Origin of the sequence: Pantoea sp. App145 (assembly GCF_047947045.1) — a bacterium.
Taxonomy (GTDB): Bacteria; Pseudomonadota; Gammaproteobacteria; order Enterobacterales; family Enterobacteriaceae; genus Pantoea.
The window spans coordinates 2,303,247-2,360,917 of sequence record NZ_CP133290.1 but is presented as its reverse complement, the minus strand read 5'-3'; the positions used below and the strand labels follow the sequence as shown (position 1 = coordinate 2,360,917).

At 54.8% G+C, this 57,671-nt stretch carries 51 protein-coding genes and 1 tRNA gene (2 of these 52 cut by a window edge); 23 read left to right on the top strand and 29 right to left on the bottom strand.

Annotated features, from left to right (window positions below):
• The 7 genes from RCF31_RS10850 to nac form a co-directional block, all read right to left on the bottom strand.
• Positions 1-175, bottom strand: partial view of a hypothetical protein gene (locus tag RCF31_RS10850; RefSeq protein ID WP_416410365.1) — the 5' portion only. Its footprint begins 956 nt before the window's first position; only the first 175 of its 1,131 coding nucleotides appear in the window; it begins with the start codon at positions 173-175; its stop codon lies beyond the left edge, outside the window.
• 172 nt (positions 176-347) lie between these two features.
• Positions 348-1,085: an amino acid ABC transporter ATP-binding protein gene (locus tag RCF31_RS10845; protein ID WP_416410363.1), complete on the bottom strand. Its 738-nt coding sequence runs from the start codon at positions 1,083-1,085 to the stop codon at positions 348-350.
• Positions 1,086-1,094: 9 nt separating this feature from the next.
• On the bottom strand, positions 1,095-1,850 hold the full coding sequence (locus RCF31_RS10840; protein ID WP_416410361.1) for an amino acid ABC transporter permease: 756 nt from the start codon (positions 1,848-1,850) through the stop codon (positions 1,095-1,097).
• Positions 1,851-1,855: 5 nt separating this feature from the next.
• Positions 1,856-2,551 carry an amino acid ABC transporter permease gene (locus tag RCF31_RS10835; protein ID WP_313683054.1) on the bottom strand — a complete coding sequence of 232 codons (696 nt, stop codon included), beginning with the start codon at positions 2,549-2,551 and terminating at the stop codon, positions 1,856-1,858.
• A 12-nt stretch (positions 2,552-2,563) separates the two neighbouring features.
• Positions 2,564-3,316: an SDR family oxidoreductase gene (locus RCF31_RS10830; RefSeq protein WP_416410358.1), complete on the bottom strand. Its 753-nt coding sequence runs from the start codon at positions 3,314-3,316 to the stop codon at positions 2,564-2,566.
• A gap of 119 nt (positions 3,317-3,435) precedes the next feature.
• Positions 3,436-3,867 carry an acetyl-CoA carboxylase biotin carboxyl carrier protein gene (locus RCF31_RS10825; RefSeq protein WP_416410356.1) on the bottom strand — a complete coding sequence of 144 codons (432 nt, stop codon included), beginning with the start codon at positions 3,865-3,867 and terminating at the stop codon, positions 3,436-3,438.
• Positions 3,868-3,986: 119 nt separating this feature from the next.
• Positions 3,987-4,910, bottom strand: coding sequence for a nitrogen assimilation transcriptional regulator NAC (nac, locus tag RCF31_RS10820; RefSeq protein ID WP_416410354.1), 924 nt, complete (start codon positions 4,908-4,910; stop codon positions 3,987-3,989).
• A 199-nt stretch (positions 4,911-5,109) separates the two neighbouring features.
• On the opposite strand from nac, the gene RCF31_RS10815 reads away from it, so the two are divergent.
• Positions 5,110-5,379, top strand: a complete 270-nt coding sequence (locus RCF31_RS10815; RefSeq protein WP_416410353.1) for a hypothetical protein — start codon at positions 5,110-5,112, stop codon at positions 5,377-5,379.
• A 24-nt stretch (positions 5,380-5,403) separates the two neighbouring features.
• Entirely contained in the window at positions 5,404-6,612 is a 1,209-nt protein-coding gene (locus RCF31_RS10810) for a pyridoxal phosphate-dependent aminotransferase (RefSeq protein WP_299458037.1), read from the top strand.
• 53 nt (positions 6,613-6,665) lie between these two features.
• Here the strand turns inward: RCF31_RS10810 and RCF31_RS10805 are convergent, their stop codons facing one another.
• Genes RCF31_RS10805 through RCF31_RS10790 form a run of 4 tightly spaced genes read right to left on the bottom strand, consistent with a single transcriptional unit; the run spans position 6,666 to position 9,988 of the window.
• Positions 6,666-7,433, bottom strand: a complete 768-nt coding sequence (locus RCF31_RS10805) for a 5-oxoprolinase subunit PxpA (protein ID WP_416410351.1) — start codon at positions 7,431-7,433, stop codon at positions 6,666-6,668.
• A gap of 21 nt (positions 7,434-7,454) precedes the next feature.
• On the bottom strand, positions 7,455-8,441 hold the full coding sequence (locus RCF31_RS10800) for a biotin-dependent carboxyltransferase family protein (protein WP_416410349.1): 987 nt from the start codon (positions 8,439-8,441) through the stop codon (positions 7,455-7,457).
• Positions 8,438-9,145 (bottom strand): 5-oxoprolinase subunit PxpB, encoded by a 708-nt coding sequence (gene pxpB, locus RCF31_RS10795; protein ID WP_416410347.1) that lies wholly within the window; start codon positions 9,143-9,145, stop codon positions 8,438-8,440. Before pxpB ends, RCF31_RS10800 begins: the two co-directional genes overlap by 4 nt.
• Before the next feature lie 3 nt (positions 9,146-9,148).
• Complete coding sequence (locus RCF31_RS10790; protein WP_299458031.1) at positions 9,149-9,988, bottom strand: transporter substrate-binding domain-containing protein; 840 nt, start codon at positions 9,986-9,988, stop codon at positions 9,149-9,151.
• A gap of 253 nt (positions 9,989-10,241) precedes the next feature.
• On the opposite strand from RCF31_RS10790, the gene RCF31_RS10785 reads away from it, so the two are divergent.
• Positions 10,242-11,132, top strand: a complete 891-nt coding sequence (locus RCF31_RS10785; protein ID WP_416410345.1) for a DMT family transporter — start codon at positions 10,242-10,244, stop codon at positions 11,130-11,132.
• A 45-nt stretch (positions 11,133-11,177) separates the two neighbouring features.
• Here RCF31_RS10785 and RCF31_RS10780 read toward each other — a convergent pair whose 3' ends face one another.
• Both RCF31_RS10780 and RCF31_RS10775 read right to left on the bottom strand, forming a co-directional pair.
• Positions 11,178-11,873 (bottom strand): RraA family protein, encoded by a 696-nt coding sequence (locus RCF31_RS10780; protein ID WP_299458026.1) that lies wholly within the window; start codon positions 11,871-11,873, stop codon positions 11,178-11,180.
• Between the two features lie 11 nt (positions 11,874-11,884).
• A complete protein-coding gene (locus RCF31_RS10775) occupies positions 11,885-13,396 on the bottom strand; it encodes a sialate:H+ symport family MFS transporter (RefSeq protein WP_416410343.1) in 1,512 nt (503 codons plus the stop codon).
• Between the two features lie 309 nt (positions 13,397-13,705).
• Here RCF31_RS10775 and licT point away from each other — a divergent pair, with 309 nt between their 5' ends.
• Positions 13,706-14,569, top strand: coding sequence for a BglG family transcription antiterminator LicT (gene licT / locus RCF31_RS10770; RefSeq protein ID WP_416410341.1), 864 nt, complete (start codon positions 13,706-13,708; stop codon positions 14,567-14,569).
• Positions 14,570-14,665: 96 nt separating this feature from the next.
• Here licT and RCF31_RS10765 read toward each other — a convergent pair whose 3' ends face one another.
• The 3 genes from RCF31_RS10765 to RCF31_RS10755 form a co-directional block, all read right to left on the bottom strand.
• A complete protein-coding gene (locus RCF31_RS10765) occupies positions 14,666-16,060 on the bottom strand; it encodes a glycoside hydrolase family 1 protein (protein ID WP_416410339.1) in 1,395 nt (464 codons plus the stop codon).
• Between the two features lie 15 nt (positions 16,061-16,075).
• Positions 16,076-17,938, bottom strand: a complete 1,863-nt coding sequence (gene bglF, locus RCF31_RS10760; RefSeq protein WP_416410337.1) for a PTS beta-glucoside transporter subunit IIABC — start codon at positions 17,936-17,938, stop codon at positions 16,076-16,078.
• A 226-nt stretch (positions 17,939-18,164) separates the two neighbouring features.
• Entirely contained in the window at positions 18,165-19,088 is a 924-nt protein-coding gene (locus RCF31_RS10755; protein WP_084871944.1) for a LysR family transcriptional regulator, read from the bottom strand.
• 147 nt (positions 19,089-19,235) lie between these two features.
• On the opposite strand from RCF31_RS10755, the gene RCF31_RS10750 reads away from it, so the two are divergent.
• From RCF31_RS10750 to RCF31_RS10705, 10 genes are all read left to right on the top strand, one after another.
• Positions 19,236-20,192 (top strand): PDR/VanB family oxidoreductase, encoded by a 957-nt coding sequence (locus tag RCF31_RS10750; RefSeq protein WP_416410335.1) that lies wholly within the window; start codon positions 19,236-19,238, stop codon positions 20,190-20,192.
• A complete protein-coding gene (locus RCF31_RS10745; RefSeq protein ID WP_416410333.1) occupies positions 20,189-21,394 on the top strand; it encodes an amidohydrolase family protein in 1,206 nt (401 codons plus the stop codon). Before RCF31_RS10750 ends, RCF31_RS10745 begins: the two co-directional genes overlap by 4 nt.
• A complete protein-coding gene (locus tag RCF31_RS10740; protein ID WP_416410331.1) occupies positions 21,384-21,839 on the top strand; it encodes a RidA family protein in 456 nt (151 codons plus the stop codon). The genes RCF31_RS10745 and RCF31_RS10740 overlap by 11 nt, the downstream gene beginning before the upstream one ends.
• 14 nt (positions 21,840-21,853) lie before the next feature.
• A complete protein-coding gene (locus RCF31_RS10735) occupies positions 21,854-22,732 on the top strand; it encodes a creatininase family protein (protein ID WP_332668233.1) in 879 nt (292 codons plus the stop codon).
• 14 nt (positions 22,733-22,746) lie between these two features.
• On the top strand, positions 22,747-23,718 hold the full coding sequence (locus tag RCF31_RS10730) for an ABC transporter substrate-binding protein (RefSeq protein WP_416410328.1): 972 nt from the start codon (positions 22,747-22,749) through the stop codon (positions 23,716-23,718).
• Positions 23,715-24,551 (top strand): ABC transporter ATP-binding protein, encoded by an 837-nt coding sequence (locus RCF31_RS10725; RefSeq protein ID WP_299458003.1) that lies wholly within the window; start codon positions 23,715-23,717, stop codon positions 24,549-24,551. The genes RCF31_RS10730 and RCF31_RS10725 overlap by 4 nt, the downstream gene beginning before the upstream one ends.
• Positions 24,548-25,348: an ABC transporter permease gene (locus RCF31_RS10720; RefSeq protein ID WP_310617372.1), complete on the top strand. Its 801-nt coding sequence runs from the start codon at positions 24,548-24,550 to the stop codon at positions 25,346-25,348. Before RCF31_RS10725 ends, RCF31_RS10720 begins: the two co-directional genes overlap by 4 nt.
• 23 nt (positions 25,349-25,371) lie before the next feature.
• A complete protein-coding gene (locus tag RCF31_RS10715; RefSeq protein ID WP_416410325.1) occupies positions 25,372-26,763 on the top strand; it encodes an FAD-binding oxidoreductase in 1,392 nt (463 codons plus the stop codon).
• A 104-nt stretch (positions 26,764-26,867) separates the two neighbouring features.
• On the top strand, positions 26,868-28,145 hold the full coding sequence (locus RCF31_RS10710) for an OprD family outer membrane porin (protein WP_416410323.1): 1,278 nt from the start codon (positions 26,868-26,870) through the stop codon (positions 28,143-28,145).
• A gap of 292 nt (positions 28,146-28,437) precedes the next feature.
• The gene (locus tag RCF31_RS10705) at positions 28,438-29,121 is read left to right on the top strand and encodes a helix-turn-helix transcriptional regulator (protein ID WP_416410321.1); all 684 of its coding nucleotides are present in this window, start codon (positions 28,438-28,440) and stop codon (positions 29,119-29,121) included.
• Between the two features lie 9 nt (positions 29,122-29,130).
• Here RCF31_RS10705 and RCF31_RS10700 read toward each other — a convergent pair whose 3' ends face one another.
• Positions 29,131-29,514 carry a cupin domain-containing protein gene (locus RCF31_RS10700; protein ID WP_416410319.1) on the bottom strand — a complete coding sequence of 128 codons (384 nt, stop codon included), beginning with the start codon at positions 29,512-29,514 and terminating at the stop codon, positions 29,131-29,133.
• A gap of 158 nt (positions 29,515-29,672) precedes the next feature.
• On the opposite strand from RCF31_RS10700, the gene RCF31_RS10695 reads away from it, so the two are divergent.
• Positions 29,673-29,909, top strand: a complete 237-nt coding sequence (locus RCF31_RS10695; RefSeq protein WP_416410317.1) for a helix-turn-helix domain-containing protein — start codon at positions 29,673-29,675, stop codon at positions 29,907-29,909.
• Positions 29,910-29,922: 13 nt separating this feature from the next.
• Here RCF31_RS10695 and RCF31_RS10690 read toward each other — a convergent pair whose 3' ends face one another.
• Positions 29,923-31,350: an alpha,alpha-trehalose-phosphate synthase (UDP-forming) gene (locus tag RCF31_RS10690; protein ID WP_416410315.1), complete on the bottom strand. Its 1,428-nt coding sequence runs from the start codon at positions 31,348-31,350 to the stop codon at positions 29,923-29,925.
• 222 nt (positions 31,351-31,572) lie between these two features.
• Between RCF31_RS10690 and kup the strand changes: the two genes are divergently transcribed.
• From kup to RCF31_RS10675, 3 genes are all read left to right on the top strand, one after another.
• Positions 31,573-33,438 (top strand): low affinity potassium transporter Kup, encoded by a 1,866-nt coding sequence (gene kup / locus RCF31_RS10685; protein ID WP_416410313.1) that lies wholly within the window; start codon positions 31,573-31,575, stop codon positions 33,436-33,438.
• Positions 33,439-33,966: 528 nt separating this feature from the next.
• The gene (locus tag RCF31_RS10680; protein WP_313689316.1) at positions 33,967-34,311 is read left to right on the top strand and encodes a hypothetical protein; all 345 of its coding nucleotides are present in this window, start codon (positions 33,967-33,969) and stop codon (positions 34,309-34,311) included.
• 28 nt (positions 34,312-34,339) lie between these two features.
• On the top strand, positions 34,340-34,873 hold the full coding sequence (locus RCF31_RS10675) for a glycine zipper family protein (RefSeq protein WP_416410311.1): 534 nt from the start codon (positions 34,340-34,342) through the stop codon (positions 34,871-34,873).
• Between the two features lie 68 nt (positions 34,874-34,941).
• On the opposite strand, the gene RCF31_RS10670 is transcribed toward RCF31_RS10675, so the two are convergent.
• The 4 genes from RCF31_RS10670 to RCF31_RS10655 all read right to left on the bottom strand — a co-directional run bounded on the left by RCF31_RS10670 (position 34,942) and on the right by RCF31_RS10655 (position 42,812).
• The gene (locus tag RCF31_RS10670; protein ID WP_416410309.1) at positions 34,942-38,058 is read right to left on the bottom strand and encodes an efflux RND transporter permease subunit; all 3,117 of its coding nucleotides are present in this window, start codon (positions 38,056-38,058) and stop codon (positions 34,942-34,944) included.
• Positions 38,058-41,120 (bottom strand): efflux RND transporter permease subunit, encoded by a 3,063-nt coding sequence (locus RCF31_RS10665; protein WP_416410307.1) that lies wholly within the window; start codon positions 41,118-41,120, stop codon positions 38,058-38,060. The genes RCF31_RS10670 and RCF31_RS10665 overlap by 1 nt, the downstream gene beginning before the upstream one ends.
• Before the next feature lie 12 nt (positions 41,121-41,132).
• Positions 41,133-42,251: an efflux RND transporter periplasmic adaptor subunit gene (locus tag RCF31_RS10660; protein WP_416410305.1), complete on the bottom strand. Its 1,119-nt coding sequence runs from the start codon at positions 42,249-42,251 to the stop codon at positions 41,133-41,135.
• A 264-nt stretch (positions 42,252-42,515) separates the two neighbouring features.
• Positions 42,516-42,812, bottom strand: a complete 297-nt coding sequence (locus RCF31_RS10655) for a hypothetical protein (protein ID WP_416410303.1) — start codon at positions 42,810-42,812, stop codon at positions 42,516-42,518.
• Between the two features lie 129 nt (positions 42,813-42,941).
• On the opposite strand from RCF31_RS10655, the gene RCF31_RS10650 reads away from it, so the two are divergent.
• The gene (locus RCF31_RS10650) at positions 42,942-43,154 is read left to right on the top strand and encodes a hypothetical protein (RefSeq protein WP_416410301.1); all 213 of its coding nucleotides are present in this window, start codon (positions 42,942-42,944) and stop codon (positions 43,152-43,154) included.
• A 47-nt stretch (positions 43,155-43,201) separates the two neighbouring features.
• Here the strand turns inward: RCF31_RS10650 and RCF31_RS10645 are convergent, their stop codons facing one another.
• Entirely contained in the window at positions 43,202-46,270 is a 3,069-nt protein-coding gene (locus RCF31_RS10645; RefSeq protein ID WP_416410299.1) for a hypothetical protein, read from the bottom strand.
• 1,207 nt (positions 46,271-47,477) lie between these two features.
• On the opposite strand from RCF31_RS10645, the gene RCF31_RS10640 reads away from it, so the two are divergent.
• From RCF31_RS10640 to cydC, 4 genes are read left to right on the top strand one after another with little or no spacing between them, the layout of a single operon-like run.
• Positions 47,478-48,923, top strand: a complete 1,446-nt coding sequence (locus RCF31_RS10640) for a cytochrome ubiquinol oxidase subunit I (RefSeq protein ID WP_299457982.1) — start codon at positions 47,478-47,480, stop codon at positions 48,921-48,923.
• 16 nt (positions 48,924-48,939) lie between these two features.
• Positions 48,940-49,986, top strand: a complete 1,047-nt coding sequence (locus RCF31_RS10635; RefSeq protein WP_299457980.1) for a cytochrome d ubiquinol oxidase subunit II — start codon at positions 48,940-48,942, stop codon at positions 49,984-49,986.
• A 7-nt stretch (positions 49,987-49,993) separates the two neighbouring features.
• Positions 49,994-51,748, top strand: coding sequence for a thiol reductant ABC exporter subunit CydD (gene cydD / locus RCF31_RS10630; protein WP_416410297.1), 1,755 nt, complete (start codon positions 49,994-49,996; stop codon positions 51,746-51,748).
• Positions 51,749-51,750: 2 nt separating this feature from the next.
• Positions 51,751-53,397: a thiol reductant ABC exporter subunit CydC gene (gene cydC, locus RCF31_RS10625; RefSeq protein WP_416410295.1), complete on the top strand. Its 1,647-nt coding sequence runs from the start codon at positions 51,751-51,753 to the stop codon at positions 53,395-53,397.
• Between the two features lie 162 nt (positions 53,398-53,559).
• Here cydC and RCF31_RS10620 read toward each other — a convergent pair whose 3' ends face one another.
• The 6 genes from RCF31_RS10620 to RCF31_RS10595 form a co-directional block, all read right to left on the bottom strand.
• Positions 53,560-53,736 carry a YlcI/YnfO family protein gene (locus RCF31_RS10620; RefSeq protein ID WP_299457971.1) on the bottom strand — a complete coding sequence of 59 codons (177 nt, stop codon included), beginning with the start codon at positions 53,734-53,736 and terminating at the stop codon, positions 53,560-53,562.
• 394 nt (positions 53,737-54,130) lie between these two features.
• Positions 54,131-54,206 (bottom strand) — tRNA-Phe (locus RCF31_RS10615).
• Positions 54,207-54,314: 108 nt separating this feature from the next.
• Positions 54,315-54,893, bottom strand: coding sequence for a division control transcriptional repressor DicD (gene dicD, locus RCF31_RS10610; protein WP_416410292.1), 579 nt, complete (start codon positions 54,891-54,893; stop codon positions 54,315-54,317).
• A gap of 64 nt (positions 54,894-54,957) precedes the next feature.
• The gene (locus RCF31_RS10605) at positions 54,958-56,655 is read right to left on the bottom strand and encodes a protein-disulfide reductase DsbD (RefSeq protein WP_416410290.1); all 1,698 of its coding nucleotides are present in this window, start codon (positions 56,653-56,655) and stop codon (positions 54,958-54,960) included.
• Positions 56,631-56,954 carry a divalent cation tolerance protein CutA gene (gene cutA, locus RCF31_RS10600; protein WP_299457962.1) on the bottom strand — a complete coding sequence of 108 codons (324 nt, stop codon included), beginning with the start codon at positions 56,952-56,954 and terminating at the stop codon, positions 56,631-56,633. The genes RCF31_RS10605 and cutA overlap by 25 nt, the downstream gene beginning before the upstream one ends.
• Before the next feature lie 74 nt (positions 56,955-57,028).
• Positions 57,029-57,671 carry the 3' end of an anaerobic C4-dicarboxylate transporter gene (locus RCF31_RS10595; RefSeq protein WP_416410288.1) on the bottom strand. The gene runs 659 nt beyond the window's last position, so only the last 643 of its 1,302 coding nucleotides appear in the window; its start codon lies beyond the right edge, outside the window; the stop codon is at positions 57,029-57,031.

The window sequence follows — 57,671 nt, the reverse complement described above, 5'->3', positions numbered from 1 at the left end:
CCACTTTACAATTATCAAGCGTGATATCATTGCTGTTAGTCACCGCAATATCGATGATGTAATTGCTTAAATTAACGGGGGTAATCCCTCCGCTGTGGCACTGCACAAAATGCCAGTTCGTTTCAATATTATTTGCCGTCGTCCCGTATGAAGTTGAAATGGCTCCTACGCTCATAAAATCATTCCTTTGTATAGGCAGAAACTGTCTGTCAGACCAGTGAAGTGGATTAAAGCGTATAAAAATTAACGTGAAGGCGAGGGAACGGGAATTGATTTCAGGGAAATATCATAAAATATCAGATGCTGAGAAGGTGAAAGAGGTGGCGCGATAAATCGCGCCACCTGAATCAATGGGATCGTAAATCACTTAAAAAGCGCTGGGCGCGCGGGTGTTGCGGTTGGGTGAAGAATTTTTCCGGCGTGGCTTTTTCCAGAATCTGGCCTTGATCCATAAACCAGATGGTGTCGGCCACTTCACGGGCAAAATTCATCTCGTGAGTGACGCACATCATCGTCATGCCTTCCTGCGCCAGGCCGCGCATCACTGACAACACTTCACCGACCATTTCCGGGTCGAGTGCTGATGTCGGCTCATCAAACAGCATCACCGGCGGCTTCATCGCCAGCGCACGGGCAATTGCCACGCGTTGCTGCTGACCACCCGACAGCTGCGCCGGCCAGGCATCCGCCTTGTGCGACAGCCCGACCCGCTCCAGCAGCTCCCCCGCCAGCTGACGCGCTTCAGAACGTTTCACCCCGAGCACCTTCATCGGCGACATCATAATGTTCTCTGCCACCGACACATGCGGGAACAGGTTGAAACTCTGGAAAACAAAACCAATACGCGTGCGCAGCTGGTTGAGGCGCGTGCTGCTGCCGTGGATGTCGATGCCATCAAAGACAATCTGGCCGGCTTCGATCGGTTCCAGCCGGTTGACGGTGCGGATTAGCGTTGATTTGCCGGAGCCGGATGGGCCGCACACCACTACCACTTCGCCGGGATTGATCTCGGCACTCAGGTCGGTCAGCGCCTGATACGCGCCGTACCATTTGTTGACCTGATTAAACAGAATCATCGGTCGCATAGCCGTTCCTTACTGTGATTGGGTTTTAGTCATCATTACCGCCGGGGCCACGCCAGGGGCTTCCACTGGCGGCTGACGACGTTTCTGCGCGAGTCGCGCTTCCAGTTTGTTGGCAAGCCACGTCAGGCTGAAGCAGATGAGGTAGTAGCTCAGCGCCACGATGGCGAACACCTGGAAAGGTTTGGTCAGCAACTGGTTACTCACCTGGTTGGCGGCGAAGGTCAGCTCTGGCACGTTGATCACGTAGCCGAGGGTGCTGTCTTTAATGATCGACACCAGCTGGCTCACCAGGCTGGGCAGGGTGTTAAACAGCGCCTGTGGCAGGATCACCAGACGCAGGGTTTTAATATGCCCCATGCCGAGTGCGCGCGCCGCCTCATACTGGCCGTGCGGCAACGCCTGAATGCCGCCGCGGACGATTTCGGCGATATAAGCGCTTTCATAAATCACCAGCGTACACAGCATGGTGGTGAAGCCACTGATGTTGTGACCAATCAGCAGCGGCACACAGAAGTAGGTCCAGAACACCACCATCATCAGCGGGATGCCGCGCAGCAGATAGACCCAGCAGGTGGCGGGCCAGCTCAGCCAGCGCCATGGCGACAGGCGCGCCAGCCCCAGCAGCACGCCCACCGGAAAGGCGAACAGCACTGCCAGCAGCGAGATCAACAGGGTGCAGAGCACCCCGCCCAGTGGCCCGTTCGGATACTGGCCCATTAACAGCAGCATGCCGTTGTTATGCAAAATGGTGAACATCTCAAGCATCGCCATTACCTCGCATAGACGCGCTGAAAGCGGCGGGCCAGCAGCGCGCCAAGGCCCATCAGCAACAGGGAGAAGAACAGATAGCCAATGGTGGCGACAAAATAGGCCTCGAAGGTGCGGAAGGTCTGGTTCTCGATGTCGCGCGTCACATAAGTCAGTTCCGCCACGCCAATTACCATCGCCAGGCTGGTGTTTTTGAACAGCAGCACCGTATGGTTGATTAACGATGGCAGCGCATTACGAATGCCCTGCGGCAGGATCACCGACCACATGGCGCGCACAAAGCTCATGCCAAGCGCACGCGCGGCTTCGTTTTGCCCATCCGGGATGGCGCGCAGGCCGCTGCGGATATCTTCCGAGAAGTAGGCGGCCTGGCACAGGCCAAGTGCCACCAGCGAGAACAGAAATTCGGCGTTGTAGTCGTTAATCCACATTTGCAGCGCTTCCGGCAGCAACGTCGGAATAGCGAAATACCACATCATCAATTGAATCAGCGTTGGCACATTGCGGTGATACGAGACATAGGCTTTCACCAGCCCGACGGCAATGCGTTGATTGGTCAGGCGGATGATCACCAGCAGCATGGCGAGGACCATTGCCAGCAGCCAGGCACCCAACGCCAGTTCAAGGGTGACAACCGTTCCATCGACGATCATCTGGCCGAAGTGGCCGGTTATCACACTGCTGAAATCGAGTGCCATAGTTTTACCTCGTTACTCGGCGCGGTCGCCCGGTCGCATGGTGGAAAGGCCGCCCGGCACCTGCAACGTTGGGGTGATCTCGATATTGCCGATATTCACCGCCACCGGTGCCGCCAGGGCAAAGGCGACGCAGTCGGCGATATCTTTTGCCTGCGGCAGCTCAAAGCCGTCAATAAAACGGCGACGCGCATCTTCGTGATCGCCCGAGACATTACCGAAGATGTCGGTCGCAACGCGGCCCGGGCAGATTTCGGTGATGCGCACCCGCTTGCCATAACAATCGACGCGCAACTGGCGCGACAGGGCGTGCACCCCGGCTTTGGTGGCGTGGTACACCGAGTTACCGCCAAAGTTGTAGATGGCGGCAATGGAGGTGATGTTGAACACATGGCCACGATCGCGAGCCACCATGCCCGGCACCAGCAAACGGCACAGATGCAGCACCGCGCGCAGGTTCACATCCACCTGGCTTTCAATCACGTTTTCATCGGCATCGAGAATCGAGCCCGGATGCGACAACCCGGCGTTGTTGACCAGAATGTCGATTTGCAGGTCCTGACACAGCGCCGTCAGCGCGCTGAGATCGCTGACATCCACTGCGTGTGGAATGCAGCCGGTGCGTTCCGCCAGCGCCGCCAGCTGTTCTTTGCGGCGCGCTACGGCGTGAACGGTGATCCCTTCCTGGCACAGACGTTCAACAATCGCTTCACCCATCCCGGCTGATGCGCCGGTGACCAGTGCGGTTTTGTAATCTGAAAATGGCATTTGCCTCTCCTGTCATCGCCGGGCCTGTTGGCTGTGGCGCGTTTCTGATCTTTTTCTGACTTTATGCAGTTATGTGGTACGGGGATAAGACATAAAAATTTTGAGGCAATAAGCGACCCTTATAACCGCGGGAGTGCGGGGTTATCCTGATGAATTATCATGATTTCCTGGTTGTATTCCACAGGCGAGCCGCCGTCTGCCGTGACATTTTCCACCCGGCCAGCCGTGGCGCTGATGACGGGCAAATACAGCGGACCCACCTGCACCAGTGCCAGCACCTCCTCGGGTTGCACCTGCTGGCCGGGCTGTACAAAATCCTGCTGGCTGAGCGGATGGCGCAGCAGCAGAGTGCCCGGCATCGTTGCTGTGACAGCATGGGTGCTGCTGCTCGGGATGACCTCCGGGGCCGGAGGGGGAGCAGGGGGCAAGGGGGCGAAAGTCAGTCGTACCGACCAGTCTTTACCGCCCAGCTCCAGGCGGCTCAGCCCGGAACGGCGCATCCGGCGCGCGATAGCGCGCAGCGTCGGCAGCGGTATTGCGGTTTTTTCCATGAGGTTCCCGTCAAAGCAAAAGACGACAAAGCCCGCCGAAGCGGGCAGCTATGCCGTCAATCTAGCGCGTTCGTCAGACGGGCAGTAAGAGGGTTTCGCTTTGCGGTAATAAGCGAGGCTTATCCCACCAGCGTCAGGGGATGGTTCTCCACGTTGCGGCGTGACATCAGCGACAGCAGAATTGTTTTCACCGCTTCTGCCGGTTGCGACAGCGGCAGGTGATCGGACATGCAGAAGGAAAGCGACGCCTGCACATCCGGTTCGACAATCTTCGCCATCCACGCATCGGCATTTTTCAGCATCGCCCGCGCGGCGGATTCCGGCATGATGGTCGCGCCCAGCCCGGCGGAGAGGGCTGCATTGAGGGTGGTTTGCGATTCGATTTCGCATTTCACCTGATATTGCAGGTTGTTCTGCACAAAGGCATCGTCCAGCACTTTGCGCATGATGTTATAGATACGCGGCAGGAACAGATCGTATTTCGCCACTTCCGCCAGACGGATCTCCTTCATCGGTTTCGCGAGGCTGAAGGGGCAAACGAAGCACAAATCTTCCTTCATCAGTGGCATAAAACGCAGACCGTGGATGTTGCGATGGTCATAGATCACCGCCATGTCCATGCGGCCATTCATGATCAGTTCACTCAGCGTGGTGCCGAAGTTCTCATTGAAATACAACACGATGCCGGGATGCTGCTGCTGCACTTCCATCATCAGCGGCAGGGCCAGGTTTTGTGCCGCCGTGCCCGGCGCCAGGCCGACAGAGACGCTGCCGCTAAGCGACGCGCCGACACGATCAATCGCACTTTGCGCCTGTTCGCACTGGCGCAAAATGGACTGGGCATGTGAATAGAGCGTTTTACCCGCTTCGGTGGGCGTGACGCCGCGCTTGGTGCGGATCAGCAGCTGCTGATTCACTTCCCCTTCCAGGGTCGCCAGCTGCTGGCTCAGGGCAGGCTGGGCGATATGCAAAATATCGGCGGCCTGCGTCAGACTGCCGACATCGACAATTTTGACAAAATATTTAAGACGGCGAAGATTCATGGTCACTCCCTCCAGCGGAACGCATATCAGCATCAAGCAAAGTTGATGCCAGAATAAGGTTTAGTGATTGAACTCAGACAGGAGGGTACAGCCAGTGTGCCTCCTAAGGCTTTTGCTGAGTTGACTCCCGGCCTGTTCAATAAATGTTCAGACCGGGTGTTTCGCACCATTTTGGTGCGTTTTCCCATCAGCGTTACCAATGGCTGACGACAGCGATGCGCCGGGATGGCGCGTAAAAACAACTAAAAGTAACACTTTTTTAACATATCCGCGGCAGCAGCGGCGTGACCCGCCGCGCATTTCCGCGCAAAGCGCTGGATTTGCGGCCAAAGTGTGCGACCGCTCCAGTCATCGTTTTGTGTTATATCACCACAACAAAGCTCTATTAACGGTGGCTTCGGGCAAAAACCTATCCTCAGAGAACCTTGCTGGCCCTGCGCGTTTCGGCGTGCTGCGCCGTTTCTGCTGACCCTGAGATCAGGAAATGTTCCCCATGCCCGAGATAGCCGATCGACTCAAGAATGTCACTGTTTCCGCCTCCGTCGCCATGACCCAGAAAGCACGCGATCTCGCAGCGCAGGGGATTGATGTCGTGGCACTTTCCACCGGGGAGCCAGACTTCCCGACGCCGGATCACGCCATCGAGGCGGCCTACGCGGCGGCCCGCGCCGGAGATACCCGTTACCCGCCCACCGATGGCACCCCGGCACTGCGCCAGGCGATTCAGCGGAAATTCAAACGTGATAACCAGCTGGATTACGATATCAGCCAGATCCTGACGGCAGGCGGTGCCAAGCAGATCATCTTTAACGCTATGCTGGCGACCATTAATCCCGGTGATGAAGTGGTGATCCCGACGCCATCGTGGATCAGCTATGCCGACATCGTGAAGTTCGCTGGGGGGATTCCGGTGCCGCTGCCCTGTGCCCAGGAAAACGGTTTCAAGCCGCTACCGGAACAGCTGGACGCAGCGATTACCGACAAAACCAAATGGTTGTTGCTTAACTACCCAGGCAACCCGACCGGTTCTGTGGCGAGCAAAGCGGAGTTACAGGCGCTGGGCGAGGTACTGCTGCGCCACCCGCAGATGTGGATCATGACGGATGATATCTACGAACACCTGATTTATGACGACGTGCGTTTTTACACCCTGGCGCAGGTGGAACCGCGTCTGTATGACCGCGTGCTGACGGTAAATGGTGTATCAAAAGCGTATTCCATGACCGGCTGGCGTCTCGGCTTCTGTGGCGGCCCGGCAACGCTGATTAAGGCGATGAGTAACGTCAACACCCAGAACAGCGGCGGCGTCACCACCCTGACCCAGGCGGCAGCGGTTGCGGTGCTGGAAGGTCCGCAGGATTTATTGCAGGAACGCGCACGTATCTACCGCGAACGTCGTGATTATGTGCTGGAACGTTTGACCTCGATCGATGGCCTGCGTTGTCACCGACCGCAGGGGGCGTTTTACCTGTTTGTGAATATCAATGGGTATATCGGCAAAGTCAGCGCCGGTGGCCGTCACATCAATAACGATGCGGATTTTGTGCTGGCCTTGATTGAGGAACAACATGTGGTGACGGTGCAGGGGGCGGCCTATGGCATGAGTCCGTTTATTCGTCTCTCCTACGCCACCAGTATGGAACGTTTACAGACCGGCTGTGACCGTATCGCGGCGTTTTGTGCCGGTTGCCGTGAAGCCTGATGAGGGATGGATAAAAAAACGGTCGCTTCAGGGCGACCGTTTTTGTTGGTGAATTATGCTACCACCTCAGCCGCTGGTGCTACCTGGTGGCCGCTGGCCTCCACTTCGCTGCGTACAATGCTGGCGAGTGCCAGCGAACCGGGGGTATCGCTGTGGACCAGAATCGAACGCGCACGCACGGCCAGTTCTTCACCTTCGATGGTGGTGACGGTGCCCTGTTGCAGAAACTGCCGCACCCTGGCGCGCAGCGCGCTTTCCTCGTTAATTACCGAACCCGCCACACCGCGTGGCACCAGACGCCCCTGGGCATCGTAGGCGCGATCAGCGAGGAATAGCGTCAGGGTTTTTAATCCTGCCGCCTGCGCGGCGCGTTCAATAAGGGTATCCGGCTGGGCGAAGATAATCAGCGAACTGTCGATGCGGGCTACCAGCGCCATCACCTGCTGTGCCAGCTTTTCGTCGCGATTGACGATATTACCCATCGCGGCATGGAAGCTTAAATGTGCCACTGTTGTGCCTTCGGCGCGGGCGATCGCCATCAACGCACCCAGCTGATAGGCCACCTGCTGGCAAATCTCGTCAGCGGAAAACGGCAGCTCACGGCGGCCAAATCCCTGGCGATCCGGCAGGCCCGGATGCGCACCAATGCCGACGCCATGCTGCTTTGCCAGCCGAACCATTTTGGTCATGATCGCCGGATCGCCAGCATGAAAACCGCAGGCGATATTGGCCGATGACACCACCTTCATCAGCGCAGCATCATCGCACAGCTGATACACGCCGAAGCCTTCTCCCATGTCGGAATTAACATCAATCTTCATCGTATCGGGTCCTTGCTCTGGTTAAGCGCTGATGGCCTTGCGCAGCGGCAGGCAGCTCAGACGCAGCCGGGTGAGCCAGTGCGCGACTTCCTGCTCGATGGCGATGGCTTCACGCGCATCACTTTTCACTAACTGGATCGACTGGCCCGGCAGCACCTGGCCGAGTCGCCACAGATCCTGTTCGATCACCCCGGCGATCTTGGGATAGCCCCCGGCAGTGTTGGCATCGCTCAGCTGAATGATCGGTTCACCCGCTGGCGGCACTTGTACGATGCCGGGGATCAGACCGTACGATCGCATCTCCACCGTTTGTGACGGGAAGATCGGATCCCCTGCCAGCCGGTAACCGGTGCGGTTGCTTTGGTTCGATATCTGCCAGGATTGCTGCCAGAAACGGGCCGCATCGGCGGCAAACAGGTGATATTCCCCGGACGGGATGGCGCGTAGCTGGATTTCGCCCGCATTGTTGCGGGGAAACAGCGCGCGCAGTGCGCTTTCCGGCGGTTCAATGCCGATGCCGGAACCAGGCAGGGCCGGGCCACTTCCGGCACCGAGTGCCAGCTGGTCGCCGCGCTGCAATGCCCGGCCATGATGCCCGCCAAATGCGCCACGTAGCGCGGTGCTGCGCGAATTCAGTACCACCGGCACATCAATGCCGCCACTGATGCACAGATAACCGCGTGCACCGCTGCGCGGATAACGCAGCTCCAACACCTGTCCGGCTTTCACACCGCAGCCCCACCAGGGCGGCAGCGGCTTGCCGTCCAGCGTGGCGCGGCAGTCGGCCCCGGTTACGGCGATGCTGGTGTCCTGCAAAAAGCGCACGCGAAACGGAAACAGCTGCACTTCAATTGCTGCAGCGTTCTCGTCGTTGCCGAGCAGCAGATTCCCCGCGCGCAGCGCCAGCGGGTCCATCACGCCGCTGACCGACACCCCCATATGGCGGTATTGAAAACGCCCCAGGTCCTGCACCGTATTGAGCGCGCCGCTCTGTTCAATCTCAATCACAGCTCAATCCTCTGCGGCAGAAAGCGGATGCGGTCGCCGGGTGCCATCAGCGCCGGGGAATCCGCCAGCGGGTCAAACACCTCCAGCTCGGCATAGCCGATGGCGTTCCAGCCGTTCGGTCCGGTTAGCGCCGAAACCCCTGCCTGCGCGCCACCGATGGTGACGGTGCCTTTCAGCATGCTGAGGGAGGGGACTTTTTTACGCGGCGTTGCCAGCTGGGGATCCAGCCCGTGCAGATAGCCAAAGCCTGGTGCGCTGCCGAGCGCAAACACGGTGTATTCGTTTTGATGATGACGACGTACCACTTCGCGCGCGCTGAAGCCGGTATGGCGGCAGACCGCATCGAGATCGATAGCGTGTTCACCGCCGTAATCCACCGGAATCTCAATCAGTTTGCCCTGCGGATGCACCGCCTGCGCCTGCTCCCAGGCCGCATGCAGCCTGGCGCGCACCCGGGTTTCATCCGCTGGGATATGACGAAACAGCACCAGCAGATTGGTGACGCCAGGGATCAGCGCCTCCACGTCGTCATCGCCCGCCAGCAGACGTGCCAGCGACCAGACGCGGCGCTGCGAGGGCAGATCAAACCCCCCCGGTGCTTCAACCAGCCAGGCGCGCGCGCCAATGGTGGAGAGAGTAATGGTGGCACCTGCCAGCGCCGGGGCACTGGCAGGCTGGATATCCGTTTTTGACATCACGGGCATGGGTTATTCCAGCGGTTCGAATTTCAGACTGGCGAGCGGCTGTACGCGTTCCTCACGCACCATTTTGTATTCGGTATTAGGCCCAATCCAGGTGTCCCAGATTTTGTCGATGGTGCCGTCATCGTCCATGGCTTTCAGGCCGCTGTTCACGCTGGCAAGCAGGGCGGGCTCATCACGTTTCATACCGATGCCAATCGGCTCCAGCGCCATCGGTTCTTTGATCATCGCGAGGTCGATACCGTCTTTTTTCGCCTGGGTGATCATTTTGATGCCGGTCATGGTGTTGGTGACAAAGCCCAGCGCTTTGTTCTGTTCAACAGCCAGGAAGGCGGAGGCGGAATCCTGGAAAGTGACCGCTTTGGCCCCTTTCAGGTAGATCGACTGTTCCGAGGTGGTGCCTTTGGTGGCGCTGATGCGCTTACCTTTGAAATAGCTGAGCGGCTTGTCGGCCAGCGGCGCTTTCACCAGCAGCATTTCTTTGGCGACGTAGTAGGGGTCACTGAACTGAATCTGGCTGCCACGGGTTTTGGTGTAGGCGAGGTTGGCGATCAACACATCAGCACGACCGGTGGCGATCACCGCGATACGCGCTTCCACCGAGGTTGGCACCAGCGTGGCTTTGACGCCCATCTGTTTTGCCAGCGCATGACACAAATCCACATCCATACCAGCCAGCTGACGGGTTTGCGGGTCTGGTGAGGAGAAGGGCGGCACATCGGAATACACCGCGCATTTGAGTTCACCGCTCGATTTAATGTTTGCCATCAGATCAGCATGGGCGGAAGCGATAGCCAGCAGCGGCAGCAGCGCCAGCCCGATGGTGGTACGTCTTTTCATGGTCATGTGGTGCCCCTCAATGATGGTTATCGCGGCTGCGCCGGGAAATGTTCACTTTTCCCGGACTATATCGGCTTTGTTTTAAAGCGAATAAGAGGGAAACCCTGTCGCGCGATAGCGAAATGCTATGACTGCTGGCGATAAGTTATTGCTATTCAGGCAGAACAAAATAGTGTTATCGCGCACGCCGCTCTCTCCCTAACGTAGACACGTTGTCCTGCCGACAGGTGACTGGCAGAGAGAGAGTAAGGTTAAAGCAATGAATGCCCGATTAGGCGTATTACTGAAGATATTGGCGGCGCTGTGTTCTACTCTGATGCTGGCGTGCGTGAAGGGACTGAATGGCACCATTCCCACCGGTGAAGTGATCTTTTTCCGCAGTTTTGTGGCGCTGTTTCCCCTGCTGCTGTGGCTGAAAATCCAGGGGAACGTGCTGGCCAGCCTGAAGACGCGTAATTTGTTCGGTCATTTGATTCGCGGCTTTTCCGGCACCGGCGGCATGTATTTCAACTATCTGGCGCTGGTTTATATCTCGCTGGCCGATGCCACCGCACTCAGCTATGCCGCTCCCTTATTTACCGTGATCATGGCGGCGCTGTTGCTGAAAGAGCGGGTGCGGGCTTCGCGCTGGCTGGCAGTGGTGGTGGGGCTTTCCGGCATTCTGATTATGCTGTCTTCTAAACTGACGTTGTTTTCCGGCAGCGTGGCCCACGCCAGCGCCGGGATTGGCGTGCTCTGTGCGCTGGTCGCCGCCCTGTGTACCGCCATTTCTAACGTGCAAATTCGTTTTCTCAACGGTATCGAACAGCCGGGCGCGATTGTGTTCTATTTTTCGCTGATGACCACGATGATCGGCCTCGCCACCGCGTTGTTTGGCTGGACGATGCCCGGCGGCACGCAGCTGTTACTGCTGATTGGCTGCGGGTTATTTGGCGGCATGGCACAGATTCTGGTGACCCTCAGCCTGCGCTATGCCGATGCGTCGCTGCTTGCGCCGTTCGATTACACCACGCTGGTATGGTCGATGGTGGTAGGTTATCTGTTCCTTGACAGCCTGCCAGGGCAAAGCACGCTAATGGGGGCCGCCATTGTGGCGCTGGCGGGGATTTTTGCCGTGTGGCGCGAGCAGCGCAAACTGGCGGTGGCCTGAACGATAAACCGCACCCCATGGGAGCGATTTATCGCACCATAACGGTCAGCGGTAGATATCGTCGATGATTTCTACCTGCTTATTACGTAGCGTTTCATCCAGCCAGCCGCGCTCCAGCGAGCCGGTTTTCGCCAGCTCGAAATTGCGCTCATCCACCTGTAAATAGGCCAGCGCATCTTCCAGAATGCGCGCCGCATCCTGGCGGGGAACAACAATCACCCCGTCGGCATCGCCAAGGATAATATCGCCCGGCGCGACGTGGATTTTGCCACAGGCAATCGGTACGTTGATTTCGCCCGGTCCATCTTTAAACGGGCCACCCGGTGTGACACCTGCCGCGTAGATCGGGAAATCCATACGCGATAAACCCTCGATATCACGCACCGGACCATCCAGCACAATGCCTTCCATGCCACGCTGTCTGGCATACGTCGCCATCACTTCTCCCATCAGTGACTGACTGCGATCGCCTTCATTCGACAGGATAATCACATCGTTACGACCGGCGATATCCATGGCTTTATGCAGCATCAGGTTATCGCCCGAGCGGGCTTTTACCGTGACGGCGAGTCCGCACATAATCGGTTTTTTTGGCGCGGTTTTCAGGTTGATCTCCGCCGCGAGCGCGGGCAGGCGGCTCATACAATCCGCCACGACGGCGGCGGGCAGGGTGCGAAACGCCTCCAGCAGCGGCTCAGCGTCATTCGGGCGGCGTAAATAAATACGGTTTCCTGCGGTCATAGGGTCTCCTTTCAGGGTTTGCCTGAGTTAATCGGGGTAAGGTGTTCAGCGGCACGTTCTTCACGGGTGAACGCACCAGAAAGTGGAGTGCCATCGACGGTGTCGTAGTGACGCACTGCCTGTGGCTTCAGCCAGCGCTGCATACGGGAAGGCATATCAAAACCAATCAACAGCATCACCACGAAGGTCAGGCCGAAGGACAGGCCGCTCAGGGCGCTGCCGAGTGACGCGTGCTGGGCGATCAGCGCCCCCAGCACCGGTGCCAGCGCGCCGCCGAGTGAACCAATGTTGTAGATAAAGCTGAGGTTAGCGGCGCGTTGTTCGGTATCGAAGTAGCCGCTGATCATCTTCGCCAGCAGGCCACCGACCCCCTGGCTAAACAGCTGTTGCAGGAAGATCAGCAGACACAGCAACCAGACGCTGGAGCCGTTCAGCATAAACACCGGGATGATGATCATCTGGGCAATCAGCAGGCTCAGGACATAGGTTTTGCGGGTGCCGATGCGGTCAGCGGCAATGCCTGCCACGCAGCAGCCGAGTCCCATGCCGAAGCGGCTAAAAGAGAACACCAGTGCTACCACCTCTGGCGAATAATGCAGCTCGGTTTTCAGGTAGGTCGGCAGCAGTGCGTGGATCGGCCAGCCGTAGAGAAACACGCAGACGATAGTGACGGTGAGCATCAGGCTGGTGGGCCAGCGATCCCCACCACTTTGTATCAGAAAGCGGATAAAGATCGCGGCGGTGATGACGGCTAGCACCGCTGTCATTAGCCCGGACGTTTGATGATCAAAGCAGAAGTAGAGCGCCGCCGCAGCCAGCAAACCCAGCAGCAGGTTGAGGGCATTGCGCAGGCGATTTGGTCCGCGAAACAGCGTATCCACCATGGTTTCTGTCGGTGTTGCCGCTTTGGCTTTGGCCGCTGCCCACTCTTCGGCTTCCGGGATGGCCCGGCGCAGCCACAGGGCGTAAAACACCGGGATGATGCCGAGGTAAAACAGCGAGCGCCAGCCCCACAGCGGTACCACCCAACTGTACGCCAGCACCGAGAGAATCGCGCCAGCCGAGAAGCCGGAGTTGAGGAAGGCACTGGCTTTGTTACGCATATCTTTCGGCCAGGTTTCGATGGCATAAGCCGAGCTGGTGCCATATTCTCCGGCCATGCCAATACCCACCAAAATGCGGGCGATAAACATCCAGGTATAGTTGGGAGCAATACCACAGGCTAAGGTGCCACCAGCAAATAATATAATGCTGGTGATCATCGCACTTTTACGTCCGTATTTGTCGCCCATGGCGCCGAGGGCCAATCCACCAAACCACCGCAAAATAAAAGCCGCAGAAATTAACGCTGCCGCTTCCGCGGTACTGACATTAAATTCCGCCATTATTTCCGTCAGCACTAACGTAATAATGACGAAATCAAAACCATCCAGCATATAACCCATCCATGCGGCCCAGAACGCTTTCCATTGCTGGCGATTCAGCCGTTTGTACCAGGGTAATAGCGAAGTTTCTTCAGGCATGGCTGGCTCCTGATGCGATTTATAGGGTAAGAGGAATAAGGGGCGTGCAGGCACGTCCGGTTCAGAGTATTTATTTTTCTGTTTGGAGAAGCCTACCGGATAAATAACGTGTTACGGATGTTGTGTTACGGCTAACAGCGGGGTGATCACGAAATAAAATTCCGCCTTGATTTAACGCAATGATAAATAAATTTATTGGATTTTATTATGGGGGGGATAATTTTATTGTATGGGGTTCTGGTATCATAGGCGAAATGAAATGGCGTCTAATCACCGTTATCCTGATTTCAGCTTGCCGCAGGGTGCAAAATGAAGATTGCGAAAATACTTAATAATAATGTGGCTATCGTACTGGGCGAGCAGGGCCAGGAACAGGTGGTGATGGGACGCGGGCTGGCGTTTCAAAAACGCGTGGGTGACCCGCTGGATGCGCAGTTGATTGAAAAAGTGTTTGCGCTGCAAAACCATGCGCTGACCAGTCGTCTGAGTGAGCTGCTCTCGGAGATCCCGATCGAGGTGATCACCACCACCGAGTTGATCATCGCGCGCGCCAGGCAGCAGCTGGGATCAACGTTGCACGAAAGCCTGTCGATCGCCTTGTGCGATCACTGCAACTTTGCCATTGAACGCCACCGGCAAAACCTGCCGATCCGCAATGTATTGATCTGGGAGATCAAAACCCTGTATCCCAATGAGTATGCGCTTGGACTGGAGGCGCTGGCGATCATCGAAAAACGTCTCGGTGAACGGCTGCCGGAGGATGAAGCGGGGTTTATCGCCATGCATCTGGTCAATGCCCAGCTCGATAACGATATGTCGGATGTCGCGCATATCACGCGTTTTATGCAGGATATTTTGCAGATCGTGAAGTATCGCCTGCAACTGGATTATCGTGTCGAAAGCCTGAGTTACAACCGTTTCGTCAACCATCTGAAATTCTTCGCGCAGCGCATGCTGGGCAAACGCGGCGTGTGCAGTGAGGACGAATCGCTGCACGATGTGGTGCGTGACAAGTACCCGGAATCCTATCAGTGCACCATCAAGGTTGATCAGCATATTCAGCAGAAATACCAGTACGCCCTGTCGAATGAGGAACGGATGTTTCTCACCATCCATATTGAGCGGGTGCGTAAAGAGACGCGTGCGTTGCAAATCGGCGACGATGAAGCCTGAATGACAGCACGATCTGTAGCGGCGCGATTTATCGCGCGGTTTTTTCCTGCACCGCGCAAGGGATTGCGCGATAAATCGCGCCGCTACGTTTCAGTGTTATTTCAGTGAAGCGCCGTGGCTGCTGATCACTTCCTGATACCAGAAGAAACTTTTCTTGCGTGAGCGCGCCAGCGTGCCGTTGCCGTTATCGTCACGATCAACATAGATAAAGCCGTAGCGTTTGGAGAACTCCGCTTTGGAGGCACTGACCAGATCGATCGGTCCCCAGCAGGTATAGCCCATCACTTCCACACCGTCTTCAATCGCTTCACGCACCTGCACCAGGTGGTCGTTAAGATACTGAATACGGTAGTCATCGTTGATGCTGCCATCGGCTTCGACCTTATCTTTGGCACCCAGACCGTTTTCCACGATAAACAGCGGCTTCTGATAGCGGTCATACAGCAGGTTCATCAGGATACGCAGGCCTTCCGGATCGATCTGCCAGCCCCAGTCTGAGCTGGCCAGATGCGGGTTTGGCACCATCGACAGAATGTTGCCGCGCGCTTTCTGATTTTCTTCTTCATTGGTGGTGACGCAACCGGTCATGTAGTAACTGAAGGAGATGTAATCGATGGTGTTTTGCAGATCGCGTTTATCCTGTTCGGTCATTTCGATCTGGATCTGACGATCGGCAAAGAAGCGTTTCATATACGCCGGATAGTAACCGCGTACCTGCACATCACCGAAGAACAGCCATTCACGGTTTTGCTGCATAGTTTCCATCACATCCGCCGGGCGACAGCTGAGCGGGTATAGCAGCGCACCCAGCAGCATGTTGCCGATTTTGCCGCCAGAAACAATCTCGTGGCAGGCTTTAACCGCGCGTCCGCTGGCGACCAACTGGTGGTGAATTGCCTGATAAATTGCTTGCTGATTGCTTTCTTCCGGCAGACCGACGCCGGTAAAGGGCGCATGCAGCGACATATTGATTTCATTGAAGGTCAGCCACAGCTTCACCTTGTGCTGGAAGCGGGTGAACACCGCGCGCGCATAGCGTTCAAAGCAATCGATGGTGGTACGGCTGCCCCAGCCGCCGTACTTTTTGATCAGGCCATACGGCATTTCATAGTGCGACAGCGTAACCAGCGGCTGGATGTTGTATTTCGCCATCTCATCAAACAGACGATCGTAAAACGCCAGACCTTCTTCATTCGGCTCGGCTTCGTCGCCCTGTGGGAAGATACGCGTCCAGGCAATTGAGGTGCGCAGCACGGTAAAACCCATTTCGGCGAACAGTTTGATGTCTTCCGGGAAGCGATGGTAGAAATCAATGGCGGTATCTTTGATACCGAAATCGCCGGCGTGGCGCTCAACGCGATCGCCAAAAATGCCTTTCGGTTGCAGGTCGGAAGTGGACAAACCTTTACCGTCGGTCTGATAAGCGCCTTCTACCTGGTTAGCAGCGACAGCGCCGCCCCATAAAAATCCATCCGGGAAACGTGAGTTCATCTTATAGCTCCTCAATTATTTCACCGCGCTGAGTAACGGCGCACAGGCCGTAACCACAGACGGTTGCAGGGGTAAAACATCAATAAATTCATCGCTATTGCTGACCACCACCGGGGTGGTGAGATCGTAACCGGCGGCCTCGATGGCGCCGATATCGAACTCCAGCAACAGATCGCCCACTTTAACGACGTCATCCACGGCGACATGTGGGGTGAAAAATTTACCGTCGAGTTTGACGGTATCGAGACCGACGTGGATCAGCACTTCCGCGCCATCCGCTGCCGTCAGCCCGATAGCGTGACTGGTGCGGAATAGCGACGACACCACGCCATCAATCGGTGACACCACGCGGCCATTGTCCGGCACAATGGCGACGCCTTTGCCCAGCAGGCCGCTGGCGAAGGTCTCATCTTTGATCGTTTCCAGCGCCAGTACCTTGCCTGAGATCGGGCTAAACACGGTTTGTTTGCGTACCGGAGAAGCCGGTTCCGCTTCTGTAGGCGGCGCGCTGAGTGGTGCGACCGGCGGCAGGCCAAACAGGTATGTCGTGACAGACGCGAACAGCAACGCCACTGCCGCCCCGGCAAAAGAAGCGTAGACGCTGGCATCAATGCCGCTGGTGGGCACTACCTGAATAAAGGTGAAAATGCTGGGGAAGCCAAAGGAGTAAATGGTGGTGTGCCAGAAACCGAGAATCGCCGCACCCAGCGCGCCACCGATGCAGCCGAAGATAAACGGGCGGCGATGGGGCAGGGTGATGCCGTACACCGCCGGTTCGGTAATACCGAAGATACTGGCGCTGAAGGCAGACCCCGCCATGGCTTTCACTTTGGCCTCGCGGGTGCGCAGCATGACGCCGAGCGTGGCGCCTGCCTGGCCGAGCACCGCAGGCATCAGCAGCGGCAGCAGGGTGTCATGGCCGAAGTTGGCGAGGTTGTTCAGCATGATCGGCACCAGTCCCCAGTGCAGACCGAAGATCACGCAGATCTGCCAGATCGCCCCCATTACCGCACCGGCAATGGTCGGGCTGAGGCTGTAGATCCACAGATAGCCCTCGGCCAGCATCCGGCTCAGCCAGGTCGCCGCCGGGCCGATGGCGAGAAAGGTCAGCGGCACGGTGACCAGCATACAAATGAGCGGCGTGGTGAAATTGCGCACCGCGCCGGGCGAACGCGGATGTACCGCGTGTTCAATCAGGCTGGCAACCCAGGAGGCAAAGATAATCGGGATAACAGAAGCGCTGTAGTTGAGGATCTCCAGTGGAATGCCGAGGAAACTGAAGTGTTGGCCCTGCTGCTGCTGTTCGAACGCGGTCAGCATCAGCGGATGCACCAGCGCGGCGGCAATCGCCATGCCGACAAACGGGTTCGCCCCGAATTTCTTGCTGGCGCTGTAGCCCAGGAGAATCGGCAGGAAGTAAAACAGACCATCACTGGCGACAAACAGCAATTTGTAGCTGCCACTTTCCTGATGCATCACACCGAGCACCAGTGCCAGTGCCAGCAAACCCTTGATGATGCCCGAGGCGATCATCACGCCAATAAATGGGGTGAAGATGCCGGACACCAGATCGATAAAACGCGCGAACAGGGTTTGTTTGGGTTCATCAGCCCGTTCTGCGCCATCATTCTCCAGCCCGTGACGCCCCACCACCTGTTGATAAACATCGCCGACGTGGTTGCCAATCACCACCTGATACTGGCCGCCGCTCTCCACCACCATGATGATGCCGGGGTTATTCTTTAGCTGCGCGGTATGCGCTTTGCCCGGTTGTTTCAGTTTGAAGCGTAAACGCGTGGCGCAATGCACCACGCTGATGATGTTGGCTTTACCGCCCACACCTTCAACAATTTCGTCGGCCAGTTCCTGATATGGCATACACACTCCCGCTTTTTCGGCTGTTGTTGTCGGGTTTTCCCGGATTGGAGGCAAAAAAAAACCTAAATCGCACCGCGCTCGGAAATCCGAATGCGGTGCGATTTAGGTTTTGCCTGCGTCAGCAGTAACAATCCTCAAACGCCGCCATCTTCCAGCAATCAACGCTGAACAGGCAAAGGGAGAAGGGTGGAAATGTGAAGAGGGTCAAAAAATATGCGCGATAAATTTACCCCGCCTGCGCTTCCTCGTTCTGCATCAACGCGAAAAATGACTCCAGCTCGCGCAGCATCATTGACGCGGCAATCGATAGCTGGCGCTGTGGGGCGACGCACAAGGACAGGGTGAACGGCTTCAGGATGCCATCAATCAGCGGGATAAATTTCAGCTCGCCACGGCGGTATTCATCCACAATATCCAGCCAGCACATCAGGCTGATACCGACGTCATCACGCACCAGAGAACGCAGCATATGGATATTGTTGGTGCGGCCCACTTCATTCAGGGTAATGCCGGAACTGTTCACCAGCGCCTCCAGCGGCTCCGCCAACATCAAGGGGGCAGCAGGTACGATAAACGGCCAGGATTCACAGTGGCTGAAGCGGATACTTTCCAGCTTTGCCAGCGGATGCTGGCTGCTGACCACGATGCCGAGCCGCAAATCGGCGAATGATTTCACCAGCAGTTCGCGTGAGCAATTTGGATTGAGCATGATGCCGAAATCAGCGTCGCCATTGGTCAGCGCATTGGCAATATGGATATTGCTCATGGTGGTGAGCGTAAAGGAGATGCCGGGATACTCGGTGCGGATACGTTGCAGAATCGACGAGAAAAAGCCGCGGTTGATAGCGTCAATGGTGGCGATATGCACATGGCCGTGACGCAAACCGCGCAGATCATCCAGCTGGGTACAGACGCGCCCAAACTCGCGCTGCCAGTTCTTCGCGGCGTTAAGCAGGATTTCCCCCGCTGCTGTCATACGTAATCCTGATGGATGACGTTCAAACAGTGGCATATCCAGCTGCTTTTCCACACGCAGAATTTGCCGGTCGATGGAGGATGCCGACACGTGCAGCGTCTCGGAAGCCTTACGCAGTGAACCCTGGCGGGCTACCTCGGTGAAATAAATCAGAAACCGGGAGAAGGCGAACATAGCAGGTGCTCTCTTTTTTGCAACGCTTCGTGCTAATTAAACAGATGGACGCTTACACACAGGCAAAATAATAATCGCAATCACGATAAAAACAAGACTACGCGCGGCTTCCCGGCCGATGACGAGTCCGTCGTATGCAGGATTATTATGAAGCAGGCAGAGAATCTGGCTGTCACCGTCATCGCAAAGCAGTTCAACGGTGCTGGCAATGTATTACTGACCCTGGCGTCTGCCAGTGGACACCCACTACCGGCGTTCACCCCCGGTGCCCATATTGATGTGACCATTCCCGACTGCGGCAAGCGGCAGTATTCGCTGTGCTCGGCTGCCGGGGAAGATCACTACCAGATTTGCGTCCGCCTCGATCAGGCATCGGGCGGCGGCTCCCGCTGGCTGCACCATTATGTGCAGTCAGGGGCGAACTTAACCATTTCCGCACCCCGGAACCATTTCCCGTTACCCGATGCACCGCGCACGCTGCTGTTTGCCGCCGGTATCGGCCTGACGCCGCTGCTGGTGATGGCGGAAGAACTGGCGGCACGCGGTGCGGATTTCACGCTGCATCTGTATCTCAAACGCCACGATGAACTGCCGTTCAGCGCCCGTCTGGAGCGGCTGGGCGAGCGCGTGCAGTTGCATTACAGCAGCGAAGGCGACAGCCTGCGCCAGCGTATCCCGGCAGATCTCCAGCAGCCGCTTAACAGCGTATTGGTAAGCTGTGGACCGGCTGGATTTATGGAGCATCTGCACCAGCTGGCATTGCAACACGGCTGGCAGGCCACGCAACTGCATAGCGAGAAATTCAAAGCTGTTGCCACTACGCAATCGGTTGCTGGCGACACGTTCGAGGTAGAAATCGCTTCCAGCGGGGCGCGTTACACCATCGATGCCGATGAAACCATTGCTGAGGTGCTGGAGCGGGCAGGCATTGAGATCGAACTTTCCTGCGAGCAGGGCATGTGCGGTGCCTGCATCACCAGCGTGCTGAGTGGTGAACCGGACCATCGCGATGAAGTGCTGAGCCAGAAAGAACGCGCCGCCAATGACTGCATTGTGTTGTGCTGCTCACGCTCCCATTCCCCGCTGCTGGTACTCGATCTATGAACGCCTGGCCTGGCGCGACCGGCGCGCGTTTACCCCGCTGGCTGTTACCCGCAGGCTGGCCAATGCAGGAAGGGCAACCGGCGCTGGCAACCCTGCATTTCACTGCCGATGGCACCCGTTTCGAGCCACATCGCGACATCAGTGGCTATCTGGCGCTGGATGGTGCGCTGGTGCTGCCGGCGCTGATTGAACCCCATGCCCATCTGGATAAAACCTTTACCGTGCAGCGCAGTCCGGCGCAGCAGCCGGGCCTGCTGGCCGCCATTGCCGCCATGCACCAGGATCGTGACCGCTGGAACGCGGACGATCTGCGCAGCCGGGCCACGCAGGCGCTGAACTGGGCGGTGGAAGCGGGTGTGGGCCTGCTGCGCACCCATATCGACTGGTTTTCTGCTGATGCGCCGCTGGCGTGGCAAATCGTTGGCGAGTTGCAGCACCCGTTATGCGTTATCGAGCGGGTCGCGCTGGCCCCGGTGACTTTTTTTGCGGACGCCGACCAGGCAGAGCATATCGCCGCCCAGGTGGCGACCAGCGGTGCCGTGCTCGGCGGCTTTATTCACAGCAGCAACTGGGACGCTCAGGCGTTTACCCATTTGTTGCAGGCAGCGGAGCGCTGGCAGCTGGATATCGATTTGCACATCGACGAAGAGTTGAGTGCTGATGCCCAGGGGTTGCGCTGGCTGGCGCGCTATTTGCAACAGCATCCGTTTAGCGGACGCATCACCTGTAGCCACGGCTGTGCACTGGCGCAGCAGGACGACGGCACCGCCATCCTGGATGTGCTGGCGCAACATCGCGTCACGCTGATTGCACTGCCGCTCACCAACCTGTTGTTGCAGGATGCAGTGCCGGGCCGCACGCCGCGTCAGCGTGGTTTAACGTTGATTAAGGAAGCGCAGGCGCGCGGCATTCCGCTGCTGCTCGGGGCGGATAACGTGCAGGACGCTTTCTGCCCGGTTGGCAGTTACGACCCACTCGACACCCTGTTCAGCGGCCTGCTGAGCGCTCAGCTGGGTGCGGCTTTTGATGAGGCATCGGCCCTGATTTGCCAGCGCACCGCGCTGCATGACGGTGCAACTTTGCCTGCGAATGATTTTGTCATTTTCCCTGATGCCGATACGGCCAGCTGGCCGCTGCGCCACCGTCGTCGCTATCGGCTAAAACAGGGGATCCGTTATGGGGAATTCTCTGATGACGCTTGATGTTGGGGCGGGTAAACCGCTGGCGAAATATGCCGCGTGGCGACGTGCGGGCGACTTTATCTTTCTTTCCGGCATTATCCCGGTGAACCCGCAAACCGCGCTGATTGTGCGCGGTTATGACTATATTCCTGCTGCGGCCCAGCAACTGCTGGGACGTACCGGTGAGTTCTCCACCGATATCAAAGAAGGGCCCATTCTGGCGCAAAGCTGGTACGTGCTGGAGAGCATCCGCACCACCATCGAGAGCGCGGGCGGCCAGATGAGCGACGTGATCAAACTGGTGCAGTACTTCCGCAATCTGGACCACTTTCCCCACTACAGCCGGGTGCGCAAGCTGTTTTATCCCGATGCGCCACCGGTTTCCACCGTGGTTCAGGTGAGCGAAATGCTGCCCAGCCCGGATGTCTTAATTGAAGTTGAAGCGACGGCGTGGTTGCCGCAATAACACGAGGAAGCGAGATGTTACATGGTTATATTCCGGCAAACCGCTTTTTGCCGTACCTGAGCTGGACTGATATCGCCACGCTGGAAGACAAAGCCAACACGGTGATTGTGCTGCCGACCGGCGCGATTGAACAACATGGTCCGCATCTGCCGTGCGCGGTGGACAGCGTGATTTCATCCGGCGTGGTGGGGCATGCACTGGCGCGCTTACCGGCGGCGATCCCGGCCTATGCCATTCCGCCGATCACCTATGGCAAATCCGATGAGCACCTGCATTTCCCCGGCACCCTGACGCTGACCGGTGAAACGCTGCTGCACACCATTCTGGAAATTGGCGAATCATTATATCGCGCCGGTTTCCGCAAGTTCCTGATGGTCAACGGCCATGGTGGTCAGCCGCAGCCGTTGCAGATGGCGGCGCGCGAGCTGCGCCTGCGTCACGGCGACATGATCATCATCATGCAGGACACCTTCAAAGTGCCGAACTGCGCTGAAAGTTTTATGGACGAGCAGGAACGCCAGATGGCGATGCACGCCGGACATGCGGAGACGGCGCTGATGCTGGCGCTGGCCCCCGACACGGTGCAGATGGAAAAAGCGGTGGTGAATTATCCCCCGGCGTTTCCCTGCCCGACGCTTTCCAGCACCCGCCCGATGGCGGCCTGGGCGTCATATGACTTTGGCCCCAGCGGCGTGATCGGCGATCCGCGTCCATCCACCAAAGAGCAGGGTGACGCGATTCTGGATTCACTGGCGACCAGCTGGGCGCAGGTGATTACCGAAGTGCATCAGATGGCATGGGTAACACGCGCCGAACCGGCGTGGGGCACCGGGCAGTGGCAGGGCAAAGTATTAGACCAAAACGACGCAGCATCATTATTACCACCGCGCTAATTCGGGGATCGGTTATGAAAAAAACATTGAGCATTGTTGCCGCGCTTTCCGTGGCTCTGTCGGCCCAGGGGATGGCTGCCGAGAAATTTACCTTTATGACCAACTGGTATGCTCAGGCCGAGCATGGCGGTTTTTATCAGGCTCAGGCACAGAATCTGTATCGTGATGCCGGGCTGGACGTCACCATCAAGATGGGGGGGCCGCAGGTGCACACCATGCAACTGATGGCGGCGGGCCAGGCGGACTGCATCATCAGCGATAACATGCAGGCGCTGGAATCCTGGCAGCAGGGCGTGGAAGCGGTGCCGGTTGCCACCACCTTCCAGCATTCGGCGATTGTGTTTATCACCCATCCGGATGTGAAAAACCAGGCCGATTTGCAGGGGAAAACCTTCCTGCTGGCCGCTGAAGCTTACACCTCCTACTGGCCGTGGGCGCAGAGCGCGCTCAACCTGAAAAACGCCCATGTGCGTCCATATACCTTTAGCGTGCAGCCGTTCCTCGCGGATAAAACCCTGGTACAGCAGGGCTACGTAACCTCCGAACCTTTCGCGGTGCAGAAAGCCGGGGCACAGGCCAACGTCTACCCGATCAGCGACTGGGGCTACCCGCCGTACGGCAACAGCATCGTGTGCATGAAATCAACCATCGAGAAACGTCCGCAGGCGGTCGCGGCATTTGTTAAAGCTTCGATGCAGGGCTGGAAAAACTACCTGGAAAATCCGGCACCGGGCAACGTGCTGATTAAGAAAGAAAACCCGCAGATGACCGACGAACAGATCGCCTTCGGCATCGCCCAGATGAAGAAGTATCAGATGCTGACCGGCGGCGATGCGCAGACCGGGGGGATCGGCATTATGACCGTGCCGCGTCTGAAGCAAACCTGGCAGCTGCTGGTGGATAACAAGCTGATCGATCCGGCCAAAGTTCCGTTTGATGGCAGCTACACCCTGAAATTCATTCAAGATGTGAAGGTTATGCCATGAATGCCGCCAGCCGACTGACCCTGATGAGCAATGATGCGCAAGCGGTGCCGCTGCATGCGGCCCCTCCGGCGATTGAAGTGCTCTCTGCCGAGAAAATTTACCCGAACGGTACACGCGCGCTGCTGCCAGTGGACCTGACGATTCGCCAGGGCGAGTTTGTCTCGCTGCTCGGTCCGTCTGGCTGTGGCAAAAGTACCTTACTGAAAATGATCGCCGGTTTGATTGAACCGAGCGATGGCAAACTGATGTTGTTCCGTCGCGATCGTCGGGAAAAGCAGCATGATTTGCCGTTATCGTTCGTGTTTCAGGAGGCGACATTGATGCCGTGGAGCAATGTGCACAAGAACGTGCGTTTGCCGCTCGATCTGGCCGGTGTGCCGCGTGCGGAAGCGGACACTCGTGTACGGGAGATCCTTGAACTGGTCGGTCTCGGCCAGTTTGGGCAGGTGCTACCGCGTGAGTTGTCCGGCGGGATGCAGATGCGTGTCTCGATTGCCCGTGGGCTGGTGACGCGCCCGAAAGTGCTGCTGATGGATGAACCTTTCGGTGCGCTGGATGAGATCACCCGCAACAAGCTGGATAGCGATCTGCTGCAACTGTGGCAGGAACAGAAGCTGACCGTGGTGTTTGTTACTCACTCGATTCAGGAAGCGGTGTTTTTATCGCAGCGCGTGATCATGATGGCGGCCCGCCCGGGGCGCGTGGTGGATGACATCAGCATTGATGCGCCGTTCCCGCGTGATGACGAGTTCCGTGTCAGCCAGCAGTTCACCCAATATGCGCAGCAGTTGCAGCGCGGCCTGTTCGCCGCCAGTCAGGAGAGCAAATCATGAAAAAGCCCTTAGCCGCGCAGCGCCAGTTTCAGCAGTGGCTGTTTCCGGCGCTGGTCGCCATCGCCCTGTTACTGCTGTGGCAGTTTCTGGTCACGGCATTGAAGATCCCGGCCTTTCTGGTGCCGTCGCCGCTGGTGGTGGCGCAAAGTCTGGTGCAGAACTTCCCGACGTTGTTTATGTCGCTGCTGTACACCCTGAAGATCACGGTGATCTCCTTTGTGGTGGCGATTGTGATCGGATCGATCGTGGCGTTCCTGCTGGTGCAGAACCGCTTTATCGAAACCGCGCTGTTCCCTTATATCGTGTTTTTGCAGGTGACACCGATTGTCGCCATCGCGCCGTTGATCATCATCTGGGTGAAAGACACCACGATGTCGCTGGTGGTCTGTGCCACGCTGATGGCGGTGTTCCCGATTATTTCTAACACCACTCAGGGCCTGCGCAGCGTCTCGCCGGGTTTGCTGAGTTATTTCAAACTTAACCATGCCTCGCGTTTGCAGATTTTGCTGCGCCTGCGCATTCCCTCGGCTCTGCCGTACTTCTTTGGCGCACTGCGTATTTCCAGCGGTTTGTCGCTGATTGGTGCGGTGGTGGCGGAGTTTGTTGCTGGCACCGGCGGCACCGATACCGGGCTGGCCTACCAGATTTTGCAGGCGGGTTATCAGCTCAACATTCCGCTGATGTTTGCCGCGCTGTTGCTGATTTCTCTGGCCGGGTTCCTGCTGTTTGCCGTGATGTCCTGGCTGACGCGCCGCGTACTGGCCGCCTGGCATGAGAGTGAACTTAGCCCGACCTGATACCTCAACTACAGGAAATGAAGATGTCTGATTCCGATCGTCAGTCTGCACTGGCGGCGCTGGTTGCGGCGTTGCCTGAACTCGACTGGATTAAAGAAGCGCCGAAGGTGAAACGCCTGTCGCGTGATTTTCACTGGTTCAGCCCGGTGCTAAAACCACAGCTGGAAGAGAAGTTCGCTGAGCTGGCGGTGCGCCCGCGTGATGAGCAGGAACTGGCGGCGGTGGTGGCGGCCTGTGCTGCCCATCGTATCCCGCTCAACCTGCGCGGTGGCGGCACCGGTAACTACGGCCAGTTGATCCCGCTGGATGGCGGGTTGATGGTCGATATGACCAAACTGAATGCGGTGGTGAGCATGGGGCAGGGCACGGTGCGTGCGCAGGCCGGGATTCGCCTTGGCGACCTGGAAGCGCATACCCGTCCGCTCGGCTGGGAGCTGCGTTGCATGCCGTCTACCTGGAAGCTGGCAACCCTCGGTGGTCTGTTTGGCGGCGGCTTTGGCGGTGTGGGGTCCATCAATTATGGTCCGCTGGCGGCACCCGGCAACGTACTGGCGGTGAAGATGATGACGATGGAAGAGACGCCGCGCATCCTGAAGCTGGAAGCACCCGACGCGCTGCTGCTGCATCATGCCTATGGCAGCAACGGCATCGTACTGGAGATTGAGCTGGCACTGGCTCCGCGTCATGACTGGATCGAACGCCTTGATACCTTTGCGAGTTTCCCGGCGGCGATGGCGTTTGCCGATGCGCTGGCGAAATCGCCGGGACTGGTGAAGCGTCAGATTGCGGTGATGGCTGCACCGGTGCTGGATTATTTTACCGATCTCGCCGAGGCCGACGTGGCAGGGCAGCATGGCGTGATTTCCGTGGTCGGCGTGGAGAGCGATTGTCTGCTGTCGTCGTTGCTGGCACAGCACAACGGACGCAGCGCGCTGCATTTTGCCGAGGGCGAGAATCCCGGCCATTCGCTGATTGAGTATTGCTGGAACCACACCACCTTGCAGGCGTTGAAGGTGGATAAGACCCTGACCTATCTGCAAACCGCTTACGCAGCGGACAATTATTATCAGCAGGCGCTGGCCATGGAAGCACAGCTGTCAGATGAAGTGATGTCGCATATTGAGTTTCTGCGCGATATGAATGGCACCCTGACCTGTAGCGGATTGCCGCTGGTGCGATATAGCGATGAAGATCGTCTGAACGCCATCATGGATATTTATCGTGATAACGGGGTGAAAATTAATAACCCGCACGTCATTCATATTGAAGATGGTAAACAAGGGATGGTGCGTGCCGATGTTGTGGCTATGAAACGCGCCTGCGATCCGTATAATTTACTTAATCCCGGCAAATTACGTGGCTGGGAAGTGCGCGAAACATTGCCGGATGTGAAAATAACCGGTGTAAATAATTAATCGATAATAAGACTTTTTTTGCGGCAAAGCTCACCACCGACGGTACATTTATTGTCCGGCAGGCGAAGCTTTGCTCTTTTTAAAAAGTGACGAGGCTTGGGACTATGCAATTAAAAACACTGAGTGGTGCGTGTCTTGCTGCGCTGTTTTTCCCTCTGGCTCCCGCTGCACTGGCGGCAACACAGAGCAATATCAGCGATTGTCAGTATGGTGCGAGTGGCGTAAATAGCTTCACCGATATATTTACCTGCGGTACCGTGAGCGGCAGTCTGCGTACGCTTTATTATTCAACACACAACGCTTATTTCTCTAAAGGTTTTAATCAGGACACCGTGAGTTATGGTGGTAGCCTGAAATATGAAACCGCTCCATTCTATGGTTTCCGTGCTGGTGTGAGTGGTATTTTTCTGCGCGGTATCGATCATCCTGATGAAGCGCACACCATTAGCGATATTGGTGATAATCAAACCAACTTTGGTGAAGCTTATTTAAGCTGGCAACAGGATAACTTTAAAATAACGGCCGGTGATCAACGAATCAATATTCCTTTCGTTGGCGATTACGACTGGCGTATTACACCCATCCTGTTCCGCGGTATCGACACCAATTACGGTGACAGCACCAACTTCCTGCATGCGACTAAAATCTGGCGTTATAAGCCGTGGGGTGATGATCAGTTCCTCAACACCACCGCTTATACCGATGTGGAAGAACGCACCAACGGTATGTGGGCGTTGGGTGGCGGTCGTGGTACGCAGTGGGACAATAAGAAGCTGACCGGGCAGCTGTGGTATCAGGAATACGCTGATTATACCCGTCTGGTGTATGGTGAGAGCCATCTGCAATGGCAGGATGCATTGTTCCAGCCGGATGTCGGATTACAGTTTATTCGCGGCACCAGCGCAGGCAAGGCTCTGGCGGGTGAAGTGAACAGCACCTCATACGGTGCACAGCTGGCATTGACGTTTACCCCGGCGCTGAGCTGGAAACTGGGCTATGACCATATCGCTGCCAGCGGCAATAGCTGGAATAACGGCTCGCTGGTGACGCCTTATGCGCACAATACCTCCTCCGGACCTTATTTTGCTCAGCCGTTCTTCACCAGTACTCAGGATCTCGGCAGCGGTAACGCCTATATGACCAACCTGAACTATGTGATGAATGAAAGCCTGTCGCTGGGTACGCAGTATTCCTTTATGGATCTGAAACCCTCACCGGCTTCCGCCAGCATCAACCAGTCGGAATATCTGGTTTATTTCACCTGGAGCTTCAGTGGCGTGCTGAAGGGCCTGAGTCTGACCGATTTCGCCGGGGTGCAGACCTCACCGTTGTATGATTCTCACTTCTGGCAGAACCGTTTAAGCCTGGAATACGATTTCTAACCTCTCAGGGAGGCCTTCCGGCCTCCCTTGTTTATTGCGCTGTGCACTGCATTGCGCGATAAATCGCGCCGCTACGGGTTGGTGCCGGTATTATTTAATGGGTGTTTACAAGGAAACGTAAATAATTCCATGTTAATTTACTGAGTAAAAACTACTTATTGATACTTTTAAACTGTAGCCTGACTCACATTATACTAATGAATAGTTATTTAATTTAAGGTGGATCTTTACTCTTGATAATATCACGAATAGTCTTTTGTTATTCGTACTGAAGGGTAAACAAGGAGTGTTTATGAGTGGTTCGCATGATTATCAATTGCAGGCAATGATTAAATTCTGGGAGGTAAGCAGTGAGCCATGGGGGGCTAAAGATAGAAATTCAAAGTTTATCTATGCCAATAAACGCTATCATGAGCTACTCTCACTACCGCATGGTTTTAATGTTGAAGGTCGATATGACGGAGAATTACCCGCTTCAACGGCTGAGTTTCAAAATGAGTTTCAGGCCCATGATCGTAAGGTTGAAAAATTATTGGATAGAGTTACTTCAATAGAGATACACCCTTTTGAGCAGAACCATTATCTCCAGCCGTGGTATTTTGATAAGTATCCATTAATGGACAGTCATGGTGTCTGCATAGGAACTATCTTTCATGGCAGACCAGTGGAAATGATTACGTTAACACGATTGGATAAAATTAAAATACCCTCGTCTCTGGTGTTTACTCCGCCATCTGATTTCTTCTTAAAAAGAGAATGGGAGATCGTATTTTACTTATTGCAAGGGTTTTCAGCGAAAGATATTTCTGCTCACCTCCATATATCACATCGCACAGTGACTAACCATATCCAGAATGTTTATCAAAAAGCCAATGTTAGCTCAAGAAGGGGATTGATAGAGTTCTGCTATGAAAATAACATATCTAATTATATTCCGGATAGTTTTTTCAAAACGCCAGAATCTCTATCAATTTAACAGAGTTTCTTAGGAAATACTGTCAAAACCCGTTCGATCATATGTCAGATGCGATGGCGGGCATAAAAATATTAATTCTACGCGCGTATGAGCGACCAGCTGATGCGCGGTATTTGGCGAGATACAAAATGTACTGCCCCGCCTGAAGACCGTTTTGGTGATATGACCTAAACTCCCCTCATTTACTTCGGCAGTAAAAATAGCACCCTCACCAGAAAGGATGATATACCACTCTTCGGCTTCGTGGTGGCAATGGCAGCCAACCTTATTTCCTGCTTCAATCACAGTTGCGTAGAGATCCTGCTCCGTGCCATTAATCAGGTTTTGAATTGAAATTCCAACAGAATTGTCCTTGATTGCACCATCGGTCTGAAAATCTGAGAATAAGATCACATTAATACTCCTTTATAAAATAAGTATTCCATACTCTGTCCATTTGATGAGCGTCAATATCATAATGATCTATGATTATCGAGTTAAGTATTGCATAGATTAATGTTGTACTGTCAATTTTAAATTAAAAAACTTCCCATTATGCTGGAGATAAAAGAATGGACTCAAATCAACCCTTATCCGACTGGCACCGGGAAGATATTCTTGCGGCGATCAGAAAGAAGAAAAAATCAATGGCTGCACTATCACGGGAATTTGGTCTTTCTTCGGGGACATTAATCAACACGCTAAACCGTCCATGGTTGCGCGGAGAACGTATAATTGCGGGTGCGATCGGCGTAAAAGCCGAAGAAATCTGGCCGAGTCGTTACCAATTAAGAAAGCATAAGTCGTGACATCGTTTTTTAATTAATACCTCACACGCCCGTTAAACCCTGAAGACAACATCAGGCTGCCCGCCATTAATCCGATGTCTTCACTTTCCGGGGCACTGAGATCTTCGACAAAACGCGTTGCCCACCAGTGACAATCCTGCTGATGGATGCCTTTCATCAGCCGGGCGTGACGATTTTGCCGTTCGCTGAGCGGAATACGCAGCGCAGTGTGAATGGCGTCAGCAATGGCATCGGGATCATAAGGATTAACAATCAATGCACCCTCCATATGTTCTGCCGCACCGGCAAACTGCGACAGGATCAACACGCCAGGATTGGCGGGATCCTGCACTGCAACATACATTTTCGCCATCAGGCTCATACCCGCCATCAGCGGCGTGACCAGCGCGACACGAGACGCACGATAGATACCGGCCTGCTCCTCCCGACTGTAGGCTTTGGTCAGATAACTGATCGGGCACCATTCCAGCGTACCCTGTACGCCATTCATTTCACCGCACAGATTCTCCAGCTCATGGCTCAACTCAGCCGTGCGCGATGTGTAGCCAGCAGCCGGAGAAGCCAGTTGTAGCAACATCATATTTCCCGTGTAATCCGGGTGATGGCGCAACAACACCTCAATGGCGCTGATGCGATAAGGCAGACCGGCGCTGTCATCAAGATGGCCGCCGCTCAGGATGGTGTTTTCCGGCAGGGTTGCCCGACATTGTTCTTCCATATAACTGCAACTGTTGCTTGCCAGTAGACAGTGCGCATCTTCCAAATCGATACCCACCGGATACACCCCAGTGCTGATAATCTGCCCGTGAATGCGTATGCGCGTGACGCTCAGGCGTTCGCAGCGGAATGTGCTTTCGACCCACAACAGAAAATTGTTCATATCCTGGCTGGTCTGAAAACCAATCAGATCGCAACACAATAACGACTCAGCCAGCCATGACCAGTCAGGAATGGCGGAAAACCCCACGCCTGCCGGGAAGGGTTGATGGAAAAACAAGCCGATGCGATTTGTCAGCCCGGCAGTGCGTAGCATTTTCACGCTCGGTATCAGGTGGTAATCCTGGACCCAGATAACATCATCGGGCATGGCGTATTCGGCGATTGCCCTGGCATAGCTTTCGTTGAGTTTCCGATACTGGCTCAAATCGTCCTGATTAAAACGCGCCAGGTCAGGTCGCTGATGAAAAATCGGCCACAACCCCTGATGAACATAATGATGGTAGCCCTGTTCCACTTCACCCCGGCTCAGCGGGAAGCTGAGGGTGTCAAATTTATGGCCGTGGCGAAAATGCAGCGGGTGAGGTGTCTCTGATGAAATGGCCTGAGTTTTTCCGTCCCAACTAATCCACAACCCACCGCGGCGTGACAGGATGCTTTCATACAGCGCGGATAAGGTCGCAGCCCGTGACAGATTGTGCGAAACCAGAATGAAGCCTGACATAGCATTTTCCCTTTGATCACGATGAAAACCATTTCCATTGATTTAAGCGTTCTGCATATAAAAAAGGCGTAAAAAAACGACGAACAGGTATAAAAATCAGGCAAAAACGGGCCTTACTCTCCACTTCGTTAGTCAGGGGCAGCAGCTATAATTGCTTCATCCAGTGGTTGGCAGACTGGCTATCTGACGCGTGTGATAACCCTCTGAAAGGATGCATTCCTTATGGCTTCAACAAAGCAATCTCTTCCGGCTGGCATGCTGGCGGCAGCAGGCATTGTGTTTGGTGATATCGGCACCAGCCCGCTTTATACGTTGCGGGAATGCCTTTCAATTTTGCCCGATGGCAGTCCGACACCAGCAGCGGTGATGGGGTTTCTTTCACTGATCTTTTGGGCGCTGACGTTGATCGTCACCGTGAAATACGTTTGCTTTGTGATGCGCGCCGATCATGACGGTGAGGGCGGGATCCTGACGCTGATGTCACTGGCGCGTCAACATGTCACCGGTCGCGCCGGATATTTTATTGTGCTGGCGGGGCTGATCGGCAGTGCATTCTTTTATGGTGACGGCGTGATTACGCCTGCCATTTCGGTCATGTCGGCGATTGAAGGGATTGAGGTGGTTGCACCTGGGCTGGACCACCTGATTGTTCCGCTTTCAGTGATCATCCTGACCTTGCTGTTTATTATTCAGAAACACGGCACCGAGCGGGTGAGCCTGGTATTTGGTCCGGTGATGCTGGTGTGGTTTCTGACCCTTGCGGTGCTGGGTATACGCGGCATCATGATGAACCCTGGCGTGTTGCAGGCGTTGAATCCACTCTTTGCGCTGGAATTTCTCAACAGCCATAAGGCGCTTTCCTTTGCCGCGCTGGGCATGGTGGTGCTGGCGGTGACCGGGGCTGAAGCCTTGTATGCGGATATGGGCCATCTGGGAAAAACACCGATTCGTCTGGCATGGCTGGTTATTGCCATGCCAGCGCTGGTGCTGAACTACTTCGGCCAGGGGGCGCTGGTGCTGGAGGACGCTGACGCGGTGCGTAATCCTTTTTACCTGCTGGCTCCCGACTGGGCGCAGATCCCATTGATTGTGCTGGCGACCTTATCGACGGTGATCGCCGCGCAATCGGTAATTTCCGGTGTTTATACCCTGACGCATCAGGCCATCCGGCAAGGATTCCTGCCACCGGTGCGCATCGTCTATACCTCATCAACTGAGTCCGGGCAGATTTATATCCCGGTCGCTAACTGGCTGCTGTTCGCGGCAGTGACGGTGATTATTATCTCTTTTCGCCAATCTTCAGCGCTGTCGTCGGCATACGGTATCGTGGTCACGGGGACTATGGTGCTGACAGCTTGTCTTGCAAGTGTGGTTGCCTTTAAAAACTGGCGCTGGCCGCGGGCGGTGGCGTTGGTGTTCCTCGTTTGTATGCTGATCATTGATGTCCCGCTGTTCAGTGCCAATCTCATGAAACTGCTGTCTGGCGGCTGGGTGCCAGTGTTACTGGCTATGACGATGCTGGTCCTGATGCTGATCTGGAGCAGTGAACGCTCGCTGCTGATCCGTCGTCTGGCGGATGATCCGGTAGGACTGAAAGCGATGATCAGTTCGCTGGAAGCGAATCCGCCGAAACGGGTGGAAGGTACAGCTGTCTTCCTGTCACGCAAGGAATATGAAATTCCCCAGGCGTTGCTGCACAACCTTAAACATAACCGCGTGCTGCATGCGCGGACGGTACTTTTGCACATCCGGACCATCGATACGCCAAGGGTGCATAACCAGAAACGGATCAGCATCCAGCAACTTTCTCCTTCGTTCTGGCAGGTGACAGCGGCTTATGGCTGGCATGAAGTGCCGTCGATGCAGGAGATCCTGCATTTATGTGGACTGGAGGGGTTTGGTTGTACCTTGCAGGAAGCATCGTTTTTTACCTCACACGATACGCTGGTGATGAAGAAACGAAATGGCCTGGCGCGGGCGAAAGGGGCGATTTTCCATTTCTTTCAACGTAATGCCTTGCGGGCACATGAACAATTTATGATTCCACCCAATAGGGTGATTGAGTTGGGCGGGCAAAAGGAGTTCTAAGCTGAACCTAGACGGTTCTTAAATCTAAAGCAGATATCCATGCCGAACAGGCTAACCAAAGGTATAGTTTTACAACCTTTAGTTAGCTGTAGGGGACATTATGGTTATCACTCATTTCTTACATCTGCGCGAATTACTGCAAATACTTTTTGTTATTATCTGTGTGATTTTAAAGCATTTCTCCCATCGTAATCTGTGGGCGAAAATTGTTCTGGCCTGTATGATCTATGCGGCCGAGGCATTAATACTTATCTTTTTCAATCAGTCAGGTTAATAACTTAACGATGGCTGCGAATATTTTTTCTCATGCTAAATATATTGCAGAAACACAATTGAATGTTTTATCCATGATTTCTTCTATATGTTTGCGAATCATTTACTTAATTCTTCAGGAATACTGGCGCGTGTGTTCTAAATTAAAATGGTAAGGTTGATATTGTTTTATAAAGAAGCGCTATAAACAACGCATGTATCAAATGGTGTCTGCCCCGTTTATTTAACAACTTGTGTTGTCTCCGAAGGTGTATCATGAAAAGACTCATCTTTTTGCAAATTGTGATGACTTTACTGGTGGGGATAAGCGCACCTCACTTAGCCTACGCACGAGGTTATTACTATCATGGTTATGGTGGCCCCCGTGTCATTATTGGTGCCGGGCCAATCTGGTGGCCGCCTGCTTATTACGGCCCGCCACCTTATTACGGTCCGCCCGCAACCGTTTATGTGTCACCACCCGCTCCTCAGGTTTACGTTCAGCAGCCTGCACCGGCCAGCGCTTACTATTGCCGTAGTCCGGGAGGATATTATCCGCAGGTAAAACGTTGTCCATCCGGCTGGCTTAAAGTGGTGGCTCCAGCACCGGCCCCGTATTAAATAAATACCCATCAGAGGTCAAGCCAGCATGAAAACAATGACATGGTATCCGGCGGTTATTACGCTGGGCTGCGTGCTTTTATCCGGCTGTGTATCGCCCCCCAGCGGGCCGAATGTGACGGCATTGCCCGGTACGGGTAAAAGTTATGCGCAGTTTCAGACTGACGATTCCCTCTGCCGTGATTTTGCCCGAGGAAATCTGAGCCAGGCTACGCAACAGGCGAATAATAACGTGACAGCTAACGCTGCCGGAGGAACGTTGATAGGGGCTGCCAGTGGAGCATTAATTGGTGCAGCTTCCGGCCAGGCAGGGCCGGGGGCCCTGATTGGGGCCGGGGCGGGTCTGCTAGTGGGCAGCGCTGTGGCCAATAATTCATCCCTGCGCAGTAATGATGATATACAGCAGCAATATAACAATGTGTATGTTCAGTGCATGTACGCAAAAGGTAATCAGGTGCCAATGCCTGCGGGTTATGTCGCACCGCCTCCTGCCCCCTCAGCGGTTCCACCTGATTATTATCCACAGCCAGGAGACGATGTACCGCCTGATTATATGCCCTGATTAACAACGGGTTAATTAAAACTATAATGCCTGCCATTTTTAAACTGGCAGGCATTATTTATTCGTATTTATTTCTTTGTACGGCGAAAGTGTTGCCAGGTGCGGTCAAGCCATAAATAAATAACCGGTGTGGTGTAAAGCGTCAGCATTTGGCTAAATAACAAACCACCAATAATTGAAATACCGAGTGGTTTCCGAAACTCGGAACCATAACCTGAACCTAAGACCAGCGGCAGCGCCCCTAAAATGGCGGCGCAGGTGGTCATCATAATGGGACGGAAACGGATCATACAGGCGCGCATAATGGCTTCCTCTGCACTGCGTTTATGCTCACGTTCTTCCGTTATGGCGAAATCAATCATGATGATGGCATTTTTCTTCACGATGCCAATCAGCAAGATCACCCCAACTAACGCGATAATGGAAAGCTGGGTATCGGTGATGAGCAGAGCAATTAATGCCCCCACACCGGCAGAAGGCAGGGTAGAGATAATCGTCAGCGGGTGGATCAGATTCTCATACAGCATACCCAACACGATATAGACCGATATCAACGCCGCGAGAATCAACCAGGGCTCGCTGGCGACGGATTGCTGAAACACCTGTGCCGTTCCTGAAAAGCTTCCCTGGATATTGGCGGGCATGCGCAACCGGGCGATAGCGTCATTCACCTGCTGGGTTGCCTGGCCAATGGCAGCCCCAGGTGCGAGGTTAAATGAGGCCGTGATAGCGGGAAAAGCATCCTGATGGTTAATCGAGATGGCTGTGCGGTTCAGGGTAAAATGTGCCATCGCAGCAAGGGGAATCAGCGTATTTCCTTCTGACGACACCGGAGTGGACGGCGTTACCGTTGGGCTACCTCCGCCGCCGGAGGGCGTGCCAGCCGGAACGTAAATTCCGGTCAGTGCTGCCGGATCGGTCCAGTATTCGGGGGCCAGCTCCATCACCACATGATATTGATTGGTCGATTTATAAATGGTTGATACCTGTCGCTGGCCGAAAGCGTCATATAACGCCTGATCGATTGAGGCAAATGGCACCCCCAGTCGGGAAGCGGTATCACGGTCTACATTCACCGTTGCCTGCAAACTGTTATCCTGTTGATCGGTATTGATGTCTTGCAGGATGGGGAGCGTGTGCATGGCAGCCACCACTTTCGGCACCCAGCTATCCAGGTCGGTTTGTTCATCAGCCGTCAGGGTATATTGGTATTGCGCACCACTTTGCCTGCCACCGACGGTAATATCCTGCGCGGACTGCAGGTAAAGCCTGGCGCCCGGAATGTTCCCCAGCGAGTGGCGCAACTGACCAATCACCTCATCCGCACTCGCTTTGCGTTCACCTAAAGGCTTCAGGGTGACAAACATAAAGCCGTTATTGATGGCGTTCGAGCCACCAATAAAACTGCCCACCGAGGCCACGCTGGGATTTTTGAGCACCAGCTGGTTGATCTGCTGAAACTTACGCTGCATCGCGTACCAGGAGATACTTTGCGAGGCTTGCACCCTGCCAATCAATCTGCCGGTATCCTCCTGCGGGAAAAAACCTTTAGGAATAATGATGTACAACACCACGTTCAGCACCAGTATCAATAGTGTCACCGTACCCATTAACACCGGGTGGAGCAGCACCCAACCGAGGGTGCGCTGGTAAAAACGGTGGAAGCCGGTGTGGGTATAGTGGTCCTGTTGAGGGGGATGCCGTGGTTTATGGCGCAGCGCCAGGCTTGCCAGCATCGGCGTTACCGTCAGCGAAATCAGCATCGACATCATAATCGCGACCGACAACGAGACCGAAAACTCACGAAACAGTCGTCCGACGATGCCCCCCATCAGCAACAGCGGGATAAATACCGCTACCAGCGACACGCTAATGGTCAGCACCGTAAACCCGACCTCATGTGCACCGTCGAGAGCGGCCTGGACCGGCGGCTTCCCCCGTTCCAGATGGCGCATGATGTTCTCCACCACTACGATTGCATCATCCACCACAAAGCCGGTCGCAATCGTCAGCGCCATCAGTGACAGGTTATTGAGGCTAAATCCAAGGAAATACATCACCGCAAAGGTGCTGAGCAGTGAGAGGGGAACCACGATGGCGGGAACCAGGGTAGTACGCCAGTTGCGGAAAAAGGCAAAGGTCACCAGCGTGATCAACAGCACCGCTATCAGCAGTGTTATCTCCACTTCCCGCAACGAGGCGCGAATAGTGGTGGTGCGATCCATCAAAATGTTCAGTTTGATGGTTGGAGCGATCGATTCGGATAAAAATGGCAGTTCAGCTTTCACGTTATCGACAGTGTCGATCACGTTGGCACCGGGTTGTTTATAGACGATCAACAGCACAGCAGGTTTGCCGTTCGACAGGCCGTAATTTTCCAGATTCTCGACATCCTGCCGTACATAGCCAAGATCGGCGATATGCACCACCTGCTGCGGTGTCTGGCTGACCACCAAAGGCCCATAATCCCCTTCCCGGTACAGCATATCGTTTGCACCCAGGGTGTAAGTTTGATTACCTTCGCGATGCGTTCCCTTGGGCAGATTGACGTTGGCATTGGCAATCACGGTGCGGATTTGTTCCAGGCTGATACCGTAGTGATTGGTGCGGTCAGGATTGAGTTCAATACGCACCGCAGGCAAGGCACCGCCGCCCACGGTGACATCGCCAACGCCTGAGGTTTGCAGCAGTTTTTGTTGCAGCACGGTTGAGGCGGCATCATACAGTTGCCCACGGGTGGCGGAATCGGAAGTCAGGCTGAGGATCAGAATCGGTGCATCGGCGGGATTCACTTTACGATAAGTCGGATTACCTTCCAGGTTGGCTGGCAGGTTGGTGCGTGCCGCGTTGATCGCCGCCTGGACATCACGCGCCGCGCCATTGATATTGCGGTTCAAATCGAACTGCATGGTGATACGTGTCGCGCCCAGTGAGCTGACGGAGGTCATCTGCGTAATACCGGATATTTGCCCAAACTGGCGTTCCAGTGGCGTGGCCACGGAGGTGGCGACGGTATTGGGATCGGCTCCTGGCAAGGTGGCTGTCACGCTGATGGTGGGAAAATCTACCTCGGGCAACGGTGCCACCGGCAACAAGTTAAACGCCAGTATGCCCGCCAGCGCCATGCCAACCGCTAACAGGATGGTGGCAACAGGCCGCCGGATAAAGGGAGCTGAAAGGTTCATCAGGACGACCTTGCGCGCCAGCGCGTTACCGCATCCCCCATGCGGTGCATGGCCAGATACATCACCGGGGTGGAGAACAGCGTCAGTAACTGGCTGACCACCAGGCCGCCAATGATGGCGATCCCCAGCGGATGACGTAATTCCGATCCCATACCGGTGCCAAATGCCAGCGGGAGGGCACCAAACATCGAGGCGATAGTGGTCATCAGGATTGGGCGAAAGCGCAGCTCAGCTGCCCGGGAAATCGCTTCAGTGGCGGAAAGCTGTTGGTTACGCTCCAGTTCAAGGGCGAAATCAATCATCATGATGGCATTCTTCATCACGATCCCAATCAACAGCACTATGCCGATCAGGCCGATAATATCGAACTGAGTACCGGTGATCACCAGCGCCAGCAAGGCCCCCAGCGCCGCAGAAGGTAAGGTAGACAGAATGGTGATCGGATGGATAAAGCTTTCATACAAAATGCCCAGCATCAGATAAACCACAATAATCGCCGCCAGCACCAGAAAAGCCTGGCTGGCCAGCGAAGCCTGAAAGGTTGCGGCTGCTCCCTCGAGCGCGATTTGCACAGACAACGGGATCGCCAGCTGTTGTTTGATGTGATCGAGATGTGTCAGGGCGGTGCCCAGCGTGTAGCCGGGCGCGAGGTTGAACGATACATCCGCATAGGGGAATTGCCCCTGTCGATTGATGGTGACGGGGGCCGGGATCACTGCCATCGTTGCCAGGGTTGCCAAAGGCGTGATTCCACCGGATGAGGTGCTGACATACAACCCGGAAAGCAGGCCGGACAGCTCAGCCGTTTCCCGGTCGGCGACCATCACCACATGGTATTGATTCAGATGGGTATAAATGGTGGAAATCTGGCGCTGACCGAAGGCATCGTACAGCACATCATCAATCGCCTGGGGCGTTACCCCGAGGCGGGATGCGGTGGCCCGATCAAATGTCAGCTGAACTTGATTCCCCTGCTGTAGCGCCTGGCTTTGCACGTCGGCGAAGGCCGGGTCCTGCTTCATCGCAGCCAGCAATTTGGTGGTCCATTGGTTCAATATCCCCGGATCGGTGGCCTGTAACCCCACCCGATAACTGGTGGTGGAGATGCTGTCATCCAGCGTCAGATCCTGTACCGGATGCAGATAAAGGCGCATGCCTGCCTGATTTGCCGTCGCATCCGCCAGACGGCGCATCACCTGACTGCTGCTATCGCGAGCCCCTTTGTCTTTGAGATTGATAAGCACCGTTCCCTGGTTAAGGGTGGGGTTAGTCTGATTGATGCCGACAAACGATGACAGGCTGGCAACGGCTGGATCTTTTAAAATTTCATTCACCAGTTGCTGCTGTTGCTGCACCATATAGGGAAAAGAGATATCCGGGGCAGCCTGAGAAACCCCCGCCAGCAATCCGGTATCCTGTTCAGGGAAAAAGCCTTTGGGCATCAACAGCAGTACCGCGAAAGTCAGCAGCGTGGTGAGCGCGACCGAAAAAAGCACCCATCCCTGATGGCGAAGCACCCAGCCCAGGCTATGTACATAATGTTGATTGATGCGATCAAAGAAATCGGCCCGCCGGGTCTCCTCATGGGTTTTAAACATCTGTGAACACATCATTGGTGTGAGCGTCAGCGAGACAACAGCGGAAACGACGATGGCGATGGCCAGCGTCAGAGCAAACTCCCGGAACAGACGACCGACCACATCCCCCATAAATAGCAGTGGAATCATCACGGCAATCAGCGATACCGACAGCGAAATAATGGTGAAACCAATTTGTTTTGAGCCTTTCAGCGCCGCTTCCAGCGGTGGGTCGCCGCTTTCAATATAGCGGGTGATGTTTTCAATCATGACGATGGCATCGTCAACCAGAAAACCGGTGGCGACGGTGAGGGCCATCAGCGTCAGGTTGTTGAGTGAAAAACCGAGGCTCCAGGCAATCGCCAGCGTGCCAATCAGTGACAGAGGGACGGTGACTGCCGGGATGACGGTAGCGGCGAGTTTGCGTAAAAAGATGAAGATCACCATGATCACCAGCGCAATGGCGACCGCCAGTTCGTACTCGACATCGGTGACGGAAGCGCGGATGGTTTGCGTGCGATCGGTGAGGATGGTGACCTTAACGGTGCCCGGCAGGCTGGCGCGCAGTTGTGGTAAGAGATTTTTGATCCGGTCAACCACCTCGATCACGTTGGCTCCCGGCTGGCGCTGAATATTCAGCACAATGGCGGGTGTGGTGTTGGTCCATGCTGCCTGGTAGCGATTTTCTGAGGCGTCAATGACGCTGGCAACTTGCGCCAGCCGCACCGGGGCTCCGTTTTTGTAGGCAATGATAATCTTCTGGTAATCCGCCGCCGATTGCAGTTGGTCGTTAGCGCCAATCGAAAACGCCTGCCAGGGACCGATCAGATTGCCTTTGGCCTGGTTGACGTTAGCATTGCCCAGACTGGTGCGGACATTATCCAGCGAAATACCCAGTGCATTCAGTGCCTGGCTATTGACCTCGACCCTGACGGCAGGACGCTGACCACCGCCGATAGAGACCAGACCTACGCCGGTAATCTGGGAAATTTTCTGCGCCAGCCGGGTATCGGCCAGATCTTCAACCTCTGTGAGCGGTAAAACATCCGAAGTGAGAGACAGGGTAAGTACCGGCGCATCGGCGGGATTGACCTTATTGTAAACCGGTGGATAAGGCAGATTGGTGGGTAAGTAGCTTGCCGAGGCATTAATTGCCGCCTGAACTTCTTGCTCCGCCACATCGAGTGATAAGGCCAAATCGAATTCCAGTGTGATGATGGAAACGCCATTCGAGCTGGTGGAGTTCATCGCCTTGAGGCCAGCCATTTCCCCTAATTGCACTTCCAGCGGGGCGGTGATGGAGGTACTGATCACCTCGGGACTTGCCCCTGGATACTGGGTATAAACCTGAATGGTGGGATAGTCCACATCCGGCAGTGCGGACACTGGCAGCAAGCGATAGCCCAATAACCCCGCCAGCAGCAGAGCAATCATCAGCAAGGTCGTTGCGATGGGGCGCTCAATAAAGGGGCGAGAGACATTCATGGCAGCCCCATATCACGGCGACACAATGCGGATCAGTGAGCCGTTATCCAGCTTGTCTGCACCGTCGGTAACAATTCGCTCACCGGGCTGCACGCCGTTATTGAGGATGGCGCTATTCTGCCCGCTGGTCGGTCCCACTTTTACCTTACGCAGTTCAACTTTATTCGCGTTGCCGACCACAAAAATAAAGTCCCCCTTGCTGCCGTGCTGGATCGCGGCGGTGGGGATGACCGGGACTTGCTTCAGGGTGTTGACCTGCATATGGATATTGACAAACTGATTGGGAAACAAGACGTTGCCGCTATTGGGGAACTCCGCTTTGACTTTGATGGTTCCGGTACTGGTATCCACCTGATTATCGACGGCAATCAGCTGTCCCTGGCTGAGCAGACGCTGATCATCACGGTTATAAGCGAAAACGGGCACCGTACCGCGCGTTATGGCTGCGCTGATTTGGTCCCGGTAATCTTCTGGAACGGCATACAGCACCGTGGCGGGATCCAGTTGCGTGATCACGGCAATTCCGGTGGTGCTGGTCGTGGTGATGTAATTGCCTGGATCGACCAGACGCAGTCCAATAACGCCATCCACCGGGGAGGTGATGGCGGTATAACTTAACTCGACATCAAGATTTTTTACCGTGCCGGAATCGGTCTGTACCGTGCCCTCATCCTCTTTGACCGTCGCGACCTGGCTATCCAGCATTTGTTGGGTAATGGCACCGGATTTGATCGACTGCTGGTAGCGACGTAAATTCTGCTGGTCATTGAGCAGCAGCGCCTGATCGTGAACCAGGGTTCCCTGCGCAGCTAACCGTTGCGCTTCTAACTGGCGTGAGTCGATATGGGCAATGAGCTGCCCTTGTTTCACCGGCTGGCCTTCTTTGAAATAAACCTGGTCGAGAATGCCGTCGATCTGCGGCACGATGGTGACGGTGCGGGTCGCGGTCACTGTTCCTAACGCATCGATGAATACCGGCACATCACTGAGTTTTGCCGCCACGGCAGTAACGGGCGTACTCTGCTCATGTGTGGTGTTGGCGGGGGGCGTCTGACGAAAAAACACATACCAGGCCGCAATCAGGCATAAAAAAATAATCAACAACAACCCAGACCAAGTGACTTTTTTCATAAAGACCACTCTATAGTTGCAATTCCATTGACCCTTTAAAACGTTCTGATGCGCAGTGGTAATGTTGATAATTATAGTGTCGGTAGTGCCTCACTAACGCTGGCCAGAATGTAACAATTACTTCAGCAGATGATAAATATGAGAGAAACAGGCGGTGAATAAATTGTGGGGTAACTTGGATAGTCCTTATCATGGTAACTCCTTATTTAATAATGATGTGCCCTATAAAACGTCCTCGTTCTATAGGGCAACTTTCCAGTCAGGCTATTTTTTATAAACTTCCAGACCAATATCTTTGTGATCGGTTTTATGGCCGACTTCATCAACGATTCGGTAATAACATTGGCTGGATTTTATTTCTCCGCTCTCATGGCACTTTGTGTTAGCCGCTTTAGAAAAGGCTTTATGACCCACGGTCGGGGTACCAGTTTGGGTGACGGAAATATTACCGATGCTTACGTATTCTCCTGATTTCACTTCATCTGCGGTGACTTGCTTTGCAGCAAATGAAGAGGCGGAAAACAACATGGTCAGGGTCAGTAATGAGGTGAGATGTTTCATATTATATCCTTATCTTGATAATAATTAGCCTGCTTTGAAATTTTATCATCAAAGCTATTTAAGTTTTAGCGCGGATTGAAAGAAAATCAACATGGAAAATAACCACCAATTTCAACGCCGGGGGATAGGATGAAAAATCAGGATCTGATCTGTTTGATGCATCTTTCGTGCAGCGGCTGTCAGGTTAAAACCACATCGGCTGATGTGGCTGACGCTGGCTATGAAAGAAGTAACGGGTTTCAGGCCGATGTTTCGTTTTTATCATCACAGACTTACTTGTTTGCAAATATGCATAGTTTGGTGAAGCTCTTCTCGGTAATTATTACAAAGACGCGTAAATAATGAGATTGTTTTTCATCACCTTTCTTATTGCTATCACCCACACTATTTCAATTGACACGCTGATGCCGCAGGCTATTTAAGCTGGCTCTCGCCTCCTGCCATTCCTGATAAAGTGTTGCCATATCTACCCACTGCAACCATTTTGCCGAGTGCAGTAAAAATTCATCGGCGACCGCATTGCGTAGCGCTTCGGCTGTAAACCCGACAAAGCCCAGTAGCCCGAGTCCGATGCTGATGCTTTCGTACAGGCAGTTACCATCATAGCGGGTGTCAATGGTCCTGCCATCAAGGCCGACAGGCCAGTAATGTGCTGATGCGTCATTTCCGGTGGAGGTGCCCGCCAGATTGGTATCGCGCTGCAAAACCAGGTTTAAATATATTTCGTTTAACTGAGGTTCTGCACTGGCGCGTATTTCCTGCGGATTGAAACTGCCATCGGTGCGGAACTCATTTACCACCAGCACGATGCCAGCAGGCATGATCCCTGAAGCCAGCAACATATTGAGGGCATCATCCGCGAGCTGGTTATTGAAACTTCCTGACTGGCGTAACAGGAAATGACTCATTTCCTGAATCTGCTGAACGGAAGGCACCCAATCGGAAGCTGAAGGGACAGCAACCGGGTTGAAATGAATGGCGGCAGGTCGTGGGGTTATCACGCTATTCAAATCGACCGGTGAAGAGATATGGGAGGGAAGGGGCGTTATCAGCCGGTTGATATCACCAGGCAAAAGGGTTCCGAAGGGGGTGGGAACCGGGGTGAGATTATTGAAATCCAGTAACGAAAGTGCGGGTGAAGCAGCAACGGCGGGAGGGAGAAGAGAATTATCCTCGTTCCTGATGCGCCCCGATAATTTTATGCCCAGTTCATGCAGGGTGCGTATATCTAACCAGGTCAGTGCGCTGATATCGCTCAGTGGCAGTCGCGGGTACAGCTTATGCAGGCGTCCGGCGTATTCATGGCGGGTTTCCATTTTCTTCCGTGGGGTGATTTTCTTAATCCTGGCACCTTCCTTCGACAATGATTGATATTCTGGCCGATAGCGCAGCCTGCGTTCGTCTTCTCCTGTCAGCAGGCTGATATCACGGTAGGATGGTTTAGGCCTTAAGCTGAGTAGTCGGCGGGCGTAATCTTCTGCTGATTCGGCAGTGCCACGCGGGGTGCTGGCATGGATTTGCTTCCCGATGTCTGACAGCGTTTGAAAAGCAGGTATTTTCTTCAATGCCTGCAAACTTAATTTTGTCAGCCGACAAATCGCCCTTTGGGGGATATTGGGAATCAGTTCCTGCAAACGCACGGCATAGTCTTCAGGAGTCTCTTCCGGCTGCCAGGTGTGCTGAAAAATGGTCGTCCAAACGAGCCTGGGGAATTTTTTTAATTTTTTTAGCCTGTTATTCGCCTCCAGCAAACGGTGGCTGGTAGCGTGGGGCTTACCTGGACGCGGTTGAGGTAAGCGCGGGACGGGGGCCGTCTTTTTTCGTCGCATGGCTTTCTTATTTGAATCAACAATATCCCTGAATTCCGGCCTTTTACGCAGGGCTGATCCTGAGGCTTTGGTGATGCTGCTTAGCTCGGGAATGGTTAACCCCGGGTGATCTTTATGCAGCCGCACCGCCCAATCCATCGGTGTTTCCTTATCCTGTTGCGGCGTTGCTTTACCCGCTTCTTTAGCCGCGTCGGTCAGCGGGATAAATTCAGGCCACTGCCGCAAATTTTGTTCGCTCACGCCAACCGCAACGCAAATCTCAGCAGGAGTCAGCTGGGGGTGCTCGGTAATAATGCGCACTGCATAGGTGTGGTTACTCTCGCCATCCTGACGGCGTGTGGTTTGCTGCGCGGCTTCAACCGCCGCCGTCAGTGGCTTAAATTCCGGCCTTTGCCGCAGATTGGGTTCGCTCATACCGGAGATGTAACTGATATCGCCAAAGGTCAGGTCGTCATTATCGCGAAATAGGCGTATGGCACATTGCAGTGGCGATTCATCATCGCGGCGGGATTGGGTGGCGAAGGCTCTCAGGCCCGCCTCCGACAACGTTTTGAATTCTGCTCTTTGCCTTAGATCATTTTCATCCATCCTGGCGATAGCACTAAGTTCATGCGGCGTTAGCCCAGGATAAAGAACGTGCAGGCGGCGGGCGTATTCCAGCGGGGCCTCATCCTTAAGCTGCCGGGTTAGTTGCATCGCGTTGGTGGCCGCTTTGGTGAAACTTTTAAACATCCACAACTTGCGCAATCGCCGGATATCCATCCCTGCCAGCACGCAGAAATCATCTTCACACAGGTCAGGATAGAGCGGATAGATGCGCCGGACGTAAGCTGGACCTGATTCATTTTCTTGCTGTGGCGTGGCTGCCTGCGCTTCCTCTCCTTCTGGTGACAGGATTTTAAACTCCGGCCGATAGCGCAAATCCTGAACGTTCACTCCGGAGAGCATACTGATATCCCGCTGGAGTAAATCAGGGTTTTGCATCAGCCGCAGAACATAATGACTGTCTGACTCATTGGGCTGTCGGCGGGTGGTGATTTTGGCAATTTCACCGGCCGATGACAGGGCGTTAGAATGCTTTTTTGCTCGCACGGTTTGTTGCCCGTTGTTAGCCCCGAGGACCGTCATCAGAGCGGGCATCACTCCCGGTTCATGTGCTGCGCGATAAAGCAGGGTTTCAGCCGGGGTGAGTGATTCCACCAGAGTGGTGTTCTGCAACTGATGGGTGATCCTTTCATTAATGGTCGCCAGCACTTTTTTAGCTTTGCCCACATTTTCCAGCTTCTTCGTTAACCTGTGCTTCATCGCCACGATTTTGGGGTGCTTTGCGGGATGCTGCCGCTGATCGGGGATGAGCATTCTGCTTGCAGCATCAGGTCGATGGGTACGGGGTTTCACCGCCTGGCGCGGCTGGTGTTTGAAGGTTACCTGCGGTTGCAATGGGTGATAGCTTTCACGGTTGCTACCTGATGAAGGACCCTTGCCTGGCTCACGCGGTTGCAGAGAAACCGGGAGCTGCCAGCAGGAAGAGACAGCGTTAAAGGGCAGGGTGAGGGGATTGGGGACTGCATGGGAAAACCGAATCATTCCGGCACTGGAGTAATGCACAATAATGTTGTTATCCGACATGGAGATCGCTTTTGCTGGATTGGGTTAGAGCAAGTGAGGTTTATAGATGCCGGATAACCAATGATTTGATAATCATTAAAAAGGGATTTTACCCTGATATTTTAATGAGATCGCGCTGACCCTGGCGGATACGCACCATCCGTCGCGGCGCAATTTATTGCGCGGGTTTGCTCTGTGCGGTTATTGGCCTGGTCGGCATGAATGCGCACCGTGTGGTTGACGTTCAGGACGGTAGCGACGGTGTTATGCGATGTTTACACCTATCCACAATGCGCATGAATTGCTGCGGCACAATTTGCTGAATTTTGCATTTCAGTGCTATCGAGCCGAATGACGTTTGTTCAGACAATAAGGTGGCAATGTTACCAGGAAGTTATATTTGTTGTTAATAATGGATCGAAAAGTTGGCAATGTAGCTTATGTGATAATCCAAATGTCGGTTGTTTTGTGAATTTCATGTTTTTATATTGGCTGTGACGTTATTATTGATGGCGGGAATTATTATTTTTTTAAAGCCAAATTGATTGTTATTTCTCTCTTCATTTTCCCATCTTGCGGGATTCCATATGCAATGCTATCGTTGTAATAAATTGATTTAAATCAATTTTTTGTTTAGCGAGTTGTTATAATTGAGCGAAATGGAAGCATCAGTTTTAGCGATTTATTTTCTTTTGGTTACAGTTCGTTGATTGATTGCGGCCATTTTTCTTTCTTGTGAATGAATATAATGTGGCAGGCAACAAAAATATGGATTACCCACATTTTTCTTGACAATATCCGGGTGGGGAGGAATATACTGAGCCTCATTCGGACTACACAGAACCTATATTGGGCTTTTATGACAATATATGCGTCTCGAAACCTGGGTACATCTCTAATAAGTAAATTTCAGCAGTTGCAGTAATTTGCTTATTGTCGGGTACTGTTAGCGCTTAGTTAATAAGCTTCGTCAGCAAACGCGTCTTAGTCAGCATGGTTTAGTCACCAGGCTACAAAGTCACGGCTATGCTTTCGAGCATTATCCTGTTTCAGTCGTTTCTGTCAGGGGAATGTGCTAGCGGTAAGCCACCGACGTGAGGAATACGATGGTGCGGCACCTGTTTCTACTCTCCCTGTCCCGACTCTTATCATTTCACCTGCCAGGTAAGAGGAAGGGCGCCCGGTTGTCGCTGGCTAATACGGTCACTTAATAGAAAAGAAGATAGTCATGTTAAGTAATGATCTCACATCGCTGATTACGCGTATCGACTTTGCGCTAATCTCTTCAATACATATCATTTATCCACCGCTGACCATTGGTCTGGCTGCGCTTCTGTTCATTTCTGAACTGATGTGGGTCAGAAAAAATGACGAGAAGTGGTATCGGTTGTGTCGTTTTTTCGAAAAGCTGTTCATTGTTAACTTTGGTGCCGGTGTGGCCACCGGTGTCACGATGGAAATGGCTTTTGGTATCCTTTATGGTCGTTTTTCCCAGGCAGCCGGACCGTTTTTCGGTCAGGTGCTGGGCTATGAGACCATTACCGCCTTTATGTATGAAGCGGGCTTCATCGGATTGATGATTTTTGGCTGGGGCAAGATTAGCCGTGGTATGCATCTGTTCGCGACCTTCAACGTTGCCCTTTCCTCAACGCTGTCAGCGATGTGGATTCTGGTGGCTAACTCCTGGATGCAGACGCCTACCGGAGTTGAATACACGGATGGCATCTTCCATGTGACTGACTGGATGGCCGCGCTGTTCAATCCGAACGCCCGTACCGCCTTCCCACACATGCTGCTCGCCAGCTTCGAGCTGTCGCTCACCTTCGTGGTCGCAACCTGTGCCTGGTTCGTACTGAAGCGTCGCCATGTTGATCTGTTCCTGCGCCCCCTGAAGTATTCACTGGTGTTGCTGGCCATCGTCGCTGCCACCCAGATCTGGATGGGCGATATGCTGGGTGAGGAAACGCTGGAGCATAAACCTGCTGCGCTCGCCGCGATGGAAGGGCATTACGACACCTATGACGCCGACGGCAACGTCAACAGCGCCTGGCACATCCTCGGTTGGCCGAATGCCGAAGGGACTGGGCTGGCATGGTCGATTTCTATCCCTCATGCATTGAGCCTGATTGAAACCAAAACCTGGAACGGTCCGGTGCGCGGCCTGAACAGCTTCCCGAAAGATGAACAGCCTCCGGTGGTGCTGCCGTTCTATGCCTTCCGCGCCATGAGCGCAGCGGGCGGCGCAATGCTGCTGGTGAGCCTGTGGGGAATCTGGCTGATGTGCCGCCGTCGTATGACGGTCGAACTGGCTCCGCGCAATACTGTGTTCCTGTTTATCGCCGTGGCGATGGTGGTGCTGCCTTATATCGCCGTGATCGCCGGTTGGTGGACGCGTGAAATCGGTCGTCAGCCGTGGATCGTCAACGGTCTGATGCGTACCGAGGACGGCATGAGCGCCATGACACTGGGTCTGGCAATCTTCTGGTTTGTCGGCTTTGCCATCTTCGAGTCAGCGGTTATCGCCGGTACGATCTGGTTTATGGCGAAGGTGGTTCGTATCGGACCTGACTTAACCAGCAAGCTGCCTGGTGAAGGTCACGAGCACCTTGGTCAGCTCGACCTGCCGCCAGATGGTGGTCACGCTGACCATCCTGAATACGTTCGCCCGGTCTGATACGGAGAAGACACCCATGGATATGCTTACTCATACTCAGCAGTTCCTGACCATCGCCTGGTGGTTGGCGTTTGGCATCAGCGTGCTGCTGTACATTGCGCTTGATGGCGCAGACCTTGGGGCGGGGATCTTCTCGCTCTTCGTTAAAGATCATGACGAACGCGGTGCCATTATGGCCGCGATGGCCGGTACCTGGGATGCCAACGAAACCTGGCTGATCGTGGCCGGTGGGATTATGTTTGGTACGTTCCCCTTCGTTTATGGCTCGGCTTTCAGCTATCTGATGGTGCCGATGGCCCTGGTGCTGTGGGGCATTATGTCCCGTGCGGTTGCGCTGGAGTTCCGTCACCTGGCTTCCCCGTTCTGGCAGCGTTTTTCTGACCACGTGTTTGGTATCGCCAGCCTGGCGGTCACCTTCTTCGGTGGGATGTGTGTTGGTGCGGTATTGCAGGGCTTTGCACTGGATACCCCGGCGCATGGCGTGCCGCATTATGCGGGTGGGGCGTTTAACTTTATTTCGGCTTTCTCCATCTGGACCGGTATCGCCTCCTGTGTGGCAATGACGTTCTCCGGCGTACTCTTTGTGCGTGCGCGCTTTGAAAAGTCTGAGCCTATCCGCCAGGATGCCGCTCGCTGGACCGCGACCATCTTCTGGTTAGCGATTGCGGCGGTCGTCATCACCTGGGTCTGGAGCGCTGCGATCTTTGACTGGGCGCGTGCGAAGTGGTTTGGACCGCATTTCTGGGTCTGGGGACTGTTCGGTCTGATCGCCCTGTACTGCATTGAGCAGGTGCGTCGTGACACGCTGAAGGACAAAGATGTTGCCGCGATTATGTGGTTTAACGGTGCTGCGCTGATTCTGGGCTTCGGTATGCTGATCAGCATGTTCCCGTGGTTAGTACCAGGCACCTGGACCATCTGGGCTGGCGCCAGCCCGCAGGTTTCCCTGATCACCTTCACCCTGACGATGGGTGGGTTTGTACCCGTGATGATTATGTATAACTGGTATCAGATTTGGGTGTTCCGGGGACGTATCTCCAAACTGGTTGGCTACGGACACTAAATAAATCATGTCGGCTCGTCCTCCCCTTAGTGGAGCGGCCGCTCGCCTGGCGGAACGCTGGCTCTCCAGCCAACGTCGCCAGGCAGGTGCGCTCTTTTCCCTGTCTGTCACCATGGCAACGCTGAATGCCATCATGATGATTGTCCAGTGCTGGCTGCTGGCGTGGTTGATTGACAGGGTCGTTATCGGCGGTAAAGGATTGGCCGACCTGTTCCCGGCACTTTGGCTGTTACCCGCCGTGATGATCCTGCGCGCAGGCCTGGATTGGCTGCGTCAGGGCTTTGCTTTTGAGACCGCTGCCCGTATCCGTCAGACGTTGCGCGCAACCTTACTGGAACGTATCTCAGCACTTGGCCCTGCATGGAGCCAGCAACAACGCACCGGCAGCATTGCCAGCTCGTTGGGTGAAGGTGTTGAAGCGATCGAAACCTATTTTTCCGCTTTCCTGCCGCAAAAAATCATTATCGGCATCGTCCCGTTGGCGATTCTGGCCGCGTTGTTCCCCTTTGATTGGGTATCCGGGCTGATCATGCTGATAACGGCTCCGCTGGTGCCGCTATTTATGATTCTGGTAGGCAAGGGGGCAGAGAAAATGAGCCTCAGGCAGTGGCATAAGCTCAGCCTGATGAGTGCGCATTTCTTTGATGTTATTTCCGGTCTGACGACGTTGCGTCAGTCCAATGCGGCCCGCAGACAGGCAGCGATCATTGCCGCGATCTCCGAAAACTATCGTCATACGACGATGAAAGTTCTGCGTGTTGCCTTTCTTTCTTCGCTGGTGCTGGAATTCTTTGCCACCATCAGTACTGCCATGGTGGCGGTGTATGTCGGCTTCCGCCTGTATTACGGTGAGATGGCTTTCCTGCCGGGCCTGTTCGCCCTGTTGCTGGCGCCTGAATTCTTTCGCCCGTTGCGCGATCTGGGTGCGCATTATCACGCGCGTATGGATGCCATTGGCGCAACCGAAGGCTTGCTGGCGATTCTGAACACCGAGCCACCGGCGCAGTCAGACAGCAAGCCGCTGCCCTGTGCTGTGCCGCAGGAAATTCAGCTCGAAGGTGTGGGATATCGTCACCCGGAAGGCGGGGGTATCGAAGATATCTCCTTTACGCTGCGTCGGGGTGAGACGCTGGCTATCGTCGGCACCAGCGGCGCAGGCAAGACCACGCTCGCCAGGCTGCTGCTGAGGTTTATCACGCCAGCTTCAGGACGGATTCTGGTTGATGGGCATGATTTGGCCGTGCTGGATTTGCCTGAGTGGCAACAGCACATTGGCTGGCTGCCGCAACGCCCGACTTTGTTTGCCGGATCGATAGCGGACAACATTTGTCTGGCGCGTCCTGATGCCGGAAAAGAAGAACTGCATGCCGCAGCAAAACTGGCTCAGGCTACCAGTTTCATTGAGGCGCTACCGAACGGTTATGCTTCCGAGGTGGGTGATGGCGGCCAGGGATTATCTGGCGGACAAATCCAGCGCGTGGCGATGGCGCGCGCGGTGCTGACTGCGCCACCGCTGCTGATTCTGGATGAACCGACGGCGGCACTGGACGGCAAAACCGCACGGCAGATGATGACTGCCCTGGCCGAGGCACTGCCGGATTCGGCACGTTTGGTGATTACTCATGACACCGAAATGGCGGCAATGGCTGACCGGGTATTGGTGCTGGCAAACGGCAGGGTGATCGAATCGGGCAAACCCGGGGAGCTGTTGCAGAGTGGTGGCGTGTTCGCCGAACTCGAACGGCTACAGAAGGGAGCATAAACATGAATGACTTACGACATTTATTGCAGCTGGCGCGCCCCTGGCGCTGGCGCATGGCGCTCGGCATTGGTCTCTCTGTGGTCGTCATCCTGTCTAACGTCACGTTGCTGGCACTGTCTGGCTGGTTTATCACTTCGATGGCGCTGGCTGGCATGGGAGCACTGACGCTGGAATTCTTCGCGCCTGCTGCCGCCATTCGTGGCTTAGCCGTGCTGCGTACCATCGCACGCTATCTTGAGCGACTGGTCACGCACGATGCAACATTACGGCTGCTGTCGGTTTTACGTGTCTGGTTCTATCAGCATCTTGAGCCTCTGGCTCCGGCGCGATTGCAGGCATTTCGCGATGGCGATGTGCTGGCTCGCCTGCGGGCAGATATTGATAGCCTCGACAACTTTTATCTCAGAATCTTTGCGCCTGCTGTTGCCGGGCTGATCTCATCCATTGTGATTCTGTGCGTATTGTTCTGGTTTTCTCCGGGCGTCGCGGCTATTGATGCCGCCATGCTGGTGCTGGCCGGCGTTATTGTCCCCCTCGTGGTGGTGGCACGTACCCGGACCAGCGGCAACGCGGTTGCGGGCTTACGTGCATCGATCCAGGTCGCCTCAACCGATCTTATCCGCGGTCTGGGTGAGTTGCAGATTGCAGGTGCCGTCAGCCGCCAGGCCCGGCATCTGTCGCAGCTTTCGCAAAAGCTGATTGCTGCACAGCGTCAGCAGGCCTGGATCGGCGCATTGGGCAGCGTACTGTCAGCCCTCGCAGGTCAGATCGGCATGTTTTGCGCCTTTATCCTGCTGGTTAGCGCGGGGCATGCAGGCGGCCTGGCCGGTAACGACATCGTGATGTTGTTGTTTGCCGTGCTCGCCAGCGCGGAAGCCGTGGCCGCATTGCCGACCGCCTTTGCCGCGCTGGGCGTCACCCGCGAAGCGGCACGCCGTATTTTTTCTCTGGCAGAACTGACACCTGCCGTCGAGTTGCCCGCAGCCAGCCCGATGCCTGAAACCTTTGACCTGACGTTTTCAGCGGTCACCATGCGTTATGGTCCGGAGCATCCAACGGTGTTCGATTCGCTCAGCTTCCACGTGCCACAAGGGCATTGCCTTGCCATCCTTGGCCCGAGCGGGGCGGGCAAAACCACGATTCTCAACCTGATTCAGGGTTTCTGGCGTTGCGATAAGGGCAGCGTTGCGATTGGCGGCAGTGAAGTAACCGATCTGTCTGACGAGGTATTGCGCCAGGCTATTTCAGTGGTCGGGCAAAAAACCTATCTGTTTAATGCGTCGATTCGCGACAACCTGCGGTTGGTTGCCCCTGACGCGGATGATGACGTTTTATGGCAGGCGCTCAGCCAGGCTTCACTGGCAGAAGAAGTGCGGGCCTTCCCGCATGGGCTGGATACGCTGGTCGGGGAACTCGGGGCGCGTCTTTCTGGCGGACAGGCTCGCAGAATTTCCATTGCCCGCGCATTCCTGTCGCATGCACCGATTATTTTGCTGGATGAACCGACGGAAGGTTTGGATGCCACGAATACGGAAATGGTGCTGAATGCGCTTAAGGAACTGGTAAAAGGAAAAACCACGCTGCTGGTTACGCATCAGATTCAGCCATTAATGCTTGCCGATAGCCGACTGGTGCTTGAAGGCGCGTAAAATAAAAGGCCTGTGACGGATTGGATTATTATCCGGACAGGCCTTTAATTCATGTTTGATATTACCCTTCGCCAAAAAACTGTTATATCCAACCAATACTTCATCCTGAACTATTCCTTTTTCTGCTGCTAAGCTGGATAAATATTACAAGAAAGGCTGAGACTAATCCTTTTTTAGATTCTTCTGTACTTCCCGCACCTTAAGACGGCAGGCATCCACCACCCAGGCCGAGAAGTTCTGGCTGTTTTCACTCCCCATGCTGGCCTCAATCTGATCGAGCAACGAATGCGAGAAGCGAATGTGTTTGCGACGGGTCTTCGAATTTGTCATCTTGTCCATATATTTCCCCTGTGAAATTATCAAAATTTATAAAATGGATGGAAGGCAAAATAATATTTTTATCAGACGGTTTCTGTAGGAAGAGTATCAGCAGGTGTTTTTTTTGATATTTTCCCGAACCGGTCAGGTATCTCTGATATGAAATACTGTCTTACCAGAAGGTAATCGAGTTCATCGTTATTTAAATTCGCGGATTCAGGATTATTCCCAGTGGGGTTTTGAGTAGCGAACTTCACGGATGTAATAATTATGCTATAAAAATTTCTGAGATATTGGTACTGAAAGTACCGAATTTTTATTTACAAAGCGTTAGCTAATGTAAACCGGCGATAGTTGCTGACAGGCGGGGGCTAAAAAGCAAAAACCCAGCCATAAGGCTGGGTTTTCTGAATTTTGGTGCCCGAACCCGGAATCGAACCAGGGACACGGGGATTTTCAATCCCCTGCTCTACCGACTGAGCTATTCGGGCAACGGGGCGCATTAAACCCTAATGGCTTACGATCGTCAACGGCTTTCGCGAAAAAACCGGAGGAAACGTGATTGATTGCCTGCTTTTCAGGCAGAACGGCCAAAATCGTCAGGATAGCGCGCCGTTCTTGCGGCACAGCGCGATGCTCAACACGTCTTCCGCCAGACGGCGCGCCATCGCTACATCATGCACGTTACGCTTCACCAGCAGCTTGCTCAGGCAGCCTTCGAGAATCAACTCCATCTGATCGGCAACCATTGGCGGGTTATCCAGCTCAAGATTGACCAGAATCTCGTGGGTAAACTGCCAGGAGGCGCGTTTCTGCTGTTCTGCCAGCTGATGAACCGGCTGATCGGGCTGTGGATAGAAGCTACAGGCGGCAATAAACAGGCAACCGGGGAAACGCCCTTTGCTGACGTGCTCTGCCAGCACTTCGTAGCGTGCCAGCAGCTTTTCCGCACCCGTCAGATGCTCGTTGAGCTGCACCTGGCGTCGCCAGCTATCAATCTGCTGGGCGTGGTAGCGCAGGGCGTCATACAGCAGGGCATCACGATCCGGCCAGTAGCGTTGCAATTGCTGAGGCGATAGATCGGTTTCTCCGGCCAGCTGTTGCAGCGAGGTGGTTGCGGCGAGGCCGCTCTGTTCAAGCACATTTAACGCATGCTCGAGTATCTGTTCACGTTGCAAGTGACTCTCCTCTGGTATGCGGCCCGTCCGGTAGGCGAACGGGCGGTGTCATGCCCAGTGTCGTTTAACGCGGCAGATTGTGCAAATGCGCGCGAAATTCATCAGCGCTCAGGAAGCCGGTCACGCGGGAGTTGGGGATTTCTTTACCTTGCGCATCGAAGAACAAAATGGTGGGTAAGCCCAGCACCTGTAAATGCTGCAGCAGGGCGTTGTCCTGTGCGCTATTAGCGGTGACGTTCGCCTGCAACAACTGCACCTGACTCAGGTCGCTGCGCACCTTGTCGTCGCTAAAGGTATATTTCTCAAACTCTTTACAGGCGACGCACCAGTCAGCATACAGATCAACCATGGTAACGCGACCCTGGGCCTGTTGCAGTGCGCTATCCAGTTGCTGGCTGCTGGCAATTGGCTGGAATGGCAGGTGCGCGACAGTTTGTACCTGGCTGCTGCCAAACGCCCAATCCTGTATAGGGCGGACCGACACCAGCGCCGCGGCCAGCAGCACAATTTGTGCGATGCGCCATTTCCCCTGCAAACCCAGGCTCAGGCGGAACGCCCAGGCAAAGAACGCCACGCCGAGCAGGCTCCACAGGCGCATGCCCCACACGTCACCCACCACGCGCTCCAGCAGGAACACCGGCAGCGCGAGGATGACGAAACCGAAACCTTCTTTGACGCTTTGCATCCAGGGACCACTTTTCGGCAGCAATTTATTGCCGAACAGCGTGATGGCAATCAGCGGCAAGCCCATACCAAAGGCGTACAGCCACAAGGTACCGGCACCGGCCAGCAAATTGCCGCTTTGCGCGATATACAACAGGATGGCGCTAAGTGGTGCGGTGGTGCAGGGGGAACAGATCAGCCCTGCCAGCGCGCCCATCATAAACACCCCTGGCAGCGAACCGCCCTGATGGCGGTTGCTCCACAGCGTCAGGCGTGTTTGCAGACTGGCGGGCAGTTGCAGGGTAAACAGGCCAAACATCGACAGCGCCAGCACGATAAACAGCAGCGAGAGGGTAATCAGCACATAAGGGTGCTGCAATGCCGCCTGGAAGCGTAAGCCCGCCGCCGCGACCACCACCCCGAGCAGGGTGTAGGTCAGCGCCATGCCCTGTACATACACCATCGCCAGGGCAAACAGCCGTCCCAGCGAGAAACGACGCGGTCCACCGAGAATAATGCTGGAGATAAGCGGATACATCGGCAGCACGCAGGGCGTAAAGGCGACGCCAATACCAATCAGCAGTGCCCACAACGGCGAGAACGGCAGCGGTGTAGCCTGGTGGCCCGGTTGCGCGCTCACCGCCGGGGCGGCGTTATTGGCCGCCACGGCATTCAGCGGCACGGAACGTGTTTCCGGCGGATAGCAGAAACCGGCGGCTGCACAGCCCTGATAAGTGACTGTCAGGGTGGCACCCTCGCTTGCCTGATGAATCGTTATCGGCAGGTGTAAATCCTGCGGGTAGATTTCACTTTTGCCATAGAACTCATCTTCATGAGGTTGCCCCTGTGGCAGCACCAGCGGTGCCAGCTGGGCCTTTTGCGGCGTGATGTGAATTTGCTGACGATAAAGGTAATAGCCGGATTTCACTTTCCAGCTCAGCGTCAGTTGATTGCCCTGCTGGCTGAAATCGAAGCCGAAGGCCTGGTCAACCGGCACAAAGCGGCTGTTGTTATTGGGCGAAAAAATAGATGCCTGCGCTGACAGGCTGATAAACAGCGCCAGGCAGATGCCGATCAGGCGAGAGATGCGTGCAACCATGACAAGTATTCACTGTCTCCATGTTGTACCGGCAGCGCCAGCAATTCCGGCACATCATAAGGATGCGCCGCTTTAAGCAAATCCATCAGCGCTTGCTGATGTTGGGTGTCGCACTTCAGCAACATCTGAACTTCGCTGGCCTGCTCCAGTTTGCCTTGCCAGACATAAAACGAGGTGGCACCTGGCAACAGCGTGACACAGGCTGCCAGTTTCGCGGCGAGCGCGCTGGCGGCCAGTTGTTCAGCAATGGCCTGGTTTGGGGCCGTGCACAGCACGACGACCGCAGAATGGATGCTCATCGGCAGGCTCCGGTGGCGAAAGGGTGGATGATAACACGGCCTGATAAACACAAGGTTTACAGGATGTAACCGCGTTACAGGATCAGGCCGCCAAGCAGAAAGCCAAACAGCACCGAGAGAGCGATAGCCAGCACCCCGGGCACGATAAAGGAGTGATTGAACACATACTTGCCAATGCGTGTGGAACCGGTGTCGTCCATTTCCACCGCTGCCAGTAGGGTGGGGTAGGTCGGCAACACAAACAAGGCTGAGACTGCAGCGAATGAGGCGATGGCAGCATGGGGAGAGACCCCCAGTAGCAGTGCGGCAGGCATCAGCGCCTTGGTGGTGGCGGCCTGCGAATACAGCAGGGTGGCAGCAAAGAACAGTACCAGCGCCAGCATCCACGGGTAGCTTTGCAGCATATCGCCCGCCAGGGTCTGAATGTTATTGAGGTGCGCTTTGACAAAGGTATCGCCTAGCCAGGCGACGCCCATCACGCAGATGCAGGCGCTCATGCCGGATTTGAAGGTGCTGGCGCTGAGGATCTCACCGGTATCGATTTTACAGGTCAGACAAATCAGCGTCGCTATGGTCAGCATAAACACCACAATGGCTTCATTGCGTGGCAGCACCGGGTGGGGAATCAGCCCAACACTGTCGCTGATGGCGGTGGCGTACAGCACCACGGCGGCAATGCCAATCAGGAATAGCAGGACGGAACGTTTTGCCCCGGGT

What these genes read in the sequence shown, in the direction of transcription:
- RCF31_RS10845 (WP_416410363.1), bottom strand. Translation starts at nt 1,085, where the DNA reads ATGCGACCGATGATTCTGTTTAATCAGGTCAACAAATGGTACGGCGCG.
- RCF31_RS10840 (WP_416410361.1), bottom strand. Translation starts at nt 1,850, where the DNA reads ATGCTTGAGATGTTCACCATTTTGCATAACAACGGCATGCTGCTGTTA.
- RCF31_RS10835 (WP_313683054.1), bottom strand. Translation starts at nt 2,551, where the DNA reads ATGGCACTCGATTTCAGCAGTGTGATAACCGGCCACTTCGGCCAGATG.
- RCF31_RS10830 (WP_416410358.1), bottom strand. Translation starts at nt 3,316, where the DNA reads ATGCCATTTTCAGATTACAAAACCGCACTGGTCACCGGCGCATCAGCC.
- RCF31_RS10825 (WP_416410356.1), bottom strand. Translation starts at nt 3,867, where the DNA reads ATGGAAAAAACCGCAATACCGCTGCCGACGCTGCGCGCTATCGCGCGC.
- nac (WP_416410354.1), bottom strand. Translation starts at nt 4,910, where the DNA reads ATGAATCTTCGCCGTCTTAAATATTTTGTCAAAATTGTCGATGTCGGC.
- RCF31_RS10815 (WP_416410353.1), top strand. Translation starts at nt 5,110, where the DNA reads ATGGCTGACGACAGCGATGCGCCGGGATGGCGCGTAAAAACAACTAAA.
- RCF31_RS10810 (WP_299458037.1), top strand. Translation starts at nt 5,404, where the DNA reads ATGCCCGAGATAGCCGATCGACTCAAGAATGTCACTGTTTCCGCCTCC.
- RCF31_RS10805 (WP_416410351.1), bottom strand. Translation starts at nt 7,433, where the DNA reads ATGAAGATTGATGTTAATTCCGACATGGGAGAAGGCTTCGGCGTGTAT.
- pxpB (WP_416410347.1), bottom strand. Translation starts at nt 9,145, where the DNA reads ATGCCCGTGATGTCAAAAACGGATATCCAGCCTGCCAGTGCCCCGGCG.
- RCF31_RS10790 (WP_299458031.1), bottom strand. Translation starts at nt 9,988, where the DNA reads ATGACCATGAAAAGACGTACCACCATCGGGCTGGCGCTGCTGCCGCTG.
- RCF31_RS10785 (WP_416410345.1), top strand. Translation starts at nt 10,242, where the DNA reads ATGAATGCCCGATTAGGCGTATTACTGAAGATATTGGCGGCGCTGTGT.
- RCF31_RS10780 (WP_299458026.1), bottom strand. Translation starts at nt 11,873, where the DNA reads ATGACCGCAGGAAACCGTATTTATTTACGCCGCCCGAATGACGCTGAG.
- RCF31_RS10775 (WP_416410343.1), bottom strand. Translation starts at nt 13,396, where the DNA reads ATGCCTGAAGAAACTTCGCTATTACCCTGGTACAAACGGCTGAATCGC.
- licT (WP_416410341.1), top strand. Translation starts at nt 13,706, where the DNA reads ATGAAGATTGCGAAAATACTTAATAATAATGTGGCTATCGTACTGGGC.
- RCF31_RS10765 (WP_416410339.1), bottom strand. Translation starts at nt 16,060, where the DNA reads ATGAACTCACGTTTCCCGGATGGATTTTTATGGGGCGGCGCTGTCGCT.
- bglF (WP_416410337.1), bottom strand. Translation starts at nt 17,938, where the DNA reads ATGCCATATCAGGAACTGGCCGACGAAATTGTTGAAGGTGTGGGCGGT.
- RCF31_RS10755 (WP_084871944.1), bottom strand. Translation starts at nt 19,088, where the DNA reads ATGTTCGCCTTCTCCCGGTTTCTGATTTATTTCACCGAGGTAGCCCGC.
- RCF31_RS10750 (WP_416410335.1), top strand. Translation starts at nt 19,236, where the DNA reads ATGAAGCAGGCAGAGAATCTGGCTGTCACCGTCATCGCAAAGCAGTTC.
- RCF31_RS10745 (WP_416410333.1), top strand. Translation starts at nt 20,189, where the DNA reads ATGAACGCCTGGCCTGGCGCGACCGGCGCGCGTTTACCCCGCTGGCTG.
- RCF31_RS10740 (WP_416410331.1), top strand. Translation starts at nt 21,384, where the DNA reads ATGACGCTTGATGTTGGGGCGGGTAAACCGCTGGCGAAATATGCCGCG.
- RCF31_RS10735 (WP_332668233.1), top strand. Translation starts at nt 21,854, where the DNA reads ATGTTACATGGTTATATTCCGGCAAACCGCTTTTTGCCGTACCTGAGC.
- RCF31_RS10730 (WP_416410328.1), top strand. Translation starts at nt 22,747, where the DNA reads ATGAAAAAAACATTGAGCATTGTTGCCGCGCTTTCCGTGGCTCTGTCG.
- RCF31_RS10725 (WP_299458003.1), top strand. Translation starts at nt 23,715, where the DNA reads ATGAATGCCGCCAGCCGACTGACCCTGATGAGCAATGATGCGCAAGCG.
- RCF31_RS10720 (WP_310617372.1), top strand. Translation starts at nt 24,548, where the DNA reads ATGAAAAAGCCCTTAGCCGCGCAGCGCCAGTTTCAGCAGTGGCTGTTT.
- RCF31_RS10715 (WP_416410325.1), top strand. Translation starts at nt 25,372, where the DNA reads ATGTCTGATTCCGATCGTCAGTCTGCACTGGCGGCGCTGGTTGCGGCG.
- RCF31_RS10710 (WP_416410323.1), top strand. Translation starts at nt 26,868, where the DNA reads ATGCAATTAAAAACACTGAGTGGTGCGTGTCTTGCTGCGCTGTTTTTC.
- RCF31_RS10705 (WP_416410321.1), top strand. Translation starts at nt 28,438, where the DNA reads ATGAGTGGTTCGCATGATTATCAATTGCAGGCAATGATTAAATTCTGG.
- RCF31_RS10695 (WP_416410317.1), top strand. Translation starts at nt 29,673, where the DNA reads ATGGACTCAAATCAACCCTTATCCGACTGGCACCGGGAAGATATTCTT.
- RCF31_RS10690 (WP_416410315.1), bottom strand. Translation starts at nt 31,350, where the DNA reads ATGTCAGGCTTCATTCTGGTTTCGCACAATCTGTCACGGGCTGCGACC.
- kup (WP_416410313.1), top strand. Translation starts at nt 31,573, where the DNA reads ATGGCTTCAACAAAGCAATCTCTTCCGGCTGGCATGCTGGCGGCAGCA.
- RCF31_RS10680 (WP_313689316.1), top strand. Translation starts at nt 33,967, where the DNA reads ATGAAAAGACTCATCTTTTTGCAAATTGTGATGACTTTACTGGTGGGG.
- RCF31_RS10675 (WP_416410311.1), top strand. Translation starts at nt 34,340, where the DNA reads ATGAAAACAATGACATGGTATCCGGCGGTTATTACGCTGGGCTGCGTG.
- RCF31_RS10670 (WP_416410309.1), bottom strand. Translation starts at nt 38,058, where the DNA reads ATGAACCTTTCAGCTCCCTTTATCCGGCGGCCTGTTGCCACCATCCTG.
- RCF31_RS10665 (WP_416410307.1), bottom strand. Translation starts at nt 41,120, where the DNA reads ATGAATGTCTCTCGCCCCTTTATTGAGCGCCCCATCGCAACGACCTTG.
- RCF31_RS10660 (WP_416410305.1), bottom strand. Translation starts at nt 42,251, where the DNA reads ATGAAAAAAGTCACTTGGTCTGGGTTGTTGTTGATTATTTTTTTATGC.
- RCF31_RS10655 (WP_416410303.1), bottom strand. Translation starts at nt 42,812, where the DNA reads ATGAAACATCTCACCTCATTACTGACCCTGACCATGTTGTTTTCCGCC.
- RCF31_RS10650 (WP_416410301.1), top strand. Translation starts at nt 42,942, where the DNA reads ATGAAAAATCAGGATCTGATCTGTTTGATGCATCTTTCGTGCAGCGGC.
- RCF31_RS10645 (WP_416410299.1), bottom strand. Translation starts at nt 46,270, where the DNA reads ATGTCGGATAACAACATTATTGTGCATTACTCCAGTGCCGGAATGATT.
- RCF31_RS10640 (WP_299457982.1), top strand. Translation starts at nt 47,478, where the DNA reads ATGTTAAGTAATGATCTCACATCGCTGATTACGCGTATCGACTTTGCG.
- RCF31_RS10635 (WP_299457980.1), top strand. Translation starts at nt 48,940, where the DNA reads ATGGATATGCTTACTCATACTCAGCAGTTCCTGACCATCGCCTGGTGG.
- cydD (WP_416410297.1), top strand. Translation starts at nt 49,994, where the DNA reads ATGTCGGCTCGTCCTCCCCTTAGTGGAGCGGCCGCTCGCCTGGCGGAA.
- cydC (WP_416410295.1), top strand. Translation starts at nt 51,751, where the DNA reads ATGAATGACTTACGACATTTATTGCAGCTGGCGCGCCCCTGGCGCTGG.
- RCF31_RS10620 (WP_299457971.1), bottom strand. Translation starts at nt 53,736, where the DNA reads ATGGACAAGATGACAAATTCGAAGACCCGTCGCAAACACATTCGCTTC.
- RCF31_RS10605 (WP_416410290.1), bottom strand. Translation starts at nt 56,655, where the DNA reads ATGGTTGCACGCATCTCTCGCCTGATCGGCATCTGCCTGGCGCTGTTT.
- cutA (WP_299457962.1), bottom strand. Translation starts at nt 56,954, where the DNA reads ATGAGCATCCATTCTGCGGTCGTCGTGCTGTGCACGGCCCCAAACCAG.